General features: G+C 54.5%; 49 protein-coding genes and 1 pseudogene (2 of these 50 running past the window's edge). 38 read left to right on the top strand and 12 right to left on the bottom strand.

All coding sequences use genetic code 11. The annotated features are described in order from the left end of the window. The 9 genes from rseB to acpS all read left to right on the top strand — a co-directional run. On the top strand, window positions 1–314 hold the 3' portion of the coding sequence (gene rseB / locus AAHF05_RS16965) for a sigma-E factor regulatory protein RseB (RefSeq protein WP_129323971.1). The gene continues 640 nt to the left of window position 1, outside the view; only the last 314 of its 954 coding nucleotides appear in the window; its start codon lies beyond the left edge, outside the window; its stop codon occupies window positions 312–314. Beyond that, a complete protein-coding gene (gene rseC / locus AAHF05_RS16960; RefSeq protein ID WP_129323972.1) occupies window positions 311–787 on the top strand; it encodes a SoxR-reducing system protein RseC in 477 nt (158 codons plus the stop codon). The genes rseB and rseC overlap by 4 nt, the downstream gene beginning before the upstream one ends. Window positions 788–972: 185 nt before the next feature. Beyond that, a complete protein-coding gene (gene lepA / locus AAHF05_RS16955; RefSeq protein WP_129323973.1) occupies window positions 973–2,772 on the top strand; it encodes a translation elongation factor 4 in 1,800 nt (599 codons plus the stop codon). A gap of 15 nt (window positions 2,773–2,787) precedes the next feature. After that, a complete protein-coding gene (gene lepB, locus AAHF05_RS16950; protein WP_028016059.1) occupies window positions 2,788–3,762 on the top strand; it encodes a signal peptidase I in 975 nt (324 codons plus the stop codon). Window positions 3,763–3,984: 222 nt separating this feature from the next. After that, a complete protein-coding gene (gene rnc, locus AAHF05_RS16945; RefSeq protein ID WP_003860711.1) occupies window positions 3,985–4,665 on the top strand; it encodes a ribonuclease III in 681 nt (226 codons plus the stop codon). Beyond that, window positions 4,662–5,567, top strand: coding sequence for a GTPase Era (gene era / locus AAHF05_RS16940; RefSeq protein ID WP_049005958.1), 906 nt, complete (start codon window positions 4,662–4,664; stop codon window positions 5,565–5,567). The genes rnc and era overlap by 4 nt, the downstream gene beginning before the upstream one ends. 18 nt (window positions 5,568–5,585) lie before the next feature. Then, window positions 5,586–6,293 carry a DNA repair protein RecO gene (recO, locus tag AAHF05_RS16935; protein WP_028016061.1) on the top strand — a complete coding sequence of 236 codons (708 nt, stop codon included), beginning with the start codon at window positions 5,586–5,588 and terminating at the stop codon, window positions 6,291–6,293. 31 nt (window positions 6,294–6,324) lie between these two features. Further along, complete coding sequence (gene pdxJ / locus AAHF05_RS16930) at window positions 6,325–7,056, top strand: pyridoxine 5'-phosphate synthase (RefSeq protein ID WP_049005959.1); 732 nt, start codon at window positions 6,325–6,327, stop codon at window positions 7,054–7,056. After that, window positions 7,056–7,436, top strand: coding sequence for a holo-ACP synthase (acpS, locus tag AAHF05_RS16925; protein ID WP_028014094.1), 381 nt, complete (start codon window positions 7,056–7,058; stop codon window positions 7,434–7,436). The genes pdxJ and acpS overlap by 1 nt, the downstream gene beginning before the upstream one ends. Here the strand turns inward: acpS and AAHF05_RS16920 are convergent. Both AAHF05_RS16920 and AAHF05_RS16915 read right to left on the bottom strand, forming a co-directional pair. Then, complete coding sequence (locus AAHF05_RS16920) at window positions 7,433–7,693, bottom strand: YfhL family 4Fe-4S dicluster ferredoxin (protein ID WP_008502177.1); 261 nt, start codon at window positions 7,691–7,693, stop codon at window positions 7,433–7,435. The genes acpS and AAHF05_RS16920 overlap by 4 nt on opposite strands. 46 nt (window positions 7,694–7,739) lie before the next feature. Then, window positions 7,740–8,588: a MurR/RpiR family transcriptional regulator gene (locus AAHF05_RS16915; protein ID WP_129323974.1), complete on the bottom strand. Its 849-nt coding sequence runs from the start codon at window positions 8,586–8,588 to the stop codon at window positions 7,740–7,742. Between the two features lie 118 nt (window positions 8,589–8,706). Between AAHF05_RS16915 and murQ the strand changes: the two genes are divergently transcribed. The 4 genes from murQ to tadA are packed head-to-tail and all read left to right on the top strand — an operon-like array spanning window position 8,707 to window position 12,176. Beyond that, window positions 8,707–9,600, top strand: coding sequence for an N-acetylmuramic acid 6-phosphate etherase (gene murQ, locus AAHF05_RS16910; RefSeq protein ID WP_129323975.1), 894 nt, complete (start codon window positions 8,707–8,709; stop codon window positions 9,598–9,600). A gap of 11 nt (window positions 9,601–9,611) precedes the next feature. Further along, the gene (locus AAHF05_RS16905) at window positions 9,612–10,973 is read left to right on the top strand and encodes a PTS transporter subunit EIIC (RefSeq protein WP_028016065.1); all 1,362 of its coding nucleotides are present in this window, start codon (window positions 9,612–9,614) and stop codon (window positions 10,971–10,973) included. Between the two features lie 3 nt (window positions 10,974–10,976). Beyond that, window positions 10,977–11,612 (top strand): phosphatidylglycerophosphatase C, encoded by a 636-nt coding sequence (gene yfhb, locus AAHF05_RS16900; protein ID WP_129323976.1) that lies wholly within the window; start codon window positions 10,977–10,979, stop codon window positions 11,610–11,612. A gap of 24 nt (window positions 11,613–11,636) precedes the next feature. Then, window positions 11,637–12,176, top strand: a complete 540-nt coding sequence (tadA, locus tag AAHF05_RS16895) for a tRNA adenosine(34) deaminase TadA (RefSeq protein ID WP_129323977.1) — start codon at window positions 11,637–11,639, stop codon at window positions 12,174–12,176. On the opposite strand, the gene mltF is transcribed toward tadA, so the two are convergent. After that, complete coding sequence (gene mltF, locus AAHF05_RS16890; RefSeq protein WP_129323978.1) at window positions 12,064–13,614, bottom strand: membrane-bound lytic murein transglycosylase MltF; 1,551 nt, start codon at window positions 13,612–13,614, stop codon at window positions 12,064–12,066. The genes tadA and mltF overlap by 113 nt on opposite strands. A 267-nt stretch (window positions 13,615–13,881) precedes the next feature. On the opposite strand from mltF, the gene purL reads away from it, so the two are divergent. From purL to glnB, 5 genes are all read left to right on the top strand, one after another. Continuing rightward, window positions 13,882–17,769: a phosphoribosylformylglycinamidine synthase gene (purL, locus tag AAHF05_RS16885; RefSeq protein ID WP_129323979.1), complete on the top strand. Its 3,888-nt coding sequence runs from the start codon at window positions 13,882–13,884 to the stop codon at window positions 17,767–17,769. A 529-nt stretch (window positions 17,770–18,298) separates the two neighbouring features. Continuing rightward, on the top strand, window positions 18,299–19,726 hold the full coding sequence (gene qseE, locus AAHF05_RS16880) for a two component system sensor histidine kinase QseE/GlrK (RefSeq protein ID WP_129323980.1): 1,428 nt from the start codon (window positions 18,299–18,301) through the stop codon (window positions 19,724–19,726). A gap of 1 nt (window position 19,727) precedes the next feature. Next, the gene (gene qseG / locus AAHF05_RS16875) at window positions 19,728–20,456 is read left to right on the top strand and encodes a two-component system QseEF-associated lipoprotein QseG (protein WP_129323981.1); all 729 of its coding nucleotides are present in this window, start codon (window positions 19,728–19,730) and stop codon (window positions 20,454–20,456) included. Next, the gene (gene glrR / locus AAHF05_RS16870; protein WP_028016071.1) at window positions 20,453–21,790 is read left to right on the top strand and encodes a two-component system response regulator GlrR; all 1,338 of its coding nucleotides are present in this window, start codon (window positions 20,453–20,455) and stop codon (window positions 21,788–21,790) included. Before qseG ends, glrR begins: the two co-directional genes overlap by 4 nt. Before the next feature lie 80 nt (window positions 21,791–21,870). Continuing rightward, on the top strand, window positions 21,871–22,209 hold the full coding sequence (glnB, locus tag AAHF05_RS16865) for a nitrogen regulatory protein P-II (protein ID WP_003860685.1): 339 nt from the start codon (window positions 21,871–21,873) through the stop codon (window positions 22,207–22,209). A gap of 41 nt (window positions 22,210–22,250) precedes the next feature. Here glnB and AAHF05_RS16860 read toward each other — a convergent pair. The 5 genes and pseudogenes from AAHF05_RS16860 to hmpA all read right to left on the bottom strand — a co-directional run bounded on the left by AAHF05_RS16860 (window position 22,251) and on the right by hmpA (window position 30,543). After that, window positions 22,251–23,716: pseudogene (locus tag AAHF05_RS16860) on the bottom strand (oligopeptide:H+ symporter). 54 nt (window positions 23,717–23,770) lie between these two features. After that, complete coding sequence (gene cadA, locus AAHF05_RS16855; protein ID WP_049005975.1) at window positions 23,771–25,912, bottom strand: lysine decarboxylase CadA; 2,142 nt, start codon at window positions 25,910–25,912, stop codon at window positions 23,771–23,773. A 76-nt stretch (window positions 25,913–25,988) separates the two neighbouring features. Beyond that, on the bottom strand, window positions 25,989–27,323 hold the full coding sequence (gene cadB, locus AAHF05_RS16850; RefSeq protein WP_129323982.1) for a cadaverine/lysine antiporter: 1,335 nt from the start codon (window positions 27,321–27,323) through the stop codon (window positions 25,989–25,991). A 340-nt stretch (window positions 27,324–27,663) separates the two neighbouring features. Next, complete coding sequence (gene cadC, locus AAHF05_RS16845) at window positions 27,664–29,205, bottom strand: lysine decarboxylation/transport transcriptional activator CadC (protein WP_129323983.1); 1,542 nt, start codon at window positions 29,203–29,205, stop codon at window positions 27,664–27,666. Window positions 29,206–29,352: 147 nt separating this feature from the next. Next, window positions 29,353–30,543 (bottom strand): NO-inducible flavohemoprotein, encoded by a 1,191-nt coding sequence (hmpA, locus tag AAHF05_RS16840; RefSeq protein ID WP_108090917.1) that lies wholly within the window; start codon window positions 30,541–30,543, stop codon window positions 29,353–29,355. 304 nt (window positions 30,544–30,847) lie between these two features. Here hmpA and glyA point away from each other — a divergent pair, with 304 nt between their 5' ends. Beyond that, window positions 30,848–32,101: a serine hydroxymethyltransferase gene (gene glyA, locus AAHF05_RS16835; RefSeq protein ID WP_028016077.1), complete on the top strand. Its 1,254-nt coding sequence runs from the start codon at window positions 30,848–30,850 to the stop codon at window positions 32,099–32,101. A gap of 54 nt (window positions 32,102–32,155) precedes the next feature. Here the strand turns inward: glyA and AAHF05_RS16830 are convergent, their stop codons facing one another. Beyond that, window positions 32,156–32,578 (bottom strand): DoxX family protein, encoded by a 423-nt coding sequence (locus AAHF05_RS16830; RefSeq protein ID WP_028016078.1) that lies wholly within the window; start codon window positions 32,576–32,578, stop codon window positions 32,156–32,158. A 172-nt stretch (window positions 32,579–32,750) separates the two neighbouring features. On the opposite strand from AAHF05_RS16830, the gene AAHF05_RS16825 reads away from it, so the two are divergent. After that, entirely contained in the window at window positions 32,751–33,890 is a 1,140-nt protein-coding gene (locus AAHF05_RS16825) for a 3-phenylpropionate MFS transporter (RefSeq protein ID WP_049005525.1), read from the top strand. Here AAHF05_RS16825 and csiE read toward each other — a convergent pair whose 3' ends face one another. Next, on the bottom strand, window positions 33,891–35,168 hold the full coding sequence (csiE, locus tag AAHF05_RS16820) for a stationary phase inducible protein CsiE (protein ID WP_374936389.1): 1,278 nt from the start codon (window positions 35,166–35,168) through the stop codon (window positions 33,891–33,893). 125 nt (window positions 35,169–35,293) lie between these two features. Between csiE and AAHF05_RS16815 the strand changes: the two genes are divergently transcribed. Then, window positions 35,294–35,932, top strand: a complete 639-nt coding sequence (locus AAHF05_RS16815; protein WP_108090914.1) for a DUF1007 family protein — start codon at window positions 35,294–35,296, stop codon at window positions 35,930–35,932. Beyond that, a complete protein-coding gene (locus tag AAHF05_RS16810) occupies window positions 35,923–36,903 on the top strand; it encodes a nickel/cobalt transporter (protein ID WP_129323985.1) in 981 nt (326 codons plus the stop codon). The genes AAHF05_RS16815 and AAHF05_RS16810 overlap by 10 nt, the downstream gene beginning before the upstream one ends. A gap of 40 nt (window positions 36,904–36,943) precedes the next feature. Here AAHF05_RS16810 and suhB read toward each other — a convergent pair whose 3' ends face one another. Continuing rightward, window positions 36,944–37,747, bottom strand: coding sequence for an inositol-1-monophosphatase (gene suhB / locus AAHF05_RS16805; RefSeq protein ID WP_013098296.1), 804 nt, complete (start codon window positions 37,745–37,747; stop codon window positions 36,944–36,946). Between the two features lie 131 nt (window positions 37,748–37,878). Between suhB and trmJ the strand changes: the two genes are divergently transcribed. The 11 genes from trmJ (at window position 37,879) to sseB (ending at window position 46,518) form a co-directional block, all read left to right on the top strand. Beyond that, the gene (gene trmJ / locus AAHF05_RS16800) at window positions 37,879–38,607 is read left to right on the top strand and encodes a tRNA (cytosine(32)/uridine(32)-2'-O)-methyltransferase TrmJ (RefSeq protein ID WP_129323987.1); all 729 of its coding nucleotides are present in this window, start codon (window positions 37,879–37,881) and stop codon (window positions 38,605–38,607) included. Window positions 38,608–38,822: 215 nt separating this feature from the next. Further along, window positions 38,823–39,314: a Fe-S cluster assembly transcriptional regulator IscR gene (gene iscR, locus AAHF05_RS16795; RefSeq protein WP_008502158.1), complete on the top strand. Its 492-nt coding sequence runs from the start codon at window positions 38,823–38,825 to the stop codon at window positions 39,312–39,314. Window positions 39,315–39,433: 119 nt separating this feature from the next. Continuing rightward, on the top strand, window positions 39,434–40,648 hold the full coding sequence (gene iscS / locus AAHF05_RS16790) for a cysteine desulfurase (protein ID WP_008502157.1): 1,215 nt from the start codon (window positions 39,434–39,436) through the stop codon (window positions 40,646–40,648). 24 nt (window positions 40,649–40,672) lie between these two features. Continuing rightward, on the top strand, window positions 40,673–41,059 hold the full coding sequence (gene iscU / locus AAHF05_RS16785; protein ID WP_003860661.1) for a Fe-S cluster assembly scaffold IscU: 387 nt from the start codon (window positions 40,673–40,675) through the stop codon (window positions 41,057–41,059). 13 nt (window positions 41,060–41,072) lie between these two features. Beyond that, a complete protein-coding gene (gene iscA, locus AAHF05_RS16780; RefSeq protein ID WP_003860659.1) occupies window positions 41,073–41,396 on the top strand; it encodes an iron-sulfur cluster assembly protein IscA in 324 nt (107 codons plus the stop codon). An 80-nt stretch (window positions 41,397–41,476) separates the two neighbouring features. Continuing rightward, the gene (gene hscB, locus AAHF05_RS16775) at window positions 41,477–41,992 is read left to right on the top strand and encodes a co-chaperone HscB (protein WP_114977503.1); all 516 of its coding nucleotides are present in this window, start codon (window positions 41,477–41,479) and stop codon (window positions 41,990–41,992) included. 14 nt (window positions 41,993–42,006) lie between these two features. Beyond that, window positions 42,007–43,857, top strand: a complete 1,851-nt coding sequence (gene hscA / locus AAHF05_RS16770; protein ID WP_129323988.1) for a Fe-S protein assembly chaperone HscA — start codon at window positions 42,007–42,009, stop codon at window positions 43,855–43,857. 1 nt (window position 43,858) lies between these two features. Then, window positions 43,859–44,194 carry an ISC system 2Fe-2S type ferredoxin gene (fdx, locus tag AAHF05_RS16765; protein WP_014071345.1) on the top strand — a complete coding sequence of 112 codons (336 nt, stop codon included), beginning with the start codon at window positions 43,859–43,861 and terminating at the stop codon, window positions 44,192–44,194. 1 nt (window position 44,195) lies between these two features. Then, window positions 44,196–44,396, top strand: coding sequence for a Fe-S cluster assembly protein IscX (iscX, locus tag AAHF05_RS16760; protein WP_003860650.1), 201 nt, complete (start codon window positions 44,196–44,198; stop codon window positions 44,394–44,396). A 53-nt stretch (window positions 44,397–44,449) separates the two neighbouring features. Further along, window positions 44,450–45,736, top strand: coding sequence for an aminopeptidase PepB (pepB, locus tag AAHF05_RS16755; protein ID WP_129323989.1), 1,287 nt, complete (start codon window positions 44,450–44,452; stop codon window positions 45,734–45,736). Between the two features lie 5 nt (window positions 45,737–45,741). Further along, a complete protein-coding gene (gene sseB / locus AAHF05_RS16750) occupies window positions 45,742–46,518 on the top strand; it encodes an enhanced serine sensitivity protein SseB (RefSeq protein WP_128348047.1) in 777 nt (258 codons plus the stop codon). Between the two features lie 31 nt (window positions 46,519–46,549). On the opposite strand, the gene sseA is transcribed toward sseB, so the two are convergent. Then, window positions 46,550–47,398 (bottom strand): 3-mercaptopyruvate sulfurtransferase, encoded by an 849-nt coding sequence (sseA, locus tag AAHF05_RS16745; protein WP_129323990.1) that lies wholly within the window; start codon window positions 47,396–47,398, stop codon window positions 46,550–46,552. A 193-nt stretch (window positions 47,399–47,591) separates the two neighbouring features. On the opposite strand from sseA, the gene AAHF05_RS16740 reads away from it, so the two are divergent. The 5 genes from AAHF05_RS16740 to rodZ all read left to right on the top strand — a co-directional run. After that, a complete protein-coding gene (locus AAHF05_RS16740; RefSeq protein ID WP_374936388.1) occupies window positions 47,592–52,544 on the top strand; it encodes an alpha-2-macroglobulin in 4,953 nt (1,650 codons plus the stop codon). A 1-nt stretch (window position 52,545) separates the two neighbouring features. Beyond that, window positions 52,546–54,870, top strand: coding sequence for a peptidoglycan glycosyltransferase PbpC (gene pbpC / locus AAHF05_RS16735; protein WP_129323992.1), 2,325 nt, complete (start codon window positions 52,546–52,548; stop codon window positions 54,868–54,870). Between the two features lie 156 nt (window positions 54,871–55,026). Beyond that, on the top strand, window positions 55,027–55,458 hold the full coding sequence (gene ndk, locus AAHF05_RS16730; RefSeq protein ID WP_129323993.1) for a nucleoside-diphosphate kinase: 432 nt from the start codon (window positions 55,027–55,029) through the stop codon (window positions 55,456–55,458). A gap of 169 nt (window positions 55,459–55,627) precedes the next feature. Next, window positions 55,628–56,794, top strand: coding sequence for a bifunctional tRNA (adenosine(37)-C2)-methyltransferase TrmG/ribosomal RNA large subunit methyltransferase RlmN (locus AAHF05_RS16725; RefSeq protein ID WP_108090904.1), 1,167 nt, complete (start codon window positions 55,628–55,630; stop codon window positions 56,792–56,794). 293 nt (window positions 56,795–57,087) lie between these two features. After that, window positions 57,088–57,671, top strand: partial view of a cytoskeleton protein RodZ gene (gene rodZ, locus AAHF05_RS16720; protein WP_129323994.1) — the 5' portion only. Its footprint extends 433 nt past the window's final position; 584 of the gene's 1,017 nt are visible here — the first part of the coding sequence; its start codon is at window positions 57,088–57,090; the stop codon falls past the right edge of the window.

Here is a 57,671-nt window from a genome sequence, read left to right as displayed (position 1 = left end):
CGGGTGACTCTGTTAATTTCAACTGGGTGCCTTCCTGGATCCCACAAGGGTTTAGCGAAGTTTCAAGCAGCCGTCGTCAGTTGCCAACCATTGAGACTCCCGTTGAATCGCGTCTTTATTCCGATGGATTATTCAGCTTCTCGGTGAATATCAACCGCGCAACGGCAAACAGTTCTGAACAAATGCTTCGTACCGGACGTCGTACGGTCAGCACCACGGTACGCGATAACGCAGAGATCACGATTGTGGGTGAGTTACCTCCGCAGACGGCAAAACGCATTTCTGACAGTATAAAATTCAGGGCCGCACAATGATTAAAGAGTGGGCTACGGTTGTATCGTGGCAGAACGGCATTGCGCTGGTGAGCTGCGATGTCAAAGCATCATGTAATAGCTGTGCGTCCAGAGCCGGCTGCGGCAGTCGCGTGCTAAATAAGCTCGGGCCACAAACGTCGCACACGATTTCTGTGCCAAGCGAACAGCCGTTGATGGCGGGACAGAAGGTCGAGCTGGGTATTGCGGAAGGTAGCCTGCTCAGTTCGGCTATGCTGGTTTACCTCTCCCCGCTGGTAGGGTTGTTTGTGATGGGCGGTATATTCCAGATGCTGTTTGGCACCGATGCAGCCGCCATGTGCGGTGCCGCATTAGGTGGCGTGGGAGGATTCTGGTTGGCCAAAGGTTTCTCTCCGAAGCTTGCTGCCCGCGAAGAGTGGCAACCCGTCATTCTCAGCCTTGGGCTGGCGCCAGACCAGCTTCGTGTTGAAACGCTCTCTTCTGAGGCCCGGTGATCCATCGGGCTTTATCATTATTTACGTCCTAAAACAGAAAACGTCCTTTCTTCACGCTATACCTGTCTCTAAGTGCATTTCCAGGTAGCGAGGATGTAGTGTAGAATGCTGCGTTTTCGCACTGAAAAACGTCAGGCTAAGAACAGCGGCCTCCAGGAATTCGTAAGGCATAATTATTTAACTATATGAAGAACATACGTAACTTTTCGATCATTGCTCACATTGACCACGGTAAGTCGACGCTGTCTGACCGTATTATCCAGATTTGCGGTGGCCTGTCTGATCGTGAAATGGAAGCCCAGGTTCTGGACTCCATGGACCTGGAACGCGAACGCGGTATCACCATTAAAGCGCAGAGCGTCACGCTGGATTACAAAGCGGCTGATGGTGAAACCTATCAGTTAAACTTTATCGACACCCCAGGCCACGTTGACTTCTCCTATGAAGTATCACGCTCGCTGGCAGCCTGTGAAGGCGCGCTGCTGGTGGTGGATGCCGGGCAGGGCGTAGAAGCCCAGACCCTGGCAAACTGCTACACCGCGATGGAAATGGATCTCGAAGTTGTGCCGGTTCTGAATAAGATCGACCTGCCAGCCGCCGATCCTGAGCGCGTAGCGGAAGAGATTGAAGATATTGTCGGCATCGACGCGACCGATGCGGTACGCTGCTCCGCTAAAACGGGCGTGGGCGTGACCGATGTTCTGGAACGTCTGGTTCGTGATATTCCGGCTCCGGAAGGTGACCCGGATGGCCCGCTGCAGGCGCTGATCATCGACTCCTGGTTTGATAACTACCTTGGCGTTGTGTCCCTGGTGCGTATTAAAAACGGCACCATGCGTAAAGGCGACAAAATCAAGGTAATGAGTACCGGGCAAGTCTACAACGCCGATCGTCTGGGCATCTTCACGCCAAAACAGGTTGACCGTACCGAGCTGAAGTGCGGCGAGGTAGGTTGGTTGGTCTGCGCAATCAAAGACATCCTTGGCGCGCCAGTAGGCGATACCCTGACGGGTGCTCGTAACCCGGCAGATAAAGCACTGCCAGGTTTTAAAAAGGTGAAACCGCAGGTTTACGCGGGTCTGTTCCCGGTTAGCTCTGACGACTACGAAAACTTCCGCGATGCACTCGGTAAGCTTAGCCTGAACGATGCCTCACTGTTCTACGAGCCAGAGAGCTCTACGGCGCTGGGCTTCGGCTTCCGCTGTGGCTTCCTCGGCCTGCTGCACATGGAGATCATTCAGGAGCGTCTGGAGCGTGAATACGATCTGGATCTGATCACCACTGCACCGACCGTAGTCTATGAAGTTGAAACCACCTCGAAAGAAGTGATCTACGTCGACAGCCCGTCCAAGCTTCCGCCGCTGAACAACATTCACGAGCTGCGCGAGCCAATCGCTGAGTGTCACATGCTGCTGCCGCAGGAGTTCCTGGGTAACGTCATTACGCTGTGTATCGAGAAGCGTGGTGTGCAGACCAACATGGTTTACCACGGTAACCAGGTGGCGCTGACCTATGAAATCCCAATGGCGGAAGTGGTACTGGACTTCTTCGACCGTCTGAAGTCAACCTCTCGTGGCTATGCGTCACTGGATTACAACTTCAAACGCTTCCAGGCCTCCAGCATGGTCCGTGTGGACGTGCTGATCAACGGTGAGCGCGTGGACGCGCTGGCGCTGATCACCCACAACGACAACGCGCCATATCGTGGCCGTGAGCTGGTTGAGAAGATGAAAGACCTAATCCCGCGTCAGCAGTTTGATATCGCGATTCAGGCTGCCATCGGCAACCACATTATCGCGCGTTCCACCGTAAAACAGCTGCGTAAAAACGTTCTGGCTAAATGCTATGGCGGTGACGTCAGCCGTAAGAAAAAGCTGCTGCAGAAACAGAAAGAAGGTAAGAAGCGTATGAAGCAGGTCGGTAACGTCGAGCTGCCGCAGGAAGCATTCCTTGCCATCCTTCATGTTGGTAAAGACAGCAAATAACCCTAAGGAGTTGGCATGGCGAACATGTTTGCCCTGATCCTGGTCATTGCTACCCTGGTGACCGGTCTGTTGTGGTGTCTGGATAAGTTTATCTTCGCCCCAAAACGCCGTGAACGTCAGGCTGCCGCTCAGGCAGCCACAGGCGATCAGCTGGATGCGAAAACGCTGAAGAAAGTCGGCCCGAAACCGGGCTGGCTGGAAACAGGAGCCTCGGTATTCCCGGTGCTGGCGATTGTGCTGGTGGTACGTTCGTTTATTTACGAACCGTTCCAGATCCCGTCAGGTTCAATGATGCCAACGCTGCTGATTGGTGATTTTATTCTGGTCGAGAAGTTTGCCTACGGCATCAAAGATCCTATCTACCAGAAAACGCTGATTGAAACGGGTCATCCGAAACGTGGCGACATCGTGGTGTTCAAATATCCGGAAGATCCGCGCCTGGACTACATTAAGCGTGCGGTGGGTCTGCCGGGTGATAAGGTCACTTACGATCCGGTTGCGAAGGAAGTTACCGTTCAGCCGGGCTGCAGTTCCGGTACGGCGTGTGAGAACGCGCTGCCAATCACGTACTCAAACGTTGAGCCAAGTGATTTTGTCCAGACCTTTGCCCGTCGTAACGGCGGCGAGGCGACCAGTGGGTTCTTCCAGGTACCGAAAGGTGAAACCAAAGAGAACGGTATTCGTCTGGTTGAGCGTAAAGAGACGCTGGGTGATGTTACGCACCGTATCCTGACCGTGCCGATTGCGCAGGATCAGCTGGGTATGTATTACAAACAACCGGGTCAGCAGCTGGCAAGCTGGATTGTGCCTCCGGGACACTACTTCATGATGGGTGATAACCGCGATAATTCTGCGGACAGCCGTTACTGGGGCTTTGTACCTGAAGCGAATCTGGTGGGCAAAGCGACCGCAATCTGGATGAGTTTTGAGAAGCAGGAAGGTGAATGGCCGACCGGCGTACGCCTGAATCGTATTGGCGGAATCCATTAATTCTCATTAAATGAACGCGTAGCCGCTTTAATTAGTGGCTGCGTGAATTATTTCAGCGATAAATCTCTTCGAACTAACGACATCCCCTGTCGTTGTGTATAGAATATTCCCCCGAAGTTTAAGGTTGGCCCTGCAAGGGTGCCACGGCACACGAAACCGCGTTGGTTTTCTCAGGTCGGTTTCGTGTGCTGCATTTTTGACGCATTCATTTATTGGTATCGCATGAACCCCATCGTAATTAATCGGCTTCAACGGAAGCTGGGCTACACTTTTCATCATCAGGAGTTGTTGCAACAGGCATTAACCCATCGCAGTGCCAGCAGCAAACATAATGAGCGCCTCGAATTTTTAGGCGACTCTATTTTAAGTTTCGTGATTGCGAATGCGCTTTATCATCGTTTCCCGCGTGTGGATGAAGGTGATATGAGCCGCATGCGTGCCACGCTGGTTCGGGGCAATACCCTTGCGGAAATCGCGCGCGAATTTGAACTGGGCGAATGTCTGCGTCTTGGGCCGGGTGAACTGAAAAGCGGCGGCTTCCGTCGCGAATCTATTCTTGCCGATACGGTCGAAGCATTAATCGGTGGCGTGTTCCTGGACAGCGATATCCAGACCGTAGAAAAACTGATCCTGAACTGGTATCAGACCCGTCTGGACGAAATCAGTCCGGGCGATAAACAAAAAGATCCGAAAACGCGCTTGCAGGAATATTTGCAGGGTCGCCATCTCCCGCTGCCATCCTATCTGGTGGTGCAGGTGCGTGGCGAAGCGCACGATCAGGAATTTACCATCCATTGCCAGGTCAGTGGCCTGAGTGAACCGGTGGTGGGCACAGGTTCTAGCCGTCGTAAGGCTGAACAGGCTGCCGCCGAACAGGCGTTGAAAATGCTGGAGCTGGAATGAGCGAAGAAAAAACCTATTGCGGATTTATTGCCATCGTCGGACGTCCGAACGTCGGCAAATCTACGCTGCTGAATAATCTGCTCGGGCAGAAGATTTCTATTACCTCACGTAAGGCGCAGACCACGCGTCATCGCATCGTGGGTATCCATACAGAAGGCGCGTATCAGGCGATTTATGTCGATACTCCGGGCCTGCACATGGAAGAGAAGCGCGCCATTAACCGCCTGATGAACAAGGCGGCGAGCAGCTCGATTGGCGACGTTGAGCTGGTCATTTTCGTTGTTGAAGGCACCCGCTGGACGCCGGACGACGAAATGGTGCTGAATAAACTGCGTGACGGTAAAACACCGGTCATCCTCGCGGTCAACAAAGTGGACAACGTACAAGAGAAGGCTGACCTGCTGCCGCATCTGCAGTGGCTCGGTAGTCAGATGAATTTCCTCGATATCGTACCGTTGTCTGCCGAGACCGGTCTGAATGTGGATACCATCGCGGGCATCGTGCGTAAGCATCTGCCGGAAGCGATCCATCACTTCCCGGAAGAGTATGTTACCGATCGCTCCCAGCGCTTTATGGCTTCTGAGATCATCCGTGAAAAGCTGATGCGTTTCCTCGGTGCTGAGCTGCCATACTCCGTGACGGTAGAAATCGAACGTTTCCAGAGCAACGAACGCGGCGGCTACGATATCAATGGCCTGATCCTCGTTGAGCGTGAAGGGCAGAAGAAGATGGTGATTGGCAACAAAGGTGCCAAGATCAAAACCATCGGCATTGAAGCCCGCAAAGACATGCAGGAGATGTTCGAAGCCCCGGTTCACCTGGAACTGTGGGTGAAAGTGAAATCTGGCTGGGCCGATGATGAGCGTGCTCTGCGCAGCCTCGGTTACGGCGAAGACCAATAACTCAAGACGACGAGTATGATGGATGGATGGCAGCGTGCCTTTGTCCTGCATAGTCGTCCCTGGAGCGAAACCAGCCTCATGCTGGACGTCTTCACGGAAGAGTCGGGCCGCGTGCGCCTTGTTGCGAAAGGCGCACGTTCCAAACGTTCTAACCTGAAAGGTGCCTTACAGCCTTTCACTCCCTTGCTGGTTCGTTTTGGTGGGCGAGGGGAGGTCAAAACCCTGCGCAGTGCCGAAGCCGTCTCTCTGGCACTTCCTCTTTCTGGTATCACGCTGTACAGCGGTTTGTATATCAACGAACTCATCTCGCGCGTTCTTGAACATGAGACTCGCTTCTCTGAACTTTTCTTCGATTATCTGCACTGTATTCAGGCGCTGGCGGGTACCACCGGTACCCCCGAACCTGCGCTGCGTCGTTTCGAACTGGCTCTGCTGGGACATCTGGGATATGGCGTCGATTTTCTGCATTGTGCGGGGAGCGGAGACGAGGTCGAGGACACGATGACCTATCGTTATCGGGAAGAAAAAGGTTTTATTGCCAGCGTCGTAATCGATAACAGCACATTTACCGGTCGTCATCTCCGGGCGCTGTATGAGCGCGAGTTTCCCGATCAGGACACACTGCGCGCTGCAAAACGCTTTACCCGCATTGCCCTCAAGCCGTATCTTGGCGGCAAGCCCTTAAAGAGCCGCGAATTATTCAGGCAGTTTATGCCGAAACGTTAGAGACAGAACCAAAAGAAAACCGAGGATTGTCATGGCTGAATTACTGTTAGGCGTCAACATTGATCATATCGCCACGCTGCGTAATGCGCGCGGCACGGCTTATCCTGACCCGGTTCAGGCGGCATTTATCGCCGAACAGGCTGGTGCCGACGGCATTACCGTTCATTTGCGTGAAGACCGTCGCCATATCACCGATCGCGACGTACGTATTCTGCGCCAGACGCTGGATACCCGTATGAATCTGGAGATGGCCGTCACGGAAGAGATGCTGGCGATTGCCTGCGAGACTAAACCCCATTTCTGCTGCCTGGTACCGGAAAAGCGTCAGGAAGTGACGACTGAAGGCGGTCTGGATGTTGCAGGGCAGCTCGAAAAAATGCGCGATGCCTGCAAACGTCTGGCTGATGCCGGCATCCTGGTTTCTCTGTTTATCGACGCCGATTTCGCCCAGATCAAAGCGGCGGCCGACGCGGGCGCACCGTATATCGAAATTCATACCGGTTGTTATGCTGATGCTGAAAGCGATGCTGAGCAGGCCAAAGAGCTGGAGCGTATCGCTAAAGCAGCTACGTATGCCGCAAGCCTGGGCCTGAAGGTCAATGCCGGACATGGCCTCACCTACCACAACGTTAAGGCCATCGCCGCCCTGCCGGAAATGCATGAGCTGAATATCGGCCATGCGATTATTGGCCGTGCAGTGATGAGTGGCCTGAAAGAGGCGGTATCAGAGATGAAACGTCTGATGCTGGAAGCGCGCAAGTAATGGCCATTCTGGGCTTAGGCACGGATATCGTTGAAATAGCCCGCATTGAAGCGGTGATCGCCCGTAGCGGCGATCGCCTGGCAAGGCGTGTGCTAAGCGATAACGAATGGGCCATCTGGGAAGCGCATCAGCAGCCGGTGCGTTTCCTGGCCAAGCGCTTTGCGGTAAAAGAGGCTGCTGCTAAGGCCTTCGGGACCGGCATTCGTAATGGCCTGGCGTTTAACCAGTTTGAAGTGTTTAACGACGAACTGGGTAAACCGCGCCTGCGTTTATGGGGCGAGGCGCAAAAGCTGGCTGAGAAGCTGGGCGTGAACCACATGCACGTGACGATCGCGGATGAACGCCACTATGCAAGCGCAACGGTGATCATCGAAAGTTAAAGTTTGTCCGCATGATGCATCAGGACAAACTTATCCCATAGCTGCTCTTCGCTCTCGACGTGTGCCGGATCTTTCAGGATGGTATTGGGGATCGGGCACACTTTCTGACAGGTCGGCGTCTCATAGTGGCCGATGCATTCGGTGCAGCGGTCGCTGTTAATTTCATAAATGCTGTCGCCCATTGAAATCGCCTGGTTCGGGCATTCGGGTTCGCACATATCGCAATTGATGCATTTTTTGGTAATTAACAGCGCCATCAGGAAATTCTCAGAAACAACACAAACTGGGCGGGCATTATACGCGTCAAACCAGTTTCTTTACCAGTTCTTCGCTGTGGCGAATGCGCTCGGGTGCGTGTTCCAGATCCTGCTGCACCAGCGCCATAAACAGCAGATCGGTCAGCATCATTTGCGCACTGGTGGATGAGATAGCCGCACTGCGCGTAGCCTGCTCTTCGGCAATGGTATATAAACAGCGCGTTGCCCGCTGTTGCAGGGCATTCGGAGTAAAGCCGGTGATTGCCAGAATTTTACCGCCGACACGCAGGGCTTCGTCGGTCGCCATGTTGATTTCACGACGCTCACCGGAATAGGAGATTGCCAGCAGCAGATCGTCAGGATCCATCGCCTGTACACTCGCCAGCAAGGCGTGCATATCCTGCTCGACAATGGCGTTATAACCGATTTTGGTTAGCTTCCAGCCAAAATTACGTGCCACCAGGCCGGATGCGCCAATTCCGGTCAAAATGATACGCCGTGCTGCACGTAGCATCGCCACACTCTCCAGCAGTTTCTCTTCCGTGTTCACATCAAGCGTCGCATGCATGGCCGCGACATTCTCTTTAATCAGCTTTTCCCCAACCAGACGCATCGGGTCATCACCACGGATCTGGTTATGTACGGGCATCGACTGCGGATTGGGGTTACTCACCAGCGCTTCGCTAATCGCCAGTTTGAGGGCGGGAAAGCCTTTAAAGCCAATCTTCTGGGCAAATTTCACCACGCTTGATTGACTCACACCGGCTTCACTCGCCAACTGCTGCGAGCTGAGATGGCGGGCGCGATCGGGCTGAGAAAGCAGATAATCCGCCAGCTTTTTGTCGCTTTGAGCAAAGCCTGCATACCGCTGGCGAATACGAATTAAACAGTTCATAGGTTCTCCTGGCGAAAATGTGATTATCTGCGCAAATACGAATTTTGCTCGCCTGAATGAATTTTATATTCCATTATAGTGTGATTATTATGAATTAAAAATTCCTGAGGTACAAAACATGAATCTTGGCTCACTTGTTTCAGAAACGCGTAACCCGCAAACCATGGATCTGGATGCACTTTCCACCCTTGAGCTGGTTAACCGTTTTAATCAACAGGATACGCTGGTGGCGCAGGCAGTGAAAGAGACATTACCTGAGGTGGCGAAAGCTGTCGATGCCGCGGCGGAAGCACTGAAGGCGGGTGGTCGTATTATTTATATGGGGGCCGGAACCAGCGGGCGTCTTGGCGTGCTGGATGCGTCCGAATGCCCACCAACGTTTGGTGTTCCACACGGTCTGGTGGTCGGGTTGATTGCCGGTGGTCCAGGTGCGCTGCTGAAAGCCGTTGAAGGGGCGGAAGATAACAAACAGCTGGGCGAGGATGACCTGAAGGCGCTGAATCTGACAGCGAAGGATCTGGTGGTCGGGCTGGCGGCATCCGGGCGCACGCCGTACGTCATTGGCGGGCTGGAATACGCTAACCAGACCGGCTGCACGACGGTCGCCATCTCCTGTAACCCAGGCTCACCGATTGCACAGGTCGCTGCCATTGCTATTTCCCCGGTCGTAGGGCCGGAAGCGCTGACCGGCTCCACGCGCCTGAAATCCGGGACCGCACAAAAGCTGGTGCTCAATATGATCTCCACCGGTGCAATGGTGAAGTTCGGCAAGGTATATCAGAACCTGATGGTGGATATGCAGGCCACCAACGTAAAGCTGGTGGACAGAGCCTGCCGCATGGTGATGGAGGCGACGGGCGCAGGGCGTGAAGAGGCAGAAGCGGTGCTCAAACAGACCGATCACGATGTTAAACCGGCCATTCTGATGATCTTAAGTGGGCTGGACGCTGCGGCCGCGAGAGCCAAACTCGATGCGCATAACGGTTTCTTACGGGCGGCTTTAGAAAACTAACAGAGGCGTGTATGGATAAAACAGCAGCGCTCGCCAGCAATATCCTGCAAGGAATTGGTGGGGAAGAGAATATTCAGCGTCTGGAAAACTGCATGACGCGCGTGCGGGTCGAAGTGCATAACGATGATCAGCTTGATGTGCCGCGTCTGAAGCAGCTTTCCGGCGTCAGCGGCTACGTGAAACAGGGGCAACAGCACCAGTTGATCGTCGGGCCGGGGAAAGCGGCACAGGTGGTCGATGCCATGCGCGCACTGATGGGCAGCGGAGCAAGCGTGTCGATTGACGATGCTGAACGCACCAAAGCGCAGGCAAAGGCCAAATACAAAGCCCCAATGAGCGATGCGCTGCGCCAGCTGGCAAACGTCTTTATTCCGTTGATCCCAGCGTTCATTGCTTCTGGTTTGATCACCGGGATCATTAACATCCTCAAGCGCCCGGATATTGTTGGGGATTTTGCCACTCAGTATCCGAATCTGCTGGGTATTCTCGGGATTTTCGGCAGCGCAGTGTTTGCCATCATGAACATTCTGGTCGGGGTGAACACGGCTAAAGTGTTTGGTGGCTCGCTGGCCATGGGCGGGGTGATGGCAGGGATTTTATCCAGCCCACAACTGGCACAGATAACCCTGTTTGGCGAGGCGCTTCAGCCGGGACGTGGCGGGGTGATTGCTGTACTGCTGGTGGTGATCCTGATGTGCTGGATCGAGAAAAAATTGCGCGCTCTTTTGCCCGGATCAATTGAGCTTATCCTCAATCCACTTCTGACGACACTTATCACCGGCAGTGTGGCGATTGTTGCACTGCAACCCCTGGGCGGCTGGATCTCAGAAGCGATTGCCCATGGCGCGTCTTTGGCTATCGATCGCGGAGGCCTTTTGGTGGGGGCGGTGCTGTCTGGCACTTTCCTGCCATTAGTGCTGACCGGTCTGCATCAGGGTCTGGTACCGATCCATGTCGAGCTGGTGCAGACGCACGGTTACAACGCGCTTCTGCCTATCCTCTCTATGGCAGGCGTGGGACAGGTTGGTGCGGCCATCGCTGTGCTGATGAAAACCCGTAATATGCGCCTGAAAAAAGTGATTAAAGGCGCACTTCCTGTCGGTTTGCTTGGCATTGGTGAACCGCTGATTTTTGGCGTCACGCTGCCGCTGGGCAAACCGTTCCTCGCTGCCTGTCTGGGTGGTGCGGTAGGTGGAGCACTCATCAGCTACTGGAAAGTCGCCACTGTTATCACTTTTGGACTGTCCGGTTTACCGCTGGCGTTGACCATCGTGACCGGAAAAGTGATGCTCTATCTGTTAGGCTATTTAGTAGCGGTGATAGCCGGGTTCCTGTTTACCTGGCTGTTAGGATTCAACGATCCAGAGGAGTAAAGTTTGGCAAATCACGAGCGTCGCGTTGTCTTTTTCGACCTGGATGGAACGCTGCATCAGCAGGATATGTTTGGTACGTTTATGCGCTACCTGTTGCGGCGTCAGCCTCTGAATGCACTGCTCGTATTACCGCTCTTACCCGTGATTGGCATCGCGTTGCTGGTGAAAGGCCGGGCAGCGCGATGGCCGATGAGTCTGCTGCTGTGGGGATGCACGTTTGGCCACAGTGAATCGCGACTCAAACAGCTCGAACAGGATTTTGCACACTGGTTTCGCGGTCATGTCGCCGCGTTTCCTGTCGTTCAGGCGCGTCTCACCAGCTATCTCGATGCGAACGATGCCGATATCTGGCTGATTACCGGTTCACCGCAGACGCTGGTTGAGCAGGTCTATTTTGATACCCCATGGCTCCCCAGGGTGAATCTTATCGCCACACAGATTGCTCGCGGTTATGGCGGTTGGGTGCTCACCCTGCGTTGCCTGGGACATGAAAAAGTGGTGCAACTGGAGAAACGCATCGGTACACCGCTGCGTCTTTACAGCGGCTACAGTGACAGTAAACAGGACAATCCGCTGCTCTATTTTTGCCAGCATCGCTGGCGCGTCACGCCGTCAGGGGAACTTCAGCAACTCGAATAGTCTTCTCTCTGGAGGGTGTGTATAATGCCGCCCGCTTTTAGACCGGAGTATCAACCCTTGTCCAATCCTGAACACAATCATGAATACTGGATGCGCCACGCGCTCACGCTGGCTCAACGTGCCTGGGAAGAGGGCGAGGTCCCCGTGGGTGCCGTGCTGGTTTACAACAACCAGGTGATTGGAGAAGGCTGGAATCGCCCGATTGGCCGTCACGATCCCACTGCTCACGCCGAAATCATGGCGCTTCGACAAGGTGGGCTGGTGTTGCAAAACTATCGCCTGCTCGACACCACGCTGTACGTGACGCTTGAACCCTGCGTGATGTGTTCTGGTGCGATGGTACACAGCCGTATTGGCACGCTTGTCTTTGGCGCGCGGGATGAAAAAACCGGCGCTGCCGGCTCACTGATGGATGTTCTGGGACACCCGGGGATGAATCATCAGGTTAAGACTATCGGCGGGGTGCTTGCACCAGAGTGTTCGGGGCTACTAAGTGATTTCTTTCGAATGCGCCGGCAGCAGAAAAAGCAACAAAAGGCAGAATTGAAGTTGTCGAACGATTAAGTTCATCCGGTGCCACAACCGGGTAACTTTGAGCCAGTTGTTTTGCCTCTGCCGCTTCTTTCTCTTTCTCCAGCAGGTATCCTACCAGGCTTATCTGATATTTACGGATATTTTCCACATAGGCGTAAGCCTCATGTCCGCGTGCGTAGCCATATGTCAGCTTGTTGTACCAGGGTTTCTGGCTCAGCAGTGGCAACCGCTGTTTAACGTCTGACCAGCTGTCCGGGTTACCTTTCGTCTTCGCCGTCAGCGCTCGCGCATCAAGCATATGCGCATAACCCATGTTGTAGGCGGCCAGCGCGAACCAGATCCGCTCTTCTTCCGGCACTGTTTCCGGTACCTTGGCCATCATATCCTGCAGGTAGCGTGCACCACCGCTGATGCTCTGTTCGGCATCGGTACGGTCATTCACACCCAGGCTCAGGGCGGTATTTTTGGTTAGCATCATTAAACCGCGTACGCCCGTGGGCGACGTGGCCTGGGTATCCCAGTGAGATTCCTGATAGGAGATAGCCGCCAGCAGTTTCCAGTCAATTTCCTGGGCGTATTTTTCGAACAATGGCTGCAGATCCGGCAAGACACCGTCTATCGCGCGCAGGAAGCTGCGGGTGTCGACATAGTCAAAGTCGTCACCGTGACCGAGATACTTCTCCTCCAGACGCGCCAGGGTACCGTCTTCATTGATGGTATTGAAGAAATCGAGCATCGCCGCAGAGACGGTCTGATCGTCGTCGAGCTGGGTAAACCAGGTAACGGGTTGTTCATCTGTCACGTCCAGCGCTACGGCGATCTCAGGGTGAACGCGCTGGAAAAGACTGATCGCAACCGAATCAGCGATGGTATAGGGCAGTTTCTGATTTTTAACCTGTTCCAGCAGTTCCGTAGTGCCGAGTTTGGGATCGACTGTCCAGCTCAGGTCCGGGTATTTCTTCTCCTTGAGCTCACGCAGATCGTCAATCACCACATGGCCGGGGGCAATCGTCAGTTGTTGATCGTTAATGGTAGCAAGCGTGCGCGGGCGAACGCTTCCGACACGGTAGACCAGTTGCTGCGAAACGGAGTAGTAGGTCGGGCCTGGCTGATAGTTCTTGCTGCGCTCGCTGTTATACACCAGCCCGGCCGCGAGCATATCGGCATCGTCGTTATCGAGGTCATCAAACAACTGGTTGATATTCTGGCGGACGGTAATTTTAAGCTTTACGCCAAGATAATCGGCGAACTGTTGGGCCAGTTCGTAATCCAGACCAATAACTTTGCCGTTGATGTCGCTGTAGATCAGCGGAGAGTTTAGGGTACTGACGCGCAATTCCCCCCGCTCCTTTATGGCGGCGATACGGTTTTCGGCTTTGCCGAACCAGGGGATAGAAGGCCAGAGGGCCACTGCCAGCAGCAACGTCACAATGCCGATGAGCAGATAATTAATCTTTAATTTTTTCAATTAGTTAATTCTCTGCGACGCCGGTTGCCTCAGTCTGCTGTAGCCATGTTAATAATAAGGTTTGCCATTGAATGAGCGGCATTTTGCGTAAACTTGCGCCACTTGGCAACCCATTAGAGAGACAGGTCACATCTATTGTAAAACATCTGCGTAGATTTTATTTCGACGCAAACGGTTTCGTCGGCGCTCAGGATTCTCTATAATGACGCCCGTTTTCCCCCCTTGCGCACACTGTAAGCGCCCCGGCGCTTCGAAGACGAGAGACTTATGATGGAAATTCTGCGTGGTTCGCCTGCACTGTCTGCCTTCCGTATTAACAAACTGCTGGCACGTTTTCAGGCGGCCGACCTTCCGGTAAGCAATATTTACGCTGAGTATGTCCATTTTGCTGACCTGAATGCCCCCCTGAATGCAGAGGAGCGCGTACAGCTGGAACGCCTGCTCAAGTATGGCCCAAGTCTGAGCAGCCATACGCCAACCGGCAAACTGATCCTTGCGACACCGCGTCCGGGCACCATCTCCCCCTGGTCTTCCAAAGCCACCGACATCGCCCACAACTGTGGCCTGAGCCAGATTAACCGTCTGGAACGCGGCGTGGCGTACTATGTGGAAGCTTCCACTCTGAGCGAAGAACAGTGGCAGGCGGTTGCAGCTGAGCTTCATGACCGCATGATGGAGAGTGTTTTTGCCTCTCTCGATGACGCGCAGAAGCTATTCTCCCACCATCAGCCTGCGCCGGTACAGAGCGTGGATTTGCTGGGGCAGGGGCGCCAGGCACTGATTGACGCGAACCTGCGTCTTGGCCTGGCACTGGCAGAAGACGAAATTGATTATCTGCAGGATGCGTTTGTTAAGCTGAACCGCAATCCGAATGACATCGAACTCTATATGTTCGCGCAGGCCAACTCTGAACACTGTCGTCACAAGATTTTCAACGCTGACTGGGTTATCGACGGTGAACAGCAGCCGAAGTCGCTGTTCAAAATGATTAAAAACACCATGGAAAAAACCCCTGACCACGTGCTGTCTGCCTACAAAGACAACGCTGCGGTAATGGAAGGTTCCGAGGTGGGCCGCTTCTTCGCCGATCGCGAAGCAGGGCGCTATGACTTCCATCAGGAGCCCGCGCATATCCTGATGAAGGTCGAAACCCATAACCACCCGACGGCGATCTCCCCGTGGCCGGGTGCGGCGACCGGTTCCGGCGGTGAAATCCGTGATGAAGGCGCAACGGGCCGCGGTGCAAAACCAAAAGCCGGTCTGGTCGGTTTCTCCGTTTCCAACCTGCGCATCCCGGGTTTTGAACAGCCGTGGGAAGAAGATTTCGGTAAGCCAGAGCGCATTGTAACCGCGCTGGATATCATGACTGAAGGCCCGCTGGGCGGCGCGGCGTTTAACAACGAATTTGGTCGTCCGGCGCTGAACGGTTACTTCCGTACCTATGAAGAGAAAGTGGACAGCCACAACGGCGAAGAGCTGCGCGGCTACCACAAACCGATCATGCTGGCGGGCGGGATCGGCAACATTCGCGCCGATCACGTGCAGAAAGGCGAGATCGTCGTGGGTGCGAAACTGATCGTCCTCGGTGGCCCGGCAATGAACATCGGCCTGGGCGGCGGGGCGGCTTCTTCTATGACCTCTGGTCAGTCTGATGCGGATCTCGACTTTGCTTCCGTGCAGCGCGACAACCCGGAAATGGAGCGTCGTTGCCAGGAAGTGATCGACCGCTGCTGGCAGCTGGGCGAAGCTAACCCAATTCTGTTTATTCACGATGTGGGTGCGGGCGGTTTGTCTAACGCCATGCCGGAGTTGGTGAGCGACGGCGGTCGCGGTGGCCGTTTCAACCTGCGCGACATCCTGAGCGATGAGCCGGGTATGAGCCCGCTGGAAATCTGGTGTAACGAATCTCAGGAACGTTATGTTCTGGCCGTTGCAGCGGATCAATTACCGCTGTTTGACGAGCTGTGCCGCCGCGAGCGTGCGCCGTATGCCGTTATTGGTGAAGCGACCGAAGAGAAGCATCTCTCCTTAAGCGACACCCACTTTGACAACCAGCCGATCGATCTGCCGCTGGACGTTCTGCTCGGTAAAACGCCGAAGATGACCCGCGACGTTGAAACCCGTAAAGCGGCAGGAAAAGCGCTGGATCGTCAGGGCATTACCGTTGCGGAAGCGGTCAACCGCGTGCTGCACCTGCCGGCCGTGGCAGAGAAAACCTTCCTCGTGACCATCGGCGACCGTACCGTGACCGGTATGGTATCGCGCGATCAGATGGTCGGCCCGTGGCAGATCCCGGTCGCTAACTGCGCCGTGACCACCGCGAGCCTCGACAGCTACTACGGCGAAGCAATGGCGCTGGGCGAACGTACCCCGGTGGCGCTGCTGGACTTTGCGGCCTCTGCTCGTCTGGCCGTCGGTGAAGCGCTGACTAACATCGCTGCAACCCAGATTGGCGATATCAAACGTATCAAACTTTCTGCGAACTGGATGGCCGCTGCTGGTCACCCGGGTGAAGACGCAGGCTTGTATGAAGCGGTAAAAGCGGTGGGTGAAGAACTGTGCCCTGCGCTGGGTCTGACCATTCCGGTGGGTAAAGACTCCATGTCGATGAAGACCCGCTGGCAGGAAGGCAACGAGCAGCGCGAGATCACCTCTCCGCTGTCGCTGATTATCTCCGCCTTTGCGCGCGTGGAAGACGTTCGTCATACCGTTACGCCGCAGCTCGTGACCGAAGACAACGCCCTGCTGCTGATTGACCTGGGTAAAGGCAACAACGCGCTGGGTGCGACCGCGCTGGCGCAGGTTTACCGTCAGCTGGGCGATAAGCCAGCAGACATGCGCGATGTGGCGCAGCTAAAAGGTTTCTACGATGCCATCCAGGCGCTGGTGGCGCAGCGTAAGCTGCTGGCCTACCACGATCGCTCCGATGGCGGTCTGCTGGTGACGCTGGCAGAAATGGCCTTCACCGGCCACTGTGGCGTGGAGGCGAATATTGCCTCTCTGGGCGAAGACCGTCTGGCGGCGCTGTTTAACGAAGAGCTGGGCGCGGTAATTCAGGTACGTGCGGCAGATCGCGACGCGGTTGAAGCGATTCTGGCGAAGCACGGTCTGGCGGACTGTGTGCACTATCTGGGTAAAGCCGTTCAGGGCGACCGCTTCGTCATTGACGCTAACGGTCATGCCGTGTTCAGCGAAAGCCGCACGACGCTGCGTATGTGGTGGGCAGAAACCACCTGGCAGATGCAGCGTCTGCGCGACAACCCGGAATGTGCCGATCAGGAGCATAACGCGAAGGCAAATGACAACGATCCTGGCCTGAACGTGAAGCTCTCCTTCGACATCAACGAAGACATTGCCGCGCCGTACATTGCGACTGGCGCGCGTCCGAAAGTGGCCGTCCTGCGTGAGCAGGGCGTTAACTCCCACGTGGAGATGGCCGCAGCCTTCCACCGCGCGGGCTTTGATGCCATCGACGTTCACATGAGCGACCTGCTGGCAGGCCGTACCGGTCTGGAAGATTTCCAGGCGCTGGTGGCGTGCGGTGGCTTCTCCTACGGCGACGTGCTGGGCGCGGGTGAAGGTTGGGCGAAGTCCATTCTGTTCAACAGCCGCGTGCGTGACGAATTCGAAAACTTCTTCCACCGTCCGCAAACCCTGGCACTGGGCGTGTGCAACGGCTGCCAGATGATGTCCAACCTGCGTGAGCTGATCCCGGGCAGTGAAGCCTGGCCGCGCTTTGTGCGTAACCAGTCTGACCGCTTCGAAGCGCGTTTTAGCCTGGTGGAAGTGACTCAGAGTCCTTCTCTGCTGCTGCAGGGCATGGTCGGTTCGCAGATGCCAATCGCGGTCTCTCACGGCGAAGGTCAGGTTGAAGTGCGTGATGCCGCGCATCTGGCACAGCTTGAGAGCAAGGGTCTGGTGGCGCTGCGCTTTGTCGATAACTTCGGTAAGGTCACTCAAACCTATCCGGCCAACCCGAACGGTTCGGCAAACGGTATCACTGCTGTGACCAGCGAAAGCGGTCGTGCAACCATCATGATGCCGCACCCGGAGCGTGTATTCCGTACCGTGAGCAACTCCTGGCACCCGGAAAACTGGGGCGAGGACAGCCCGTGGATGCGTATTTTCCGCAACGCGCGTAAACAGTTGGGTTAAGCAATAAAATGAATGCAGGCCCGGTGAGCGGAAACGCCACCGGGCTTTTTTATATCTGTCGCAAAACCGCGACAACGCAGTAAAAGGTGTGTCTCCAAATGGAGACATTTAACTTATTGATTTGTATATGACACGACAGTTTCCCGTTAAGGTGTTGCTTAATAGCGACACTTAGCCTGGAAATCATTCAACCGATAATTAACAGGTTAAATGAGTAAAAATTATATATATCAATGTCTTAATTTTTAGTTTTGCATTCTGGCACGGCTGTTGCATAATATTAACCAGTGGCTCATTCACCCTCTTATGTCAGCCCCTTCGGGACGTGCTACATAAACTTCGAATGACGCACAAAAAGGTGCCTGCCGTCCAACTACTGATCATAGCGATGCTTTATCAGGCCAGGGCGAAACGTCGAGTTAGGCACCGCCTCATTCCATAACAAAGCCGGGTTTTTACTCGGCTTTGTTGTATCTGAAGGGCAGACTCAGTTACGCTCTGCGTAAACCCCCACTAAGAGAGTAATGCGTTGAAACGCTGGCCCGTTTTTCCCCGCTCCCTGCGACAGCTTGTCATGATGGCCTTCCTGCTGATCCTGCTGCCATTACTGATCCTTGCCTGGCAGGCGTGGCAAAGTCTCAATGCCTTGAGTGCTCAGGCGGCGTTGACTAACCGCACGACGCTCATCGACGCCAGGCGCAGTGAAGCGATGACCAATGCTGCGCTGGAGATGGAGCGTAGCTATCGCCAGTACTGTGTGCTTGACGATCGCACGCTGGAAAAGGTGTATCAGAATCAGCGTAAACGCTATAGCGAGATGCTGGATGCCCACGCAGGAGTGTTGCCGGATGACAACCTGTATAAAGCGTTACGTCAGGATCTGAACGACCTGGCTCAGTTACAGTGTAAAAATAGCGGTCCGGATGCGACTGCCGCCGCGCGCCTGGAAGCCTTTGCCAGTGCCAACACCGAGATGGTTCAGTCAACGCGTGCAGTGATTTTTTCGCGCGGCCAGCAGCTTCAGCAGGAGATTGCCGAGCGTGGACAGTTCTTCGGCTGGCAGGCGCTGGTGCTGTTTCTGGTGAGTCTCGGGCTGGTTCTGCTCTTTACCCGCATGATTATCGGCCCGGTGAAGGGCATTCAGCGTATGATCAACCGCCTGGGGGAAGGAAAATCGCTCGGTGATACGGTCACCTTTAAAGGACCGCGCGAGCTGCGCTCCGTAGGCCAGCGTATTATGTGGCTGTCCGAACGTCTGGCGTGGCTCGAAACTCAGCGTCATCAGTTCCTGCGCCATATTTCACATGAACTTAAAACGCCGCTGGCCAGCATGCGTGAGGGCACGGAACTGCTGGCGGACGAAGTGGCTGGACCGCTGACCACCGAACAGAAAGAGATTGTCGAGATCCTCGATGCCAGCAGCCGCAATCTGCAAAAGCTGATAGAGCAACTGCTGGATTACAACCGCAAGCTGGCGGATGGCGCGGTTGTACTGGAAAACGTCGAGATTGAGCCGCTGGTGGATATGGTGATCTCCGCTCATAGCTTGCCAGCAAGAGCTAAAATGATGCATACCGGTGTAGAACTGAATGCGCCAGCGTGCCTGGCTGAACCCATGCTGTTAATGAGCGTTCTGGATAATCTTTACTCCAATGCTGTGCACTATGGTACTGAATCCGGTAACATTTATATCCGAAGTTATACGAATGGTTCACGGGTGTTTATTGACGTCGCTAACACCGGCACCCCGATCCCCGATGACGAAAAAGCCATGATATTTGAGCCCTTTTTCCAGGGGAGTCATCAGCGTAAAGGTGCGGTTAAAGGAAGTGGTCTGGGCTTGAGCATCGCCCGAGACTGCATACGACGCATGCAGGGTGAGCTAAACATTGTCACGGACGAACGTTCGGATGTTTGCTTCCGTATCGAATTGCCCCTGAGCCGGAAAAATCAATAACATGAATCTATGTCTGGTGAGTATGTCACACGTCTTTTTCCGCGCCGTACGCGCGGTGTTTTCCCGCAACACGCTTCGCCTGAGCTTGCCTTGTTTATTTCTGGCAGGATGTGTTTCCCATGCGCCGCAAAGTGCAATTAGCGATAAACAAGAAGATAAATGGCCAGATAACCAACTGGCAGACTTTCTTTCAACCCGCTGTGAGGACATCTGGAACCTGTCAGGTCATGACGTTGAAAGCAACCCACTGTTCTGGCTACGCGGAATAGATTGCGCCCAGCGTCTGGCACCGGTAGACGCTCGTTCTAAAGCAGCGATGCTGGATGACGACACCTGGCAGGACGCTTTCAAGCGCGGGATTTTACTGGCAGATGCGAAAATTACCCCCGTTGAACGCCGCGCCAACGTGAGCCGGCTGGACACGTTTGTGGTCAACCTTCCGGTCCAGGTTCGCCCGGTATACCAGCTCTGGCGTGATGGGCAGACATTACAACTTCAACTGTCTGAAGAACGCTCCCGCTACAGCAAATTGCAACAGTCCACCGACAGCGAACTTGATACGCTGCGTCAACAGCAGCAACATTTGCGTACGCAACTGGATACCACGACGCGTAAGCTGGAAAACCTGACCGATATCGAAAGACAGCTTTCGTCGCGTAAATATCAGCCGGGGAGTTCATCTGCTGCACCGGACAGCGATACGCCGAAACAAGAGGATGTGAAGCCATGACCAGCCGTAAACCTGCCCATCTCTTACTGGTGGATGACGATCCCGGGCTGTTAAAGCTGCTGGGCATGCGTCTGGTGAGTGAAGGCTACAGCGTGGTAACCGCTGAGAGCGGGCAGGAGGGGCTGAGAATTCTCAGCCGCGAGAAGATTGACCTGGTGATAAGCGACCTGCGGATGGACGAAATGGACGGCCTGCAGCTGTTCGCGGAGATCCAGAAGCAGCAGCCGGGCATGCCTGTCATTATTCTCACGGCGCACGGGTCGATCCCGGATGCGGTTGCCGCGACACAGCAGGGGGTGTTCAGCTTCCTGACCAAGCCGGTGGACAAAGATGCGCTTTACAAGGCTATCGACAGCGCGCTGGAACATGCTGCCCCGTCGAATGATGAAGCGTGGCGGGAGTCTATCGTCACCCGCAGCCCTATTATGCTGCGTCTGCTCGAACAGGCCCGTATGGTGGCGCAATCTGACGTCAGCGTGCTCATTAACGGCCAGAGCGGTACCGGGAAAGAGATCCTCGCGCAGGCGATTCATAATGCCAGCCCGCGCAGCAAAAACGCTTTTATTGCGATTAACTGCGGCGCACTCCCGGAACAGCTGCTCGAATCTGAACTGTTTGGGCATGCCCGCGGCGCTTTCACTGGTGCGGTAAGCAGCCGGGAAGGGTTATTCCAGGCAGCGGAAGGCGGCACGCTTTTCCTGGATGAGATTGGCGACATGCCTGCGCCGCTGCAGGTTAAATTACTGCGTGTGTTGCAGGAACGAAAAGTTCGCCCGCTGGGCAGCAACCGCGATATTGATATTAATGTGCGTATTATTTCGGCGACACACCGCGATTTACCGAAGGTGATGGCCCGCAACGAGTTTCGCGAAGATCTCTACTACCGTTTGAACGTGGTGAACCTGAAGATCCCAGCGCTGGCCGAACGTGCGGAAGACATTCCCCTGCTGGCGAACCATCTTTTACGCCAGGCGGCCGATCGCCATAAACCGTTCGTTCGTGCGTTTTCCACCGATGCGATGAAACGGTTGATGGCCGCAAGCTGGCCGGGCAACGTGCGTCAACTGGTGAACGTAATTGAGCAGTGCGTCGCGCTGACCTCATCACCGGTTATCAGCGACGCGCTGGTGGAGCAGGCACTGGAAGGGGAAAACACGGCATTGCCGACGTTTGCCGAAGCGCGGAATCAGTTCGAGCTGAACTATTTGCGTAAGCTGTTGCAAATTACCAAAGGCAACGTGACCCACGCCGCGCGAATGGCGGGGCGTAACCGCACCGAATTCTACAAGTTACTGTCGCGGCACGAGCTGGAAGCGAACGATTTTAAAGAGTAGTACCGCAAAATTCGCTTGAATATGATACTGTGAGCAACCGATTACGAAGCAGCTTACAGGCAAGAGTTTAAGGACCCACCATGAAAAAGATCGATGCGATTATTAAACCTTTCAAACTGGATGATGTACGTGAAGCGCTGGCGGAAGTTGGCATCACCGGGATGACCGTGACGGAAGTGAAAGGTTTTGGTCGTCAAAAGGGCCACACCGAACTTTACCGTGGCGCAGAGTACATGGTGGACTTTCTGCCGAAAGTGAAAATTGAAATCGTGGTGAGCGACGACATCGTGGATACCTGTGTGGATACCATCATTCGCACGGCGCAGACGGGCAAAATCGGCGACGGCAAAATCTTCGTCTTTGACGTGGCGCGCGTGATCCGTATCCGTACCGGCGAAGAAGACGACGCGGCGATTTGATGGTATTCCTTCGCTGCCATTCCCTGGCGGCGAAGGGGCTTTTAATCGTGCTCTGTTTCCGGCAACGTGAGTGGAGAAGGGGTAAAACATCTTCTCAAACCAACGAATGTAACGATCAGCACCACGCAGCCTAGCGTCCACCCGCTCATCTGAGAGAAAAAGTGGGCATAGGCAGCAATCGCCGTATCGTTAATCTGTGGCTCTGTCGTTTGTTGCGCCACGCGTCCTGCCAGCCAGTTGGCGACTGCGCCTGTTGCCAGCATATAAATCCCCGTTAACAGACCTGTGATGCCCGTTAGATTCAGACGGGTGATTTGCGCCATCGCTACCGGGTCGATAAACAGTTCGGCGAAACCCATTAGCGCCAGACCGGCGATCATCATCCCCATTGAGACCTGTCCGTTTAACCCGCCATGACGTGCATTCAGCGCCAGTAACATAAAACCAACGCTCATTAACAACAGACCTAATGCGAACTTCAGCCATACGCGTAGCGCTGAGCGTATTTTCCCTTCCGGACGCGCTAGCCAGGAAAGGGTAATACCTGCTGCCATCACTGCAATGGCATTAACAGACTGAAACAGCGCCGTTGGTACCTCAATATTAAGCAGCTGTCGGTTAACAAAGCGGTCGATAAATAGGCTGATAGTACTGCCACCCTGCTGTGCCAGCACCCAGAACAGCGTCCCTGTCATCATCAGTATCGCGATTTGCCACAGTGCGCGGTGATGCTCAGGAAATCTCATCATAATGCGCGCCACCATTATCACAGCAAACGCGCACACGGCGACCAGTAGATAACCAGAGCCATTATTCTCCAGTAACAGGGTAAAAAAAGGGGCGCGATGCACAGCATTATCAGCAGCCAGCCCCAGACCGGAAGGAGATACTTTTTGCTGCGTAATGCCTGTTTATTGACGCCGCGCGTATGGTGGAAGTGGTGATGCCCGCTGAGGAAAATCAGCAAACCTGCAAACATGCCGATCCCGGCCAGCGCAAAGCCAATATGCCAGCCGTACCATTGCGCCGCCAGTCCACAGGCAATCGGCGCAGCAATGGAGCCAATGTTCCCTGCGGCATATAACAGCGAAAATCCGCCATCACGACGTGGATCGTCGTGGGCATAAAGTTCTCCCAACAGACAACTGATATTGGATTTAAACAGACCGTAACCACATATGATTATCGCCAGTGCAACGTACAGAGTGCGGGTTGAGTCAGATTCGATACCTAACACCACATGGCCGAACGTCATCAGCAATGCACCGGTAATAATGGCCGTGCGGTTGCCAAGCAGGCGGTCAGCCAGCCAGCCGCCGAGAATAGGGGTGACGTAGACCAAAGATGCGTAAGCGCTAAAGAGTGTGATGGCGTGGCTATCGTCGAAACCAAGCTGATGGGTGAGGTAGAGGATAAGCAGAGCACGCATGCCGTAAAAGCTGAAATATTCCCAGATTTGAATCGCCACGATGTAATAAATCGCGCGCGGTTGTGAGGGTGTTTTCATGTTATCTCCTTGCGGCGTGAAAAAGGGAAGTGGCAAGCCACTTCCCTTTAGTCTTTATTTATCGTTTTTCAGTACCTTAACGGTATAACGACCATCCGCCTGGCGATATGCACCATGGATGTCGGTTTCAAAGCCTGGATAGTGAGCACCTATTTCGCACAGCATTTGCAGGAATTCCAGCACTGGACGGCTCTCTTCAGTGATCATCTCACCAGGCATAACCAGCGGTACTCCTGGAGGATATGGCAGGATCATATTGGCGTTGACGCGGCCCACCATCTCACTGAGATAGACCTCTTCCGTCTCACCATGCAGCTCTTTCTGGAATGCGGCATACGGTGTTATCACCATTTTTGGCAGCACTTCAAATGCGCGGAACATCAGATCCGGCAGATTATGATGCTCAACGAGTTTATGAATGTTCTGTGCAAGCTCCTGAATGCGCATGCTTTCGTAGAACTCAGGATTCTCACGATAGAGCGATGGCAGCATGTTTTTCACGCGCAGATTGAGATCGAAAGCGCGTTTGAAATCGGTGAGTGCGCGGAGCAGACTCAGGGCTTTCGTTTTATCAATACCGATGCTGAACAGGAACAGCAGGTTATACGGACCCGTTTTCTCAACCACGATGCCTTGTTCATCAAGGTATTTCGCGATGATACTGGCAGGAATACCGAAGTCGTCCATGGTGCCATCTTTCTTCATCCCCGGTGTCAAAATGGTGACTTTAATCGGGTCGAGATACATATGCTCGTTATCAATGTTCTTGAAACCGTGCCATGCACTATCGGAACGCAGAGGCCAGCATTCAGGCTCATCAATGTGTTCCGGCTGCCACACATCGAAGAACCAGCCTTCAGATTCGCCTTTCAGACGTTTAATCTCTTTGCGGAATTTCACTGCGCGCTGAATAGAACCGTCGATCAGACGCTTACCGGCATTACCTTTCATCATCGCCGCAGCGGTTTCAGTGGATGCCACAATTCCATAGTGCGGAGAGGTTGTCGTGTGCATCATGTAAGCTTCGTTGAAGGTCTCTTCGTTTACGTCGCCTTTTACATGAATCATCGAAGCCTGAGAAAACGCCGCCAGCAGTTTGTGCGTGGACTGAGTTTCATAAATCACTTTACCTTCCACACGACCGCCGCTCATCCCACTTTTACCCGCGTAAATAGGGGAGAAATTGGTATAAGGTACCCAGGCCGAGTCAAAGTGGATGGATTTTACATCCAGCGTTTTCTTGATGTAGTCGGTGTTGTAGAGCAGACCATCGTAGGTGGAATTGGTTATAACGGCGTGCACTGGCCAGGTCGCGTTTGGCGTCTCTTTTACGCGTTTGGCAATGGTTGCATGCTGAAGTTCGCTCTGCGGGATCCCGCCGAGAATACCGTATGCGTTACGGGTTGGTCGGAAATAGATCGGCGTAATATCGCTCATCATCATCAGATGCGTCAGCGATTTATGGCAGTTTCGATCGATCAGCACAGTGCTGCCTGCAGGTGCTGAGTACATGCCCACAATTTTGTTCGCTGTGGATGTACCGTTGGTCACCATGTAGCTGCGCTCAGCATTGAATACACGAGCGATATACTCTTCTGCCTCTTTGTGCGGGCCGCTATGGTCAAGCAGTGAACCGAGTTCGGATACGGAAATCGAGATGTCAGATTTCATGGTATTCGGGCCGAAGAAGTCGTAGAAAAGACTTCCTACCGGGCTTTTCTGGAAGGCGGTGCCGCCCATGTGGCCAGGTGTACAGAACGTATATTTCCCTTCGCGAACATATTTGAACAGCGCTTTGGTCAGCGGCGGCAAGATCGTGTCGATATATTCATCTGTGTTCTGTTTGATTTTGGCGGCGATATCGTCAGCGGCACCGAGTGCATACTCAAAGAAACGTACTTTCATACGCAGATCGTTGAGGCTGACGTCGAGCGTGGAGTATGAATTAGCGAATGCATACAGCGGCATGTATTCGTTCATTTTGCTGATATCTTCACACAGCTCGAGATTGTATTTATCCCAGTCGAAAATAACGCCGCACAGACGCGCATTGTTCTCAATGAGTTTCAGTAAGTCTTCGCGGTCATTTGGGTAAACAATACGGAAATCCAGACGCTCAAGTGCGCGGTGGAGCTCACGGATAGGTTCTTCTTTAAAGTAAACGCCCATGTGATTCATGATAGCGATAACATTCATAGTCTTATCTCCAGGTGTAGAAAACCCCTCCCGTCACGGTGTGACAGGTGTCAGGAAGGGCTATAAGAAAGGGGGATTAAAGTGCGTCGGCGGTGGTGCTGTCGGCGTCGTTGTTATGCTGGCGCTGGTACATCTTGCGGCCATAGAACATCAGAATGACGAGGCTGACGATAAAGGTGCCAGACAGTTCGAAGGAGTTGGCCCCCATCAGTGCGATGAAGCAGAACGCGCAGCCCAGAATGGAGCAGACCAGGCTTGCCAGGTTGCGAACGTTAACGCCTTCGAAGCGAATCAGGTCAACGCAGGAGTAGAAATACGGCAGCATGGTCAGCAGTACTGCGATACCCGTCAGTTCGCCGAACAGGTCTGAGGCTTTACCGCCGCTTGAGTTCATCACGGTGATGAGAACCATCAGTACGGTCATTTTCAGCGCTGCCAGCAGCAGGCCTTTTTTCGGGATGCCATTGCTATCAACTTCGCCGTAAATTTTCGGGAAGTTACCATCGTTAGCGGCGCGAACCCCGGCCTGGCCTACCAGCATCATCCAGGAGCCCAGTGAGGTCAGGCAGGCGAAGGCGGTGAAGGCAGATACTATCGGTGCAGCCCAGTTACCCATGATGGTTGAGGCACTGATAGCGAATGGTGCGCCAGAAGCGGCCATTTCAGAGGCCGGATACATACCAGAAATCACCTGTGTTGCCGCGATATAGACAATACCGGCCAGAGCGGTACCCAGCATGGTTGCCAGAGGCACTGTGCGTTTAGGGTTTTTCACCATCCCGGTGCTTACCGCAGCGGATTCAACCCCAACGAATGCCCACAGGCAGAGCAGGATACTTTTGATCACCGCATGAGGGTCGGTAGTGGTAGAGGTGTTCCAGTTTGCCTGATAGATGGCAGCATCAAACCAGTGCCATCCCGCAATCGCAGTCACTACGACCGGGATCAGCACCAGTACCAGACCGATAGTCGTCAGGCGACTCACCCAGGTCCCACCAAGCATATTCACAAAGGTAAACAGCCAGACAATTGCAATACAGGCAATACCTGCCGGAACAGGATTATTTAATGCCGGGAAGAAGGTGGAAAGATAAGAGACAGCGGTAATACCAATTGCCAGATTACCAATCCAGTTTGCGTGGTAATAAAGCACACCGGTCTGGAAACCGAAAGCGGGAGATAATTCTCCGGCATAAGCAATTGGGCCACCTTGTTGAGGGTTTTTGGTGGCCAGGCGGGCGTAGACATATGCCAGAGACATTGCCCCAATAATGGAAATCACCCATCCCCAAATTGCAATGCCACCGATGCTGGCAAGGTTTGCGGGTAATAAAGCAATACCGCTTCCCATCATATTACCGGCGACGACACCGGTGCAGGCAAATAGGCCTATCTTTTTGGCTGAACTCATGTTCGTTTCTCCTGAATTTTATTTTGGAGGTGCGGACCGTTGTTTAAGGCTCAAAATGATCCGACCGACTGACCGCAAGGTTACGGATGCGAACAGGAGAAGTCCTAAAGATAAAGTGAAATAAAAGACAACTTCAAAAAAATGATACCCTGAGATTTTTTCGTTAACATATCAGGATAAAAATTTTATATCAGGAAAAGATAAATAACGATATCTGACAGGGGATTGATGATATTTTTATTACGGCAGGGATTGTTGCCTGGAGGTAACAATTAACACCTCCTGGCAACATTTTTACTACTTACTGAATAAATTCATTAACGCATTCAGAGGGCGCTTTCTACTCTTGTGCAAGAAACGTTTTTAAATAAGGGGCTGCTTTTTTAATGGAAGTCTGGAAAACGCCATTCTCAATCCAGTAGAGAGTATTTTCACCCGGCCTTAAGTTAAATGCTGTAATATAAGCATCAGCCGCCAGACGATTATCACCCTTCATCTCATAGATCTTTCCCAGTAAGACATAATTTAGCCAGGACATTTCGAGTTCAATGCTTTTGTTAATGTTCCTGTATGCATTGTCAATATCACCTTTACTTAATCCATTGATAGTCTGTATTTGATACCACGTTGCTGATTCCTCAATGCCGGGAAGTTGCGCGATTTTACTCAGCTCATTATTCAGCGCGGTAAGTTGAGGTTCATTGAACTGTTGCTGTGAATGTCGTAGTACATCCACCAGCACTTTTTCCAGCAGCGCATTTATAAAGTCAGGTGCGTCTTTTGCGACGACGTTGAGTAACTCGCTGGCTTTATTTAATGACACGACATCACCTTCCATAATCAACTGGTCAGCCTGGTAGTACTGCGCCAACGACAGGCTTTGCGAATTGCGGAACTGGGCAAGTTGTGCCTGCATACGAGGTGGCCAGGGCTGCGTCAACACGGCGGAGAGACTGTGGAGGAGATCTTCCTGTACCGATAACAGTGTGTTGTCGGTAATAAAGTAGCGCTTGTCCAGCATGACAGAGCTGTCTGCATTATCGACCAGCAATACAGACATAAAACATTGCTGTGCCCGGTAATGGCGTTGATTAACGAATTTGATGGTGAGTGTTTTCCCGGAGCTACTGGGTTCTGTCACGTTGTAGTTGGTTTTGTCATGCACCATAAAGGTGGAATATGTGTTCAGTGACGAGGTAATCAGGTTTCCCAGGCCGATGGCGTAGGACTGTTGAGAAGACCACTTATTGCAAGAGATACCGCGCTCAAAACGTACATCTATATCGCGTGGATTGAGTAGCAGGCGCGTTTTGGTCACCGGTGGGTGAGAATTGATAAGCGACATGATAACCAGCGCAATCAACGCACCAAGTGACAACAGAAACAGTAGCCAGGTCCAGAAGGAGGCGACACGATTTCGTCGATCGACTTTTTTCCGTGCCTGTCTGAATGAGGGAGCGGACGCTGTTTCCGGTTCAGGAAGCGTATTGATCTGTCCGGCAGGCGTCGTTTCTGGTGAGGCTATAAGCGTGGATGGCCCACTGTCGGCGCTTTCTTCAGTCATCCAGACCACCGGCGCGGTGAGCTTGTAGCCCCTCTTTGGCACTGTGGTGATGTATTCTGGACTCTGCTCATCACCGTCTTTCAGCCATTTGCGGAGTTCTGAAATGCTCTGGGTAACCACATGACTGGTGACAATATTGCGCATCCAGATGTTATCAATGATCTCATCCCGGCTCAGGACTTCATCAGGATGACTGGCGAAATACACCAAAAGATCAATTAAGCGTGGTTCAAGCGTGAGTTGGCGACCTTGTCGACTAATTTGATTTATGGACGGCGTAACTCGCCACTCGCCAACGCGTACAACAGGTTGTTGCATAAAAAAGCATCCCCAGGCGGAAAAGGGAAAAGAAAAATCATAACATGAATGACAAACTCATTATTGATAAGCCACAAGACTCAATGTTGAAGATGAAAGAAAAAAAGGATGCCGCTAAATACAGCATCCTGAGAGGAATTGGTCGGTTTACAGCACTTTATGAGGCCCGAAACACTCGTAATGAATGTTTTCAGATTTGATCCCCAGCGTAACTAACTGTCTGGCGGCAAACTGCATAAAAGCGACTGGGCCGCAGAGCCAGAATTGCATTTCTGGATTGCTGAACAGGCTCTCGTGTTTACTCAAATCCATCAAGCCCTCGCTGTCGAATCGTGCATTCTGACGGTCATCTTCATTAGGCTGGCGATACCAGGTATGCGCGGTAAAGCGTGGCAGGGTCGCCCCCAGCGTTTTTACTTCATCCGAAAAGGCATGCACATCACCGTTCTCGGCGGCGTGGAACCAGTTTACCTGTGCGGTGTGGGTTGCTTTCGCCAGCGTATCGAGCATCGCCAGCATTGGCGTTTGGCCGACACCCGCAGAGATCAGCGTAACAGGGGTATGCGTTTCAACGGCCATAAAGAAATCACCAGCAGGTGCGGCCAGATGTACCACGTCACCCACGCTGGCTTCGTTGTGCAGCCAGTTTGAAACCTGACCGCCTTCTTCACGCTTCACTGCGATACGGTAACGTTTACCGTCAGGTTTGCGGGTCAGGGAGTACTGGCGGATCTCCTGATGCGGGAAACCTTCAGGCTTCAGCCAGACGCCCAGATACTGTCCTGGCTGATAATCAGCTACCGGCTGACCGTCAACCGGTTCAAATTCAAAGCTGGTAATAAGCTGGCTGCGCGGCGTTTTCTCAACGATACGGAACGCGCGCGTACCTTCCCAGCCACCGTTCTTACTGGCGTTTTCGCTGTAGATTTGCGCTTCACGGTTGATGAATACGTTTGCCAGCACGCCGTAGGCTTTACCCCACGCGTCCAGTACCTCCTGACCCGGACTGAACATTTCGTCCAGAGTCGCTAACAGATGGCCGCCAACGATGTTGTACTGCTCCGGTTTGATCTGGAAGCTGGTATGTTTCTGCGCGATTTTTTCCACCGCAGGCAGCAGCGCTGCCAGGTTTTCAATATTACTGGCGTAGGCCGCGATAGCATTGAACAGGGCTTCGCGCTGATCGCCGTTACGCTGGTTGCTCATGTTGAAAATCTCTTTGAGCTCCGGGTTGTGCGTGAACATACGATCGTAGAAATGGGCAGTGAGTTTAGGGCCGGTTTCTACCAGCAGGGGAATAGTGGCTTTTACAGTAGCGATGGTTTGAGCGTCGAGCATGAGCGCGTCCTTCTGATGTCATTTTAATGATGTATTTTAAATGCATCTTATAAAAAATACCCCTTCGTTGTAAATGGTTCTTTGCAACATGAAAAATATGCATCACAAACCTGAAAAGAAATCGGTTGAAAATGTCGAGAGCTTTATTCCTCAAACCCTTGCGTGGCGTGAAGGAAAACGTTTGCGTAAAATCGTTTGTCAAGACCTGTTATCACAGAACTATTCAGTTATACTGTTGCCCGTCGTCCAACAGGACTGCCTTTTCAGGCCAAAATTTACTTGTTAGCTGAGTCAGGAGATGCGGATGTTAAAGCGTGAAATGAACATTGCCGATTATGATGCCGAACTGTGGCAGGCTATGGAGCAGGAAAAAGTACGTCAGGAAGAGCACATCGAACTGATCGCCTCCGAAAACTACACCAGCCCGCGCGTAATGCAGGCGCAGGGCTCTCAGCTGACCAACAAATATGCTGAAGGTTATCCGGGTAAGCGTTACTACGGCGGTTGTGAGTACGTTGATATCGTTGAGCAACTGGCTATCGACCGTGCGAAAGAGCTTTTTGGTGCTGACTACGCTAACGTGCAGCCGCACTCTGGCTCTCAGGCTAACTTCGCGGTCTACACCGCGCTGCTGCAACCGGGTGATACCGTTCTGGGTATGAACCTGGCGCAGGGCGGCCACCTGACTCACGGCTCCCCGGTTAACTTCTCCGGCAAACTGTACAACATCATTCCTTACGGTATTGATGAATCCGGTAAGATTGACTACGAAGACATGGCGAAGCAGGCGCAGACCCACAAACCGAAAATGATCATCGGCGGTTTCTCTGCTTACTCCGGTATCGTTGACTGGGCAAAAATGCGTGAAATCGCAGACAGCATCGGTGCTTACCTGTTCGTAGACATGGCGCACGTTGCGGGTCTGATTGCCGCAGGCGTTTACCCGAACCCGGTACCACACGCTCACGTTGTGACCACCACCACCCACAAAACGCTGGCGGGTCCTCGCGGTGGCCTGATCCTGGCGAAAGGCGGTGATGAAGAGCTGTACAAAAAACTGAACTCTGCTGTGTTCCCAAGCGCGCAGGGCGGCCCTCTGATGCACGTTATCGCGGCAAAAGCGGTGGCGCTGAAAGAAGCGATGGAGCCAGAGTTCAAGGTTTACCAGCAGCAGGTTGCCAAAAACGCCAAAGCGATGGTGGAAGTGTTCCTGAACCGTGGCTACAAAGTGGTCTCCGGTGGTACTGAAAACCACCTGTTCCTGCTGGATCTGGTTGATAAAAACCTGACCGGTAAAGAAGCTGACGCTGCCCTGGGCCGCGCAAATATCACCGTGAACAAAAACAGCGTACCAAACGATCCAAAGAGCCCGTTTGTGACCTCCGGTATCCGTATTGGTTCACCAGCAGTGACTCGCCGTGGCTTTAAAGAAGCGGAAGTGAAAGAGCTGGCTGGCTGGATGTGTGACGTTCTGGACAATATCAATGACGAAGCGGTTATCGAGCGCGTTAAAGGTAAAGTTCTGGATATCTGCGCACGCTTCCCGGTATACGCATAATTCCTCTGCTTTGCAGAAATAAAAAAGGCCGCGCTTGCGGCCTTTTTTTATGGCTCAACGCCGGTCAAGGGAAATCGCGCCAGGTCCGACTATCGCCAGCAGAATAAAGGCACCAGCAATACTGACATTCTTGTAGAAGTTAATCATATTCGGTACGACCGCATCACCGGTCATATCCCAGTAGTGATGGCCTATTACCGCGGTTCCCAGCGTGTAGAACACAAACAGGACGGCGAGAGGACGGGTGAAAAAACCCAGTACGATCAGAATAGCGGCGGGCACTTCCATTACCACTGCAATAATGGCCGCCAGCATGGGCATCGGTGTACCCAGCGAGGTCATATATTGCACGGTGCCGCTAAACCCTGTGAGTTTCGGATAGCCAAAAATAATAAACAGTACGACAAGTGCGATGCGGCCAATCAACAGCAACAGGTGACGCGACTGACCGAAATCGAAATAACGAAGTGAGTTCATGGCAGAAAACCTCTGCAAGTGGAGTAATTTAAACGTAATACACATTTTCATTCCCTGCCATAAACCAGATGACTGCACATTATGTTAATTTTTCGTTAATTTATAGCAGGCTATCGACTTGCTTAATTTTTATATTCTCGCCAGACTATGGCCTCGATTTCGGGAGGGATTCATGGTCTTGCATTCCACGCGCTGGCTGGCGCTCAGTTATTTCACCTATTTCTTTAGCTACGGCATTTTTCTGCCTTTCTGGAGCGTCTGGCTCAAAGGCATTGGCCTGACCCCCGAGACCATTGGTGTCCTGCTAGGAGCCGGGCTGGTGGCGCGTTTCCTCGGCAGCCTGCTGATTGCCCCGCGCGTTAGCGATCCCTCCTTACTGATCAAGGCGCTGCGCATTCTTGCTCTGCTGACGCTGGTCTTTGTCGCCTGCTTCTGGGTCAGCCACCAGTTTGCCTGGCTGATGGTCGTGATGGTCGGCTTCAACCTGTTCTTTTCACCGCTGGTACCGCTGACGGATGCCCTGGCGAACACCTGGCAAAAGCAGATCACCATGGACTATGGCCGCGTGCGCCTGTGGGGCTCTATCGCCTTTGTTATTGGTTCTGCGCTGGTGGGAAAACTAGTCAGTCTCTATGATTACCGCGCGATCCTGGCTCTGTTGAGTATCGGAATTGCCTCGATGTTGCTGGGCATGCTGCTGCGACCGTCGGTGATGCCGCAAGGGGAGAGCCGTCATCAGGAGAGCGCAGGCTGGCCTGCCTGGCGGAGCCTGGTTGCACAAAGCTGGCGTTTTCTGGCGTGCGTGTGTCTGCTTCAGGGGGCGCATGCTGCGTATTATGGTTTCAGTGCCATCTACTGGCAGGGGGCGGGATATTCTGCATCAGCCGTTGGCTATCTATGGTCGCTGGGGGTAGTGGCCGAAGTCGTTATTTTCGCCTTGAGCAAAAAGCTATTCCGTCGTTTTGGCGCGCGCGACCTGCTGCTGCTTTCCGCCCTGTGCGGTGTGCTGCGGTGGGGCATTATGGGCTGGACGACGGAACTGCCGTGGCTGATTGTGGCGCAAATTCTCCACTGCGGTACCTTCACGGTGTGCCATCTGGCGGCGATGCGCTATATCTCGGCGCGCGAGGGAGGGGACGTGATTCGTCTGCAGGCGGTTTATTCTGCGGTTGCGATGGGCGGCAGTATTGCGATCATGACGGTCTTCGCCGGTTTCCTCTACCAGCATCTGGGGCATGGCGTCTTCTGGGTAATGGCGCTGGTTGCTTTACCCGCGATAATCGTTCGTCCTAAAGTGACCGCTCGCGCCTGACTATGATTCCAGCATGGCGCGAATATGTTCTTGCTGCTGTGTGTTCAGTGCTTCAACAGCATGGATCAACGGCGGCGAGAATAACGGTAGAGCTGTAGGATAGGGGGTGATAATCAGCGCGGCTTCGCGCGGTGCCCCCTCTTTCTGGAAAGTCTGCAACGCCAGATAGCGAATATTGAGCGGCAGCAGCGTCAACTCACGAAGTTGCTCCTCAATCAGATCTTCACAGGCTTTATCTTCCCCCGTCAGCAGAATGACCTGTTTTTCGTGTAGATCGGTCTCCTGCATCAGCCAGGCACCGAAAATCACCGCGACCAGGCTCATCTCCTCATCGGAAAACCGTAGCCCAAATTCCGCCTCCAGCTCAAACAGCGCCTCTTTGGTGGTGCGTAAAAGTCGGGGGTAGAGACGATGGATCTCCTCTGGCAGGCTGTTGTCGATGCCGATCTCAAACAGCGAGCGGTCCAGCGCCTGAGCAAGATGGATATACAGCTGATCGGTCAGACCTTGCTCATCGCTGAAATTCATCCCGGTTTGAGAACGAAAACGGGCAATCATACGCACAATGGCACGACGTAAACGCTGATCCTGCTGGTGTTTATCAAGTGCGGGATCGGGCGTGCGGAGCATCATAAACAACAGTGCCAGAAACAGTTGTTCATCCCCGTGAGCGCCTTGTGGGACTCTTCGTTTCCAGTGACGCACGATCTCCTGCGCCGTAAAATACTCCCCTCTCGACTGGGTCCAGCTGCGCTGAACGTGGGAAAACTGCGGCGTGTTCCCCAACAGGTGCTGGATTAGGCAATATTGCAAATAGAGCTGTAAAAACTGGACATCGCGGCATTCAAACTGGCGCTGTAGCTTCCGCGAGCAGAAGCCGATCAGCGCCCGCAGGTTAGCATCGTCATAAAGCGGGCGGGCAATGCCATGCTGTTTAAGTGCGGTTTTTAATGCAGGGGTAAACTGGTGCGAAACAAACTGTGGACACAGCCGCAGAGCCCTGCGCAGCCAGTGCAGCAGGCATAAACGCTTATTCAGGGCTGTACCTTCAATCCGGTAGCTGCCGTCATGGTGCGTGACGATATCAAGCCGGTGATAGCGCTGGATTTCATCGCGCGTCTCGGCTATATCTTGCCGTGCCATAGCATCGTCCACGCCATTAGCAGCGATTATGCTCTGTGCGGTGACGACAGCATCGGGCAGGTAAAGCATCAAAAGCACCTGGCAGCGGCGCTGCGAACTGGAAAGCACAGATGGAATTTCAAGCGTCGTCATCATCTGTCGGGTATCCAGTGTGAATGTTTGATAAGAATAGCTAAATGATGGACGCTGAAAAGCGCGCCGGCAGCCCTTTCATTCAGGATTGCTGGAGAACATCACAGAATTTTTGACGTGAGGAATTGATGCAAACAGTTAAACAATGCGCGATGGCGCTATTTTTTGCGGTTATCACCTTCACCGCCAGCGCACACCCTCACAGCTTTATCGACCTGAAAACCGAACTGGTCACCGATGGCGCTCAGCTAAGTGGACTGAAAATGCGCTGGACGATGGATGAAATCACCTCCGCTGACCTGCTGTATGATGCAGGAAATGCCAAACCCGGCGATGAGATCTGGAAAAAGCTGGCGGCGGAAGTGATGGCCAACGTGCTGGGTCAGCACTATTTCACCGAATTCTGGCACAACGGGCAAAAGGTCAAATTTCTGAACCGTCCCACGGAGTACGGTATGACGCGCGAGGGGCATCAGGCGGTGCTGACGTTTGTGCTTCCGCTGGCACATCCGCAGCCGCTGGCAGGGCAAAAATACACGTTTTCGACCTTTGACCCGACCTACTATGTCGACATGAGTTATGCCGGGGATAGCGATGTGCAGCTTCCGGCATCATTACAAAAAACCTGCAAGATTTCCGTTCATACCCCAAAGCCCAGCGAAGAAACGCTTAACTTTGCGGTTTCTCTCGATAAAGAAGATGCGCCGCCTGAAGACATGGAGTTGGGTAAACAGTTCGCGCAGGAGGTGACATTGCAATGTCAGTGATCGCTTCACAGGTTCGTAAGCCGCGCCGCTGGCTGCATCTCTGGCCGCTGGCACTCTTTTTGCTGTTAGCGGTTTGCGGCGCGCTGTGGCTATGGCAGGCCTGGCCACAGGTCATGATGAAAAGCATTATCTGGCAGCGTGAAGTCAACCAGCAGATGAGTGGACTGCTGAAGGCGGTGGCGGAGAATCCGACCAAAGCGGGCGGCTCCCTGCTGGCGTTCAGTTTTGTCTATGGCGTATTACATGCGCTGGGGCCAGGGCATGGCAAAATCGTCATCACCACCTGGCTCGCCACTCATCCGTCAAAGCTGAAATCGAGCATCGGCCTGACGCTGGCCTCCTCGCTGCTTCAGGGCGGCGTGGCGATTGTGCTGGTCGTGGTGGTACTTTCGCTGTTACAGCTTCCGGCGCGCCAGCTGCACATGAGCAGCTTCTGGCTGGAGAAGGGCAGCTACGCGCTGGTGGGCGTGCTGGGGCTGATTCTTTGCTGGCGTGCGCTGAAAAAATTGCGCGTGTTACTGCAAAAGCCGAAATTCAAAGCCTTTACTCCCCATCATATTCACGATGCTCACTGCGGCTGTGGGCATCAACACCTGCCGACACAGGCGCAGTTGCAGAGTGGGGATGACTGGCGAGCGCGTCTGATGATCGTCCTCTCTATGGGCATGCGTCCGTGTTCGGGGGCGATCATGGTGCTGCTGTTCAGTAAAGTGATTGGCGTGTTTGGCTGGGGCATGCTGTCCGCGCTGGCGATGGCAGCGGGAACCTCTTTGACCATTTCGTCGCTGGCTCTGCTGGTTCACAGTTTCCGTCAACTGGCGGTAAAACTCAGTGGTAATAATGCGCCGGTGCTATGGCGACAAGTCGGCTGGACAACGCTCGCGCTGGCAGGTGGGGTGATTTTGCTGGTGGCTGCGGTAACGATGTGGATGAGCGCGGTGCCGGTGGGAAGGGGATTGCGGCCTTTTTAGTTGTTATTCCCTCTCCCACAGGGAGAGGGAATTTTCGGCATTAACGCTTCAGCGCGTCACTCAGCTCATCACGCATGTTTGCCAGCATGGCTTTAACAACGCGTGGGTTACCCGCAACGATGTTGCCGGTAGACATGTAGTTATGGCCGCCGGTGAAATCACACACCAGAGCGCCTGCTTCACGCGCGATCAGCTCGCCCGCAGCAAAGTCCCACGGCTTCAGTGCCAGTTCGAAGTAACCGTCAACACGGCCGGTCGCAACATAAGCCAGATCCAGCGCAGCAGAACCGGTGCGACGGAAGTCCGCGCATTCGGTGAACAGTTTGCCCAGGATGTTCATATAGGTGGTTGCGTGCTGTTTGGCTTTGAACGGGAAGCCGGTCGCCAGAATGGTGCCGTCCAGATCGCGTGCATTGCTGCAGCGCAGACGATAGCCGTTCAGCTGTGCGCCCTGACCGCGGGTCGCGGTGAACAGTTCGTTACGCATTGGATCGTACACAACGGCGACTTCAGTACGGCCTTTAATGCGTACTGCGATAGACACAGAGAAGTGTGGCAGGCGTTTGACGAAGTTGGTGGTGCCATCCAGTGGATCGATAACCCATTGAACATCCTGATCGGTACCTTCATGTTCACCGCTTTCTTCGGTGATGATGGTGTGCTGCGGGTAAGATTTGCGGATCGTTTCGATAATAATCGCTTCTGCGGCTTTATCGACGTTAGTCACGAAATCATTGCTGCCTTTCTGGCTGGTTTCTACGGAGTCTGGCGTTTCGTAGTGTTTGGCAATTACATTACCCGCCTTGCGCGCTGCGCGCACGGCGATGGTCAGCATCGGATGCATCGGTCTCTCTCACTGGATGTTAAAGAACAGGAAAATCGGCGCAGAGTATAGCAGCGGGATCGGATTATGTCTCCCGTTTATGATAATATGCAGGAATATTCTTCAGACGCTGAATTCAGACATTAAAAACTATGCTGCAAAACATTCGAATCGTGCTGGTTGAAACATCGCATACCGGCAACATGGGCTCGGTTGCCCGCGCTATGAAAACCATGGGCTTAACGAATCTCTGGCTGGTCAACCCGCTGGTGCAACCTGACTCGCAGGCTATTGCCCTGGCGGCCGGTGCCAGCGACGTCATCGGCAATGCCCAGATCGTCGATACCCTTGACGAAGCGCTGGCCGGCTGCAGCCTCGTTGTCGGTACCAGCGCGCGTTCGCGTACGCTGCCGTGGCCAATGCTCGATCCGCGCGAATGCGGTCTGAAAAGTGTGGCAGAAGCTGAACAGGCGCCCGTTGCGCTGGTCTTTGGCCGCGAGCGCGTTGGCCTGACCAACGACGAACTGCAAAAATGCCATTACCATGTCGCGATTGCCGCGAACCCGGAGTACAGCTCGCTGAACCTGGCGATGGCGGTACAGGTTATCGCCTACGAAGTGCGTATGGCCTGGCTGGCAACGCAGGAAAATGAGCGTACTGAGCCTCAGGAAGAGACCGCCTATCCGCTGGTGGACGATCTTGAGCGCTTCTACGGTCATCTGGAGCAGACGCTGCTCTCAACCGGCTTTATCCGCGAGGGCCATCCAGGCCAGGTGATGAACAAGCTGCGCCGTCTGTTCACCCGCGCGCGTCCGGAAAGCCAGGAGCTGAACATCCTGCGCGGAATTCTGGCGTCGATTGAGCAAAAGAATAAAGCGTAGTGTCGGTTTCCCCCTCTCCCCGTGGGAGAGGGCTGGGGTGCGGGCATCAGACCGCACCCCACAAAAAACGGCACAGAAGGTTAAATACCTGACTAAAACAGTCAAGTAAATAGTTGACCATTTTAGTCAGGAATGTCAGACTTGGCCCTGCTATGCAATACCCCATTTTACTATAAAAAACCCCGGGCAGGGGCGAGTTTGAGGTTAAGTAAGACATGAGACTGACATCTAAAGGGCGTTATGCCGTGACCGCGATGCTGGACGTTGCGCTCAACTCCGAAGCGGGCCCGGTTCCGTTGGCTGATATTTCTGAACGACAAGGGATCTCCCTCTCTTATCTGGAACAGCTGTTCTCCAGACTGCGTAAAAACGGCTTGGTTTCCAGCGTTCGTGGCCCAGGCGGCGGTTATCTGCTGGGTAAAGACGCGGGCAGTATTGCAGTTGGTGAAGTGATTAGCGCAGTTGACGAATCCGTTGACGCGACCCGTTGCCAGGGTAAAGGCGGCTGCCAGGGCGGCGATAAGTGCCTGACCCACGCGCTGTGGCGCGATCTGAGCGATCGTCTGACCGGCTTCCTGAACAACATCACCCTCGGTGAGCTGGTGAATAACCAGGAAGTTCTGGATGTCTCTGGTCGTCAGCACAGCCATGATTCACAACGCAGCACCCGCGCGCAGGACGCTATCGACGTTAAGTTACGCGCGTAATAAAAAGATAAGTATTTCAGAATCAGGCCGGGGCGAGGACTCGCCCCGTGTACTCGGTCGTACATCCAGCCGGTTGCCTGATTCCTTGCATTGAAGCGATGTACGGAGTTTAAAGAGCAATGAAATTACCGATTTATCTCGATTACTCCGCAACCACGCCGGTGGACCCGCGTGTTGCCGAGAAAATGATGCAGTGTCTGACCCTGGACGGAAACTTTGGTAACCCAGCTTCCCGTTCACACCGTTTTGGCTGGCATGCTGAAGAGGCGGTGGATATCGCCCGTAATCAGATTGCTGACCTGGTGGGTGCCGACCCGCGTGAGATTGTTTTCACCTCCGGTGCGACCGAATCCGACAACCTGGCGATCAAAGGTGCAGCCAACTTTTATCAGAAAAAAGGCAAGCACATCATCACCAGCAAAACCGAACACAAAGCCGTGCTGGATACCTGCCGCCAGCTGGAGCGTGAAGGGTACGAAGTCACCTACCTGGCACCACAGAGCAACGGTATCATCGACCTGAAAGAGCTCGAAGCGGCCATGCGTGATGACACAATTCTGGTCTCCATCATGCACGTGAACAACGAAATCGGTGTAGTGCAGGATATCGCGACCATCGGCGAAATGTGCCGTGCGCGCGGTATCATCTACCACGTTGATGCGACCCAGAGCGTGGGCAAACTGCCTATCGACCTGAGCCAGCTGAAAGTTGACCTGATGTCCTTCTCCGGCCACAAAATCTACGGCCCGAAAGGCATTGGCGCACTGTACGTTCGTCGTAAACCGCGTATCCGCATCGAAGCACAGATGCACGGTGGCGGTCACGAGCGCGGCATGCGTTCCGGTACGCTGCCTGTTCACCAGATCGTGGGCATGGGCGAAGCGTACCGCATTGCAAAAGAAGAGATGGAAACCGAGATGGCACGCCTGCGCACGCTGCGTAACCGTCTGTGGGACGGCGTGAAAGATATGGAAGAAGTATATCTGAACGGCGATCTCGAGCAGGGCGCACCTAACATTCTCAACGTCAGCTTCAACTACGTTGAAGGTGAATCGCTGATCATGGCGCTGAAAGACCTGGCCGTTTCTTCCGGTTCTGCCTGTACCTCTGCAAGCCTGGAGCCATCCTACGTGCTGCGCGCGCTGGGTATGACCGACGAGCTGGCACACAGCTCTATCCGTTTCTCTTTAGGTCGTTTCACTACCGAAGAAGAGATTGACTACACCATCAAGCTGGTTCGCAACTCCATCGGCCGTCTGCGCGACCTTTCTCCACTGTGGGAAATGTTCAAGCAGGGCGTGGATCTGAACAGCATTGAATGGTCACATCACTAATCGGTACATAAGGAGAATTCAATCATGGCATACAGCGAAAAAGTTATTGATCATTACGAGAACCCGCGCAACGTTGGCTCTTTTGACAACAGCGACGAAAGCGTTGGTAGCGGTATGGTTGGCGCGCCAGCATGTGGCGACGTGATGAAGTTGCAGATTAAAGTCAACAATGAAGGTATCATTGAAGACGCGCGCTTCAAGACCTACGGCTGCGGTTCTGCTATTGCCTCCAGCTCCCTGGTCACCGAATGGGTGAAGGGTAAGTCTCTGGACGAAGCACAGGCAATCAAGAACACGGATATTGCTGAAGAACTCGAACTGCCACCAGTGAAAATTCACTGTTCTATCCTGGCAGAAGACGCGATCAAAGCCGCCATTGCGGATTACAAAAGCAAACGTGAAGCAAAATAATTGAGGTTTGAGTATGTCGATTACCCTTAGCGACAGCGCTGCCGCGCGAGTAAGCTCTTTTCTGGCGAACCGTGGTAAAGGCTTTGGCCTGCGACTGGGCGTACGTACCTCCGGCTGTTCTGGTATGGCTTACGTACTGGAGTTTGTTGATGAACCGGCGTCCGATGACACCGTGTTTGAAGACAAGGGCGTGAAGGTGGTGGTCGATGGCAAAAGCCTGCAATTCCTCAACGGCACTCAGCTGGACTTTGTAAAAGAAGGCCTGAACGAAGGGTTCAAATTCACGAACCCGAACGTCAAAGACGAGTGTGGTTGCGGCGAAAGCTTCCACGTTTAACCGCGCGTCATCCGAAACCCCACCGTGGCGTTACTCGCTACGCGTGGGGTTTGTTCTAACAGGCTACCCCTGAGATTGTTATGGATTACTTCACTCTCTTCGGACTACCCGCTCAATATCCGATTGATCTCCAGGCGTTGACGATCCGTTTTCAGGATTTGCAGCGGCAGTACCATCCGGACAAATTTGCCAGTGGTACTCAGTCAGAGCAATTAGCTGCGGTATCGCAATCCGCGACCATCAACCAGGCCTGGCAGACGCTGCGCCATCCGCTAACGCGTGCAGAGTATCTGCTCTCGCTCCACGGTTTCGATCTGGCGAGCGAACAGCATACCGTGCGCGACACGGCGTTTTTGATGGAACAGCTGGAGCTGCGTGAAGAGCTGGATGAGATTGAACAGGCCAAAGACGAAGCGCGTCTGGAAAGCTTCATCAGACGCGTGAAGGGCATGTTCGATACCCGCCATCAGCAGATGGTGGAGCAACTGAACAACGAGACCTGGGACGTGGCGGCAGATACTGTGCGCAAACTCCGTTTTCTCGATAAACTGCGAAGCAGTGCTGAACAACTCGAAGAAAAGCTGCTCGATTTTTAATTTCGGAAGCAATTATGGCCTTATTACAAATTAGTGAGCCTGGCTTAAGTGCCGCACCGCACCAGCGTCGTCTGGCGGTGGGTATTGATCTGGGCACCACCAATTCTCTCGTGGCGACCGTGCGTAGCGGCCAGGCGGAAACGCTGGCTGACGAGCAGGGCCGCCATCTGCTGCCTTCCGTGGTCCACTACCAGCAGCAGGGTCACGTGGTTGGCTATGACGCCCGCGCCAATGCCGCGCGCGATCCGGCCAATACTATCAGCTCTGTAAAGCGCATGATGGGCCGCTCGCTGGCCGATATTCAGACCCGTTACCCGCATCTGCCGTATCAGCTCCAGGCCAGTGAAAATGGCCTGCCGATGATCGCGACCGCGGCCGGTCTGCTGAACCCGATCCGTGTTTCTGCTGATATCCTGAAAGCGCTGGCGGCGCGCGCTACGGCGACGCTCGGCGGCGATTTAGACGGCGTAGTGATCACCGTACCGGCCTACTTTGACGATGCTCAGCGTCAGGGCACCAAAGACGCCGCGCGTCTGGCGGGCCTGCATGTGCTGCGCCTGCTGAACGAACCGACGGCAGCGGCAATTGCCTACGGCCTCGACTCCGGTCAGGAAGGGGTGATTGCGGTTTACGATCTCGGTGGCGGTACCTTTGATATCTCGATCCTGCGCTTAAGCCGTGGCGTGTTCGAAGTGCTGGCAACCGGCGGGGATTCCGCACTGGGCGGCGATGACTTCGACCATCTGCTGGCCGATTTTATTCGCGAGCAGGCAGGCATCAGCGATCGCAGCGATGCTCGCGTACAGCGTGAACTGCTGGATGCGGCCATCGAGGCAAAAATTGCGCTGAGTGATGCACAGTCAGTCACCGTGAATGTCGCAGGCTGGCAGGGTGACATCTCCCGCGACCAGTTCAGCGATCTGATTGCCCCGCTGGTGAAACGTACCCTGCTGGCCTGTCGCCGTGCACTGAAAGATGCGGGCGTTGAGGCTGAAGAGGTGCTGGAAGTGGTCATGGTGGGAGGTTCAACCCGTGTGCCGCTGGTGCGCGAGCGCGTGGGCGAGTTCTTTGGCCGCACGCCGCTGACCTCTATCGATCCGGACAAGGTAGTTGCCGTGGGCGCCGCTATCCAGGCCGATATTCTGGTTGGCAACAAGCCGGACAGCGAAATGCTGCTGCTGGACGTCATCCCTCTGTCGCTGGGTTTAGAAACCATGGGCGGCCTGGTGGAGAAAGTGATCCCGCGTAACACCACCATTCCGGTGGCGCGCGCGCAGGAGTTCACCACCTTTAAAGACGGTCAGACCGCGATGTCCATCCACGTGATGCAGGGCGAACGCGAACTGGTGCAGGACTGCCGTTCTCTGGCACGCTTTGCGCTGCGTGGTATCCCGGCGCTGCCTGCGGGCGGGGCGCATATTCGCGTCACCTTCCAGGTGGATGCGGATGGCCTGCTGAGCGTCACGGCGATGGAAAAATCCACCGGTGTGGAATCGTCCATCCAGGTGAAGCCGTCCTACGGCCTGACCGATGGCGAAATCGCCTCCATGATTCAGGATTCAATGAGTTACGCCGAGCAGGATGTGAAGGCGCGTATGCTGGCTGAACAAAAAGTTGAAGCCGCACGCGTGCTGGAAAGCCTGAACGGCGCGCTCGCTGCCGATGCCGCGCTGTTAAGCGCCGCTGAGCGCCAGGTCATTGACGACGCTGCCGCACACTTAAGTGCCGTAGCGCAAGGCGATGACGCTGATGCAATAGAAGAAGCCATTAAAAACGTTGATAAACAAACACAGGACTTTGCTGCTCGCCGCATGGACAAATCTGTCCGCGTCGCGCTGAAAGGCCAGTCCGTGGACGAGGTTTAATATGCCAAAGATTGTTATTTTGCCTCATGCGGACCTCTGTCCGGATGGTGCTGTTCTGGAAGCGAAGACCGGTGAAACCATTCTCGATGTTGCCCTGCGTAACGGTATCGAAGTGGAACACGCCTGTGAAAAATCCTGTGCCTGCACTACCTGCCACTGCGTCGTGCGTGAAGGTTTCGACTCTCTCGCCGAGAGCACCGAAGACGAAGACGACATGCTGGATAAAGCATGGGGTCTGGAGCCAGACAGCCGCTTAAGCTGCCAGGCGCTGGTGACCGATGAAGATCTGGTCGTGGAATTCCCACGCTACACCATCAACCACGCACGCGAGCATTAATATGGGACTGAAGTGGACAGACAGCCGTGAAATCGGCGAAGCGCTCTACGACGCGAACCCGGATCTCGATCCGAAAACCGTACGATTCACCGACATGCACCAGTGGATCTGCGATTTAGAGGATTTTGACGACGATCCAAACGCATCCAATGAAAAAATTCTGGAGGCGATTCTGTTAGTCTGGTTAGATGAAGCAGAATAAATCACCTTACGGGCTGCCTTCAGGCGGCCCGTTTGCTAATAAGGATAAATAAAATGACCGAAGCGATGAAGATTACGCTCTCCACACAGCCTGCAGACGCACGCTGGGGAGAAAAAGCCACGTACAGCATCAACAACGACGGTATTACCCTGCACCTGACGGGCAAAGATGATTTGGGCCTGATCCAGCGCGCGGCGCGCAAAGTGGATGGTCTGGGCATTAAGCATGTCACCCTCGACGGCGAAGGCTGGGACACCGACCGCAGCTGGGCGTTTTGGGCGGGCTACAAAGGGCCGAAAGGCACCCGCAAAATTGAGTGGGCGAACCTTGATGCCGCGGGGCAGAAAGAGCTGGAAAGCCGTCTGACCATTATCGACTGGGTGCGCGACACCATCAATGCCCCGGCAGAAGAGCTGGGCCCGGAACAGCTGGCACAACGTGCTGTTGACCTGCTTTGCGGCGTGGCGGGCGACAAAATGTCTTACCGCATCACCAAAGGTGAAGATCTGCGCGAGCAGAACTACATGGGCATCCATACTGTAGGACGTGGTTCTGAGCGTCCTCCTGTGCTGCTGGCTCTGGATTACAACCCAACTGGCGATAAAGAAGCGCCAGTCTTTGCTTGCCTGGTCGGGAAAGGCATCACTTTCGATAGCGGTGGCTACAGCCTGAAACAGAGCGCGTTCATGGATTCCATGAAGTCCGATATGGGCGGCGCGGCCACCATTACCGGCGCGCTGGCGTTTGCTATCACCCGTGGTCTGAACAAGCGTGTGAAGCTCTACCTGTGCTGTGCTGACAACATGGTGAGCGGCAATGCCTTCAAGCTGGGCGATATTATTCGCTACCGCAACGGCAAAAACGTTGAAGTGATGAACACTGACGCCGAAGGCCGTCTGGTGCTGGCCGATGGCCTGATCGACGCCTCTGCCCAAAAACCAGAACTGATCATCGACATGGCGACCCTGACCGGCGCAGCGAAAACCGCGCTGGGTAACGACTACCATGCGCTGTTCAGCTTCGACGACAAACTGGCCGCGCGCCTGCTGGCAAGTGCTGCCGCTGAGAACGAGCCGTTCTGGCGTCTGCCGCTGGCCGAGTTCCACCGCAGCCAACTGCCGTCCAACTTTGCCGAGCTGAATAACACCGCAAGCGCGGCGTACCCGGCGGGTGCGAGCACCGCAGCCGGTTTCCTGTCTCACTTTGTTGAGAACTACCAGGAAGGTTGGCTGCACATCGACTGCTCTGCAACGTACCGTAAAGCGGCGGTTGAGCAGTGGTCTGCGGGCGCAACGGGTCTGGGGGTGCGTACCGTGGCGAACCTGCTTACGGCTGAGTAATTGTTATGTCCGAAACCAAAAACGAATTAGAAAACCTGCTGGAGCAGGCGGCAACCGAGCCTGCCCATCGTCCGGCATTTTTCCGCACGCTGCTGGAATCCACCGTCTGGGTGCCGGGTACCGCCGCGGAAGGTGAGCAGGTCGTAGAAGACAGCGCGCTGGATCTGCTGCACTGGGAGAAAGACGACGGCACTTCGGTGATCCCGTTCTTCACCTCACTGGAAGCGTTGCAGAAAGCGGTTGAAGACGAACAGGCGTTCGTGGTGATGCCGGTACGTACCCTGTTTGAAATGACGCTCGGCCAGACGCTGTTCCTCAACGCGAAGCTGCCGACCGGAAAAGAGTTCACCCCGCGTGAAATCAGCCATCTGATTGGCGAAGAGGGTAACCCGCTCAGCACGCAAGAGGTACTGGAAGGGGGCGAAACGCTGCTGTTGTCTGAAGTGGCGGAACCGCCTGCGCAGATGATCGATTCGCTGACAACGTTGTTCAAAACCCTGAAACCGGTAAGACGCGCGTTCCTCTGTTCAATTAAAGAGCATGCAGACGAACAGCCGGTGTTGCTGATCGGTATTGAAGCTGATGGTGATATCGACGAGATCATTCAGGCGGCGGGCAGCGTGGCCACCGATACGCTGCCGGGTGATGAGCCGATTGATATTTGCCAGGTGAAGAACGGAGAGAAGGGCATCAGCCACTTTATTACTGAGCATATCACCCCGTTCTATGAGCGTCGCTGGGGCGGTTTCCTGCGCGATCTCAAAACCACGCGGATCATATAAACTTTTCGGGGTGAATATTCACCCCGTGAGTTTATCTGGTGGGTTCAACCGGCAGATCGTCTCGGGCTCCCCATTCGCTCCAGGCGCCGTCATAGAGCGTCACGTCGTTTACACCGAGCGTGGCGAGCGCCAGGATCACCACGCAAGCCGTTACGCCGGAGCCACAGCTGGCAATAATCGGACGGTGTAAATCCACACCCTGACTCTCAAAAATAGCGCGAAGTTCGTCTGTGGTTTTCAGTTCGCCTTCAAATACCAGATCGCCCCACGGTACATTTAGTGCGCCCGGGATGTGACCGCGCTTCAGACCTGGACGCGGCTCATCCGCTTCGGCATTGAAACGCGGAGCTGGGCGGGCATCGACGATTTGTGCCGTTTTTTCATGGCTAACCACCAGTACGTCGGTCAGGCGTTTCACCACGTGTGGGGCAAACGTCGCATCGAAATCGCCTTCCGCCAGCGTGACTTCACCCTGTTGCAGCGGCAGTTCATCGCGCTTCCAGCCAGCCAGACCACCTGCCAGAATCGAGACCTTTTCGACGCCGAAGTTTTTCAGCATCCACCACGCGCGCGGCGCGGAGAAGAGGTTGCCCTCATCGTAGACAACCAGATGCTTGTCCTGGTTGATGCCCAGCTCGCGCATCGCCACAGAAAAGGCTTCCGCACGTGGCAGCATGTGTGGCAGGGGAGTGGTGTGATCGGAGAGGGTTTCAATATCAAAATATACCGCACCAGGCAGGTGGCCTGCGCGGTATTCCGCGACCATATCGCGGAGATGTTCCTGCCCGGCTGGGGCCATTCGCGCATCGATAATCTGGACTTCCGGGTCATCGCTGTGCTCAATGAGCCAGTCGGCGGCGACAAAATATGAGGTAGTCATGGGGTGCCTCCATTCTTTTCCGTAAAAAAGAATTGTCGGTGTTTTTTCTGACGTCGACAAGCAAACTGCGTTCAAGTCGCGAGCCACCCCTTAATTTTACGGATTCTCAAATTGGACTTTTTGAATTAGTGAAACTTGCGGATAATACTTATCCGGACGACGACCAACAGGCTCCATGGGCCAGGGACAAAGGATGAAACCGTTTCGCTTAGCCGCGCTCTCTCTCGCGCTGCTCACCACGTTTACGCTTGTCGGCTGTGATAACAGCGACGATAAATCTCAGGCTGCGGCTCCCGCAGCATCCACCTCATCGGCATCGAAAGCAGTGGAAAAACCCGATGCTGAAAAGCTGGCCAAACTTGCGGCACAGAGTCAGGGTAAAGCGCTAACCCTGCTGGATGCTTCTGAAGTGCAGCTAGATGGCGCATCAACACTGGTGCTGACCTTCTCTGTTCCACTGAATCCCGATCAGGATTTCGCGAAAACAGTGCATGTTGTGGATAAGAAAAGTGGCAAGGTTGACGGGGCGTGGGAACTTGCGCCGAACCTGAAAGAGCTGCGTCTGCGCCATCTGGAGCCCAATCGCAATCTGGTCGTTACCGTTGAACGTGGCCTGCAGGCGCTGAACAAAGCGACATTCGGAATTGATTATGAAAAAGCGTTGACCACCCGGGATGTTGAACCGACGGTCGGTTTCGCCAGCCGGGGCTCACTGCTGCCGGGCAAGGTGGTGGAAGGTCTGCCGGTGATGGCGCTCAACGTCAACAATGTGGACGTTAATTTCTACCGCGTGAAGCCGGAATCGTTGGCCTCGTTTGTCAGTCAGTGGGAATACCGTAATTCGCTGACAAACTGGGAATCCGACAATCTGCTGAAGATGGCGGATCTGGTTTACACCGGACGTTTTGACCTCAACCCGGCGCGCAACACGCGTGAAAAATTGCTGTTGCCCCTGAAGGATATTAAGCCGCTTCAGCAGTCTGGGGTTTATATCGCGGTGATGAACCAGGCGGGGCACTATAACTACAGTAACGCCGCGACTCTCTTTACCTTAAGCGACATTGGGCTGTCCGCTCACCGTTATCATAATCGTCTGGATATCTTCACCCAGAGCCTGGAAAACGGTGCGGCGCAGTCCGGTGTGACCGTCACCCTGTTGAACGATAAAGGGCAGACGCTTGCCGAAGCGAACAGCGATGGCGATGGTCATGCAAAGCTTGAGACCGACAAAGAGGCCGCGCTGATCCTTGCCAGTAAAGACGGGCAAACGACGCTGCTTGACCTTAAGTTACCGGCCCTCGATCTGGCAGAGTTTGATATTGCAGGTGCGCCGGGCTACAGCAAGCAGTTCTTTATGTTTGGCCCGCGCGATCTCTACCGCCCGGGTGAAACGGTGATCCTTAACGGTTTGCTCCGTGACAGTGACGGTAAACCACTTCCCGATCAGCCCGTGAAACTTGACGTGCTGCGTCCGGATGGGCAGGTAGCGCGCACGATTGTCGTCCAGCCAGAGAACGGCCTCTATCGCTTTAACTATCCTCTGGACAGCGGGGCGCAGACCGGCATGTGGCATGTCCGTGCCAACACGGGGGATAACCTGCAGCGTCTGTGGGATTTCCACGTCGAAGATTTTATGCCAGAGCGTATGGCGCTGAATCTGACTGGACAAAAAACGCCGGTTTCACCGCAGGACAACGTCGACTTTAACGTGGTGGGATATTACCTGTACGGTGCGCCGGCCAACGGTAATTCCCTGCAGGGCCAGCTTTTCCTGCGTCCACTGCGTGAGGCTGTCGCTGCGCTGCCGGGCTTCCAGTTTGGTGATATCGCCGAGGAGAACCTGAGCCGCAGTCTGGATGAAGTTCAGTTGACTCTCGATGATAAGGGGCGTGGGCAGGTTTCCACCGAAAGCCAGTGGAAAGAGGTGCACTCTCCTCTGCAATTGATTCTGCAGGCCAGCCTGCTGGAGTCGGGTGGTCGTCCGGTAACGCGTCGTGCTGAGCAGGCCATCTGGCCGGCGGCTGAGCTGCCGGGTATCCGCCCTCAGTTCGCCAGCAAAGCCGTTTATGACTACCGTACCGATACGACAGTCAACCAGCCAATTGTTGATGAAAATGGCAACGCCAGCTTTGACATTGTCTATGCCGATGCCAGCGGGGCGAAAAAGGCCGTTTCCGGGTTACAGGTTCGCCTGATCCGCGAGCGCCGGGACTATTACTGGAACTGGTCAGAAAGCGAAGGCTGGCAGTCACAGTTTGATCAAAAAGATCTGATCGAAGGCGAGCAGGAGCTTAGCCTCAAGGCGGATGAAACCGGCAAAGTTACCTTCCCGGTGGAGTGGGGCTCTTATCGTCTGGAAGTTAAAGCACCTGACGAGATGGTTAGCAGCGTGCGCTTCTGGGCAGGGTATAGCTGGCAGGATAACAGCGACGGTACAGGAGCTGCGCGCCCTGACCGCGTAACGTTGAAACTGGATAAACCGTCTTATCAACCAGGGGATACGATTCAACTGCATATTGCTGCTCCGGCGGCAGGCAAAGGGTATGCGATGATCGAATCCAGCGAAGGTCCGCTGTGGTGGAAAGAGATCGACGTACCGGCAAACGGGCTTGAACTCTCTATTCCGGTGGATAAGGCCTGGAAACGCCACGATCTCTATCTCAGCACGCTGGTGGTACGCCCTGGGGACAAATCCAAATCCGCTACGCCAAAACGTGCGGTGGGTCTGCTGCACCTGCCGATGGGCGATGAAAATCGCCGCCTGAACATTGCGCTCGATAACCCACAGAAGATGCGTCCGAACCAGACGCTCTTTGTGAAGGTGAAAGCCAGCGTGAAAGAGGGTGCGGCTCCGCAGAAAGTGAACGTGTTGCTTTCGGCGGTGGACAGCGGGGTGCTGAACATTACCGATTACGTCACGCCGGATCCGTGGCAAGCCTTCTTCGGTCAGAAGCGTTATGGCGCAGATATCTACGATATCTACGGCCAGGTCATTGAAGGTCAGGGCCGTATGGCCGCGCTGCGTTTTGGTGGCGACGGAGATGAACTCAAGCGTGGTGGCAAACCGCCGGTGAACCACGTCACCATTATCGCCCAGCAGGCCCAGCCGGTTACGCTTGATGCCAACGGGGAAGGTACCGTTACGCTGCCGATTGGTGATTTCAACGGTGAGCTGCGCCTGATGGCGCAGGCCTGGACGGAAGATGATTTCGGCAGTAGCGAAAGCAAAGTCATTGTCGCCGCGCCGGTCATTACCGAGCTGAATACCCCACGCTTCCTGGCAAGTGGAGACACCTCGCGGCTGACGCTGGATCTCACCAACCTGACTGACAAGCCGCAAACGCTGAACATCGCCCTGACCGCGACCGGTAAACTGTCGCTTGAAGGCGCACAGCCGCAGCCAGTGCAACTGCCGCCGGGTGCACGAACAACCCTGTTTATTCCGGTGCGCGCGCTGGACGGCTACGGGGACGGTGAACTGACCGCGCAGGTGACCGGCCTGCAGCTTCCAGGCGAGACCTTCGCACCGCAGCAGAAGAGCTGGAAAATCGGCGTGCGTCCGGCGTTCCCGGCCCAGACGGTGAATACGGGGGCTATGCTGAACCCTGGTGAGTCCTGGACGGCACCTGCGCAGCATATCAATGGGTTCTCTCCTGCGACCCTGCAGGGGCAACTGTTACTGAGCGGCAAACCGCCGCTCAATCTGGCGCGGTATATTCGCGAACTGCAGGCTTATCCGTATGGCTGTCTGGAACAAACTGCCAGCGGTCTGTTCCCATCGCTCTACACCAATGCGGCGCAACTCACCGCACTTGGCATCAAAGGTGATACGGACGACAAACGCCGTGCGGCCATTGATATCGGCATCTCTCGTCTGCTGCAGACGCAGCGTGAGGATGGCGGTTTCGCTCTTTGGGACAAAAATGGCCCGGAAGAGTACTGGCTGACCGCCTACGTTACTGACTTCCTGGTGCGCGCGGGCGAGCAGGGTTACAGCGTACCTGTGGATGCAGTGAATAACGCCAATAGCCGCCTGCTGCGTTATCTGCAGGATCCGGGCATGATGTCCATTCGCTATAGCGACGATACTCAGGCCAGCAAGTTCGCCGTACAGGCTTACGCTGCACTGGTGCTGGCGCGTCAGCAAAAAGCGCCACTGGGTGCGCTGCGTGAGATCTGGGAGCGCCACGGGCAAGCGGCTTCCGGGCTACCGCTGATGCAACTGGGTATGGCACTTAAACTGATGGGTGATGCTCCGCGCAGCCAGCAGGCGCTGGAGCTGGCACTCAAAACACCGCGTAACGACAGCAAAACCTGGATGGCCGATTACGGTAGCGTTCTGCGTGATAACGCACTGATGCTCTCCCTCCTGGAGGAGTACAAGCTGCTGCCGGATACGCAAAATACGCTGTTGAATGCCTTGTCTGAACAAGCCTTCAGCCAGCGCTGGTTGTCCACTCAGGAGAGTAATGCGCTGTTCCTGGCCGGTCGTTCGTTGCAAACCTTATCAGGGGCATGGCAGGCGAAAACCTCGTTGTCTGATACCGCTTCAGGTGGTGATAAGTCGCTGATCCAAAATGTGAATGGCGATCAGCTTGGCGCGCTGCAGGTGACCAATACCGGTACGACACCGCTGTGGGTACGCCTGGACAGTACGGGTTATCCGGAATATGCGCCTCAGCCAGCCTCTAACGTATTGCAGGTTGAACGCCATATTCTGGCAACCGACGGCAGCACGAAGTCTCTTTCTGAGCTGAGGAGCGGGGAGCTGGTGCTGGTGTGGCTCGAAGTCAAGGCCAGTCAGAACGTGCCTGACGCGCTGGTTGTCGATCTACTCCCGGCTGGGCTGGAACTGGAAAACCAGAACCTGGCGAGCAGTAGCGCCAGCCTGCAGGATAGCGGTAGCGAAGTGCAGAACTTGCTCAGTCAGATGCAGCAGGCGGATATTCAGCATATGGAGTTCCGTGACGATCGTTTCGTGGCGGCAGTCCCTGTGATTGAAGGACAGCCGGTGACGCTGGTCTACCTGGCCCGTGCGGTCACGCCGGGAACCTACCAGGTGCCGGTACCGATGGTTGAATCCATGTATGTACCGCAGTGGCGGGCAACGGGTGCGGCCAGTGGCCCGCTGATTGTTGTTCCGTAATATGCTGATGGCACCTTTGATACGCTCCCGCTGGCTTTGGCTGGCGGGAGCGCTTCTCGTTTTATGGGGGCTCATCTTCGTTGCGGACCGTCTGTGGCCGTTGCCTCTGAAAGAGGTCAACCCTGCGCGTGTCGTGGTGGATGAAAAGGGGACGCCGCTCTGGCGTTTTGCCGACAGCGACGGGATCTGGCGCTACCCGGTGACGATTGAAGAGGTCTCTCCACGTTATCTTGAGGCCCTGATCCAGTATGAAGATCGCTGGTTCTGGGATCATCCTGGCGTGAACCCTTTCTCTGTTCTTCGTGCGGCCTGGCAGGATCTCTCTTCCGGAAAGGTTGTCTCTGGCGGGAGCACGCTCACCATGCAGGTGGCGCGCCTGCTGGATCCACATCCGCGTACCTTTGGCGGCAAAATTCGTCAGCTCTGGCGGGCGATGCAGCTGGAATGGCATCTTTCCAAACGCGAGATCCTCACGATCTATCTCAACCGCGCCCCGTTTGGCGGCACGTTGCAGGGGGTGGGAGCCGCAAGCTGGACCTATCTCGGCAAACCGCCGTCGCAGCTCAGCTATTCCGATGCGGCGCTGCTGGCGGTGCTTCCTCAGGCTCCGAGTCGTTTACGCCCGGACCGCTGGCCTGAACGGGCCGAAGCGGCGCGCAATAAAGTGCTCGATCGGATGGCGATGCAAGGCGTCTGGTCTGCAAAACAGGTCAAAGAATCCCGTGAAGAAGCGGTATGGCTGGCACCACGGCAGATGCCGCAGCTGGCGCCGCTCTTTGCACGGATGATGCTCGGTAAAAGTCGCGACACGAAAATTGTCACCACGCTCGATGCCGGACTGCAACGGCAGCTGGAAGAGCTGGCGATGAACTGGAAATCCCGCCTGCCTGCACGCAGCTCGCTGGCGATGATCGTGGTCGATCATACCGATATGAAAGTGCGCGGCTGGGTGGGATCGGTGGATATCAACGATGACAGTCGTTTCAGCCATGTGGATATGGTCAATGCGATCCGATCCCCGGGATCGGTATTGAAGCCCTTTATCTACGGTATGGCGCTGGACGATGGCCTGATCCATCCCGCGTCGTTGCTTCAGGACGTTCCAAGAAAAACCGGTGATTATCGCCCGGGGAATTTTGACAGTGGGTTCCACGGACCGGTCAGTATGAGTGAAGCGCTGGTGCGCTCCCTCAACCTGCCTGCGGTACAGGTGCTTGAAGCGTATGGGCCAAAACGGTTTGCCGGGATGCTGAGCAATGCAGGCTTGCCGCTTATACTGCCTGCGGGCGCTCAGCCAAACCTTTCTCTGATACTGGGAGGTGCAGGCGCACGACTGGCGGACATCACGGCAGCCTACAGCGCCTTTGCCCGACACGGTAAAGCGGGACGATTGCGTTTACAGCCAGGCGATCCGCTGGTTGAACGTCCGTTATTGTCACAAGGCTCGGCGTGGATTATTCGTCGTATTCTGGCGAATGAGGCGCAGCCGCTACCGGATAATGCGCTACCGCAAATCGCGCCGCTGGCGTGGAAAACAGGGACCAGCTACGGCTACCGCGATGCCTGGGCGATTGGCCTGAATGCCCGTTACGTGATTGGCATCTGGACCGGACGACCAGACGGCACGCCGGTGGCGGGGCAGTTTGGTTTTGCCAGCGCCGTGCCGCTGTTAAATCAGGTGAATAACCTGCTTCAGTCGCGCTCAACGGTAGACGAAGCCCGTCTGCCGCGCGATCCGCGTCCGGAAAGCGTAGGGCGGGACGTGATCTGCTGGCCGGGCGGCCAGTCGCTGCCGGAAGGCAGTGAAAACTGCCGACGTCGTCTTTCGACGTGGTTACTTGAGGGGAGTGAACCACCCACGCTGCTTTTACCGGAACAGGAAGGCATACGCGGCATTCGTTTCCCGGTATGGCTGGATAAAACCGGCAAACGCGTTGCGGCAGACTGCCCTGACGCAACTGAAAAAGTCCTTGATGTCTGGCCGCTGCCGCTGGAGCCGTGGCTGCCTGCAACCGAACGTCGCGCGGTCCGGGTTCCTCCCTCTTCGGCAACGTGTCCGCCGTTGTCACAGGATGCACCTGCTCCTCTCATGTTGACCGGCGTGCGCGAGGGGGCCGTTATCAAACGTCTACCTGGTGAGCCCCGCGTTTCGCTTCCCCTTCAGGTGACCGGCAATAGCGGCGAGCGCTGGTGGTTTTTGAACGGTGAACCGCTGAGTGTGAAAGGAAGAGTTTATACATTACAGCTTGATAAATCGGGCGATTATCAGTTACTCGTTATGGATGAGAGCGGGCAGGTCGCGACGGTGAATTTTACGCTTCAGTGATCAGAAAACAGCTTTCAGATGTGAGCTGTTGCTAAAACTCGTCTTATTTTAAAAAAATGTTACCTGAATCCATAGGCAATGGCGCTATTGCTCATTATAATCCGCGCCACACCATACTCAGGTATGCAAAACAACAGAACATTGACAGAGGTTATCATGGCTATTGAACGTACTTTTTCCATCATCAAACCAAACGCGGTGGCAAAAAACGTTATTGGCAGCATCTTCGCTCGCTTTGAATCAGCAGGTTTTAAGATTGTTGGCACTAAAATGCTGCACCTGACCGTTGAACAGGCTCGCGGTTTCTACTCAGAGCACGAAGGTCGCCCATTCTTTGACGGCCTGGTTGAGTTCATGACCTCTGGTCCGATCGTTGTATCCGTACTGGAAGGCGAAAACGCGGTACAGCGTCACCGCGATCTGCTGGGTGCCACCAACCCGGATAACGCGCTGGCAGGTACCCTGCGCGCTGACTACGCTGACAGCTTCACCGAGAACGGTACTCACGGTTCTGACTCTGTTGAATCTGCTGCCCGCGAAATCGCTTTCTTCTTCGCAGAAGGCGAAGTGTGTCCACGTACCCGTTAATTTAACGGTTTCGTTTACACATTATTTTCGTAAATGCCGCGTCCAGACGTGGCATCCCTGCGTCAGAGTTTGTACAATGCAACGCCCCGGACGAGCAGACTGCTTTCCGGGGCGTTTCTATTCAACCCTCCATGGGCCATAACGTGTAACAACGAGGCCGGAAAATATTATGTCTGAATTAGTGAATACCTCCGAAGTCGCCACGCCTGCGGTTCCAAATAAAAATGGAAAAATCAACCTGCTGGATCTGAACCGTCAGCAGATGCGCGAGTTCTTTAAAGAGATGGGTGAGAAGCCGTTTCGTGCCGATCAGGTGATGAAATGGATGTACCATTACTGCAGCGACAATTTTGATGACATGACTGACATCAACAAGGTCCTGCGTAATAAGCTCAAAGAAGTTGCAGAGATCCGTGCGCCAGAAGTGGTGGAAGAGCAGCGTTCTTCCGACGGCACCATCAAATGGGCGATTGCCGTAGGCGATCAACGCGTTGAAACCGTCTACATCCCGGAAGAAGACCGCGCCACGCTGTGTGTCTCCTCTCAGGTAGGCTGTGCGCTGGAGTGCAAATTCTGTTCTACCGCGCAGCAAGGTTTTAACCGTAACCTGCGTGTCTCTGAAATTATCGGCCAGGTCTGGCGTGCCGCAAAAATTGTGGGCGCAGCAAAAGTGACAGGTACGCGTCCCATTACCAACGTGGTGATGATGGGCATGGGTGAGCCACTGCTGAACCTGACCAACGTCGTTCCGGCGATGGAAATCATGCTGGATGACTTCGGTTTCGGTCTGTCTAAACGTCGCGTGACGTTGTCGACCTCCGGTGTTGTACCTGCGCTGGACAAGCTCGGTGACATGATTGACGTTGCGCTGGCAATCTCCCTGCACGCACCAAACGATGAAATCCGTGACGAAATTGTGCCGATCAACAAAAAGTACAATATCGAAACCTTCCTCGCTGCCGTGCGTCGTTACCTGGAGAAATCTAACGCGAACCAGGGCCGTGTCACTATCGAGTACGTGATGCTTGACCATGTTAACGACGGTACCGAACATGCGCATCAGCTGGCTGAACTGCTGAAAGATACGCCATGCAAAATCAACCTGATTCCATGGAACCCGTTCCCGGGCGCACCTTATGGACGTAGCTCGAACAGCCGTATCGATCGCTTCTCCAAAGTGCTGATGGAGTATGGTTTCACCACCATCGTGCGTAAAACCCGTGGTGATGACATTGATGCCGCATGCGGGCAGCTGGCAGGTGATGTCATTGACCGTACCAAACGCACCCTGCGTAAACGCCTGCAGGGTGAGACAATTGCGGTCAAAGCTGTTTGATTATTATGCACTCACGGCGCATTATCTGCGCCGTGAAGCATAATCTTACTGAATAATCAGTCAGATTCGTGATGACTGAGTAATAATTACGGTGCGTTTCATTCGACTTTCGGGCAGTATGTAACGACGTAACAACAGTTTAGCCGTACGGGCAGGGCTGTACTGTCATCTCCGGGCAGACAGTCTTATACTGTCTGTTCACGGTTAACTGACCAGAAGTTTCGCGGTGCGGGTGGCATTGTGACTCACCGGCGCCTGAACCCTTATTTTTCACGTACCAGTAGTTGTAGCGAATGAATACTGAAGCCACTCACGACCAACATGAAGCACTCTCCACTGGCGTTCGTCTTCGCAACGCCCGTGAACAACTCGGACTCAGCCAGCAAGCCGTTGCAGAACGCTTGTGCCTGAAGGTTTCCACGGTTCGCGATATTGAAGAAGATAAGGCACCTGCCGATCTGGCTTCAACGTTCTTGCGCGGTTATATCCGCTCTTATGCAAAACTGGTGCACATCCCCGAAAACGAATTACTGCCGATGATGGAGAAGCAGGCACCGGTACGTGCAGCGAAAGTTGCGCCGATGCAGACTTTCTCCCTGGGGAAACGTCGTAAAAAACGTGATGGCTGGCTGATGAGCTTTACCTGGCTGGTCCTGTTTGTGGTGATCGGTCTGACCGGCGCATGGTGGTGGCAAAACCACAAGGCGCAGCAGGAAGAGATCAGCACCATGGCCGATCAATCCTCCGCCGAACTCAACCAGGCCGGAAGTGAGAACGGCCAGAGCGTGCCGCTGAATACCGACGGCGCAGCTTCCTCCAGCGAGCCACAGACCGCAGCGCCAGACGCGTCGGCGACCGGTACAGCGCAGGCCCCGGT

Origin of the sequence: Enterobacter adelaidei (assembly GCF_041937165.1) — a bacterium.
GTDB classification, from domain to species: domain Bacteria; phylum Pseudomonadota; class Gammaproteobacteria; order Enterobacterales; family Enterobacteriaceae; genus Enterobacter; species Enterobacter adelaidei.
This window is presented reverse-complemented; position numbering and strand designations above follow the sequence as displayed.

Coding starts and splice junctions, on each gene's coding strand:
- rseC (WP_129323972.1), top strand. CDS start 311: ATGATTAAAGAGTGGGCTACGGTTGTATCGTGGCAGAACGGCATTGCG.
- lepA (WP_129323973.1), top strand. CDS start 973: ATGAAGAACATACGTAACTTTTCGATCATTGCTCACATTGACCACGGT.
- lepB (WP_028016059.1), top strand. CDS start 2,788: ATGGCGAACATGTTTGCCCTGATCCTGGTCATTGCTACCCTGGTGACC.
- rnc (WP_003860711.1), top strand. CDS start 3,985: ATGAACCCCATCGTAATTAATCGGCTTCAACGGAAGCTGGGCTACACT.
- era (WP_049005958.1), top strand. CDS start 4,662: ATGAGCGAAGAAAAAACCTATTGCGGATTTATTGCCATCGTCGGACGT.
- recO (WP_028016061.1), top strand. CDS start 5,586: ATGGATGGATGGCAGCGTGCCTTTGTCCTGCATAGTCGTCCCTGGAGC.
- pdxJ (WP_049005959.1), top strand. CDS start 6,325: ATGGCTGAATTACTGTTAGGCGTCAACATTGATCATATCGCCACGCTG.
- acpS (WP_028014094.1), top strand. CDS start 7,056: ATGGCCATTCTGGGCTTAGGCACGGATATCGTTGAAATAGCCCGCATT.
- AAHF05_RS16920 (WP_008502177.1), bottom strand. CDS start 7,693: ATGGCGCTGTTAATTACCAAAAAATGCATCAATTGCGATATGTGCGAA.
- AAHF05_RS16915 (WP_129323974.1), bottom strand. CDS start 8,588: ATGAACTGTTTAATTCGTATTCGCCAGCGGTATGCAGGCTTTGCTCAA.
- murQ (WP_129323975.1), top strand. CDS start 8,707: ATGAATCTTGGCTCACTTGTTTCAGAAACGCGTAACCCGCAAACCATG.
- AAHF05_RS16905 (WP_028016065.1), top strand. CDS start 9,612: ATGGATAAAACAGCAGCGCTCGCCAGCAATATCCTGCAAGGAATTGGT.
- tadA (WP_129323977.1), top strand. CDS start 11,637: ATGCCGCCCGCTTTTAGACCGGAGTATCAACCCTTGTCCAATCCTGAA.
- purL (WP_129323979.1), top strand. CDS start 13,882: ATGATGGAAATTCTGCGTGGTTCGCCTGCACTGTCTGCCTTCCGTATT.
- qseG (WP_129323981.1), top strand. CDS start 19,728: ATGAATCTATGTCTGGTGAGTATGTCACACGTCTTTTTCCGCGCCGTA.
- glrR (WP_028016071.1), top strand. CDS start 20,453: ATGACCAGCCGTAAACCTGCCCATCTCTTACTGGTGGATGACGATCCC.
- glnB (WP_003860685.1), top strand. CDS start 21,871: ATGAAAAAGATCGATGCGATTATTAAACCTTTCAAACTGGATGATGTA.
- cadA (WP_049005975.1), bottom strand. CDS start 25,912: ATGAATGTTATCGCTATCATGAATCACATGGGCGTTTACTTTAAAGAA.
- cadB (WP_129323982.1), bottom strand. CDS start 27,323: ATGAGTTCAGCCAAAAAGATAGGCCTATTTGCCTGCACCGGTGTCGTC.
- cadC (WP_129323983.1), bottom strand. CDS start 29,205: ATGCAACAACCTGTTGTACGCGTTGGCGAGTGGCGAGTTACGCCGTCC.
- hmpA (WP_108090917.1), bottom strand. CDS start 30,543: ATGCTCGACGCTCAAACCATCGCTACTGTAAAAGCCACTATTCCCCTG.
- glyA (WP_028016077.1), top strand. CDS start 30,848: ATGTTAAAGCGTGAAATGAACATTGCCGATTATGATGCCGAACTGTGG.
- AAHF05_RS16830 (WP_028016078.1), bottom strand. CDS start 32,578: ATGAACTCACTTCGTTATTTCGATTTCGGTCAGTCGCGTCACCTGTTG.
- AAHF05_RS16825 (WP_049005525.1), top strand. CDS start 32,751: ATGGTCTTGCATTCCACGCGCTGGCTGGCGCTCAGTTATTTCACCTAT.
- csiE (WP_374936389.1), bottom strand. CDS start 35,168: ATGATGACGACGCTTGAAATTCCATCTGTGCTTTCCAGTTCGCAGCGC.
- AAHF05_RS16815 (WP_108090914.1), top strand. CDS start 35,294: ATGCAAACAGTTAAACAATGCGCGATGGCGCTATTTTTTGCGGTTATC.
- AAHF05_RS16810 (WP_129323985.1), top strand. CDS start 35,923: ATGTCAGTGATCGCTTCACAGGTTCGTAAGCCGCGCCGCTGGCTGCAT.
- suhB (WP_013098296.1), bottom strand. CDS start 37,747: ATGCATCCGATGCTGACCATCGCCGTGCGCGCAGCGCGCAAGGCGGGT.
- trmJ (WP_129323987.1), top strand. CDS start 37,879: ATGCTGCAAAACATTCGAATCGTGCTGGTTGAAACATCGCATACCGGC.
- iscR (WP_008502158.1), top strand. CDS start 38,823: ATGAGACTGACATCTAAAGGGCGTTATGCCGTGACCGCGATGCTGGAC.
- iscS (WP_008502157.1), top strand. CDS start 39,434: ATGAAATTACCGATTTATCTCGATTACTCCGCAACCACGCCGGTGGAC.
- iscU (WP_003860661.1), top strand. CDS start 40,673: ATGGCATACAGCGAAAAAGTTATTGATCATTACGAGAACCCGCGCAAC.
- iscA (WP_003860659.1), top strand. CDS start 41,073: ATGTCGATTACCCTTAGCGACAGCGCTGCCGCGCGAGTAAGCTCTTTT.
- hscB (WP_114977503.1), top strand. CDS start 41,477: ATGGATTACTTCACTCTCTTCGGACTACCCGCTCAATATCCGATTGAT.
- hscA (WP_129323988.1), top strand. CDS start 42,007: ATGGCCTTATTACAAATTAGTGAGCCTGGCTTAAGTGCCGCACCGCAC.
- fdx (WP_014071345.1), top strand. CDS start 43,859: ATGCCAAAGATTGTTATTTTGCCTCATGCGGACCTCTGTCCGGATGGT.
- iscX (WP_003860650.1), top strand. CDS start 44,196: ATGGGACTGAAGTGGACAGACAGCCGTGAAATCGGCGAAGCGCTCTAC.
- pepB (WP_129323989.1), top strand. CDS start 44,450: ATGACCGAAGCGATGAAGATTACGCTCTCCACACAGCCTGCAGACGCA.
- sseB (WP_128348047.1), top strand. CDS start 45,742: ATGTCCGAAACCAAAAACGAATTAGAAAACCTGCTGGAGCAGGCGGCA.
- sseA (WP_129323990.1), bottom strand. CDS start 47,398: ATGACTACCTCATATTTTGTCGCCGCCGACTGGCTCATTGAGCACAGC.
- AAHF05_RS16740 (WP_374936388.1), top strand. CDS start 47,592: ATGAAACCGTTTCGCTTAGCCGCGCTCTCTCTCGCGCTGCTCACCACG.
- pbpC (WP_129323992.1), top strand. CDS start 52,546: ATGCTGATGGCACCTTTGATACGCTCCCGCTGGCTTTGGCTGGCGGGA.
- ndk (WP_129323993.1), top strand. CDS start 55,027: ATGGCTATTGAACGTACTTTTTCCATCATCAAACCAAACGCGGTGGCA.
- AAHF05_RS16725 (WP_108090904.1), top strand. CDS start 55,628: ATGTCTGAATTAGTGAATACCTCCGAAGTCGCCACGCCTGCGGTTCCA.